46 protein-coding genes and 3 tRNA genes (1 of these 49 running past the window's edge) are annotated in these 57,671 nt (G+C 63.3%); 28 read left to right on the top strand and 21 right to left on the bottom strand.

The window, feature by feature from the left end; all coding sequences use genetic code 11:
• The 5 genes from BTH42_RS17885 to BTH42_RS17865 all read right to left on the bottom strand — a co-directional run.
• Positions 1–1,458, bottom strand: partial view of an ABC transporter ATP-binding protein gene (locus BTH42_RS17885; RefSeq protein ID WP_075301784.1) — the 5' portion only. It extends 417 nt beyond the left edge of the window; the window shows 1,458 of its 1,875 coding nt (coding positions 1–1,458); the start codon lies at positions 1,456–1,458; its stop codon lies off the left edge, out of view.
• Between the two features lie 515 nt (positions 1,459–1,973).
• Positions 1,974–2,048: transfer RNA gene (locus BTH42_RS17880), tRNA-Val, on the bottom strand.
• Between the two features lie 48 nt (positions 2,049–2,096).
• A complete protein-coding gene (gene dnaQ, locus BTH42_RS17875) occupies positions 2,097–2,831 on the bottom strand; it encodes a DNA polymerase III subunit epsilon (protein ID WP_075301782.1) in 735 nt (244 codons plus the stop codon).
• 91 nt (positions 2,832–2,922) lie between these two features.
• Positions 2,923–3,369 carry a ribonuclease HI gene (gene rnhA, locus BTH42_RS17870; RefSeq protein ID WP_075301780.1) on the bottom strand — a complete coding sequence of 149 codons (447 nt, stop codon included), beginning with the start codon at positions 3,367–3,369 and terminating at the stop codon, positions 2,923–2,925.
• The gene (locus BTH42_RS17865) at positions 3,366–4,220 is read right to left on the bottom strand and encodes a class I SAM-dependent methyltransferase (protein ID WP_075301778.1); all 855 of its coding nucleotides are present in this window, start codon (positions 4,218–4,220) and stop codon (positions 3,366–3,368) included. Before BTH42_RS17865 ends, rnhA begins: the two co-directional genes overlap by 4 nt.
• A gap of 18 nt (positions 4,221–4,238) precedes the next feature.
• On the opposite strand from BTH42_RS17865, the gene gloB reads away from it, so the two are divergent.
• The 7 genes from gloB (at position 4,239) to BTH42_RS17830 (ending at position 14,552) form a co-directional block, all read left to right on the top strand.
• Positions 4,239–5,030, top strand: coding sequence for a hydroxyacylglutathione hydrolase (gene gloB, locus BTH42_RS17860; RefSeq protein WP_075301776.1), 792 nt, complete (start codon positions 4,239–4,241; stop codon positions 5,028–5,030).
• Between the two features lie 158 nt (positions 5,031–5,188).
• Positions 5,189–6,880 carry a transglycosylase SLT domain-containing protein gene (locus BTH42_RS17855; protein WP_075301814.1) on the top strand — a complete coding sequence of 564 codons (1,692 nt, stop codon included), beginning with the start codon at positions 5,189–5,191 and terminating at the stop codon, positions 6,878–6,880.
• Positions 6,881–7,133: 253 nt separating this feature from the next.
• The gene (locus BTH42_RS17850; protein ID WP_075301774.1) at positions 7,134–8,375 is read left to right on the top strand and encodes a nitrate/nitrite transporter; all 1,242 of its coding nucleotides are present in this window, start codon (positions 7,134–7,136) and stop codon (positions 8,373–8,375) included.
• 464 nt (positions 8,376–8,839) lie between these two features.
• The gene (gene carA / locus BTH42_RS17845) at positions 8,840–9,994 is read left to right on the top strand and encodes a glutamine-hydrolyzing carbamoyl-phosphate synthase small subunit (protein ID WP_075301772.1); all 1,155 of its coding nucleotides are present in this window, start codon (positions 8,840–8,842) and stop codon (positions 9,992–9,994) included.
• 148 nt (positions 9,995–10,142) lie between these two features.
• Entirely contained in the window at positions 10,143–13,394 is a 3,252-nt protein-coding gene (gene carB, locus BTH42_RS17840) for a carbamoyl-phosphate synthase large subunit (RefSeq protein ID WP_075301770.1), read from the top strand.
• A 151-nt stretch (positions 13,395–13,545) separates the two neighbouring features.
• On the top strand, positions 13,546–14,022 hold the full coding sequence (greA, locus tag BTH42_RS17835; RefSeq protein WP_062127755.1) for a transcription elongation factor GreA: 477 nt from the start codon (positions 13,546–13,548) through the stop codon (positions 14,020–14,022).
• Positions 14,023–14,042: 20 nt separating this feature from the next.
• Entirely contained in the window at positions 14,043–14,552 is a 510-nt protein-coding gene (locus tag BTH42_RS17830; RefSeq protein WP_178392194.1) for a DUF4149 domain-containing protein, read from the top strand.
• 97 nt (positions 14,553–14,649) lie between these two features.
• Here the strand turns inward: BTH42_RS17830 and BTH42_RS17825 are convergent, their stop codons facing one another.
• The gene (locus tag BTH42_RS17825; protein ID WP_075301766.1) at positions 14,650–15,180 is read right to left on the bottom strand and encodes a YhbY family RNA-binding protein; all 531 of its coding nucleotides are present in this window, start codon (positions 15,178–15,180) and stop codon (positions 14,650–14,652) included.
• A gap of 199 nt (positions 15,181–15,379) precedes the next feature.
• Between BTH42_RS17825 and BTH42_RS17820 the strand changes: the two genes are divergently transcribed.
• The 11 genes from BTH42_RS17820 (at position 15,380) to phoR (ending at position 27,804) form a co-directional block, all read left to right on the top strand.
• Positions 15,380–16,042 (top strand): RlmE family RNA methyltransferase, encoded by a 663-nt coding sequence (locus BTH42_RS17820; protein WP_075301764.1) that lies wholly within the window; start codon positions 15,380–15,382, stop codon positions 16,040–16,042.
• Positions 16,043–16,231: 189 nt separating this feature from the next.
• The gene (gene ftsH / locus BTH42_RS17815; RefSeq protein ID WP_075301762.1) at positions 16,232–18,121 is read left to right on the top strand and encodes an ATP-dependent zinc metalloprotease FtsH; all 1,890 of its coding nucleotides are present in this window, start codon (positions 16,232–16,234) and stop codon (positions 18,119–18,121) included.
• Positions 18,122–18,204: 83 nt separating this feature from the next.
• Positions 18,205–19,107: a dihydropteroate synthase gene (gene folP, locus BTH42_RS17810; RefSeq protein WP_075301812.1), complete on the top strand. Its 903-nt coding sequence runs from the start codon at positions 18,205–18,207 to the stop codon at positions 19,105–19,107.
• A 28-nt stretch (positions 19,108–19,135) separates the two neighbouring features.
• The gene (gene glmM / locus BTH42_RS17805; protein ID WP_075301760.1) at positions 19,136–20,497 is read left to right on the top strand and encodes a phosphoglucosamine mutase; all 1,362 of its coding nucleotides are present in this window, start codon (positions 19,136–19,138) and stop codon (positions 20,495–20,497) included.
• Positions 20,498–20,996: 499 nt separating this feature from the next.
• The gene (pstS, locus tag BTH42_RS17800; RefSeq protein ID WP_075301758.1) at positions 20,997–22,028 is read left to right on the top strand and encodes a phosphate ABC transporter substrate-binding protein PstS; all 1,032 of its coding nucleotides are present in this window, start codon (positions 20,997–20,999) and stop codon (positions 22,026–22,028) included.
• Between the two features lie 170 nt (positions 22,029–22,198).
• On the top strand, positions 22,199–23,200 hold the full coding sequence (pstC, locus tag BTH42_RS17795) for a phosphate ABC transporter permease PstC (RefSeq protein WP_075301756.1): 1,002 nt from the start codon (positions 22,199–22,201) through the stop codon (positions 23,198–23,200).
• Entirely contained in the window at positions 23,197–24,093 is an 897-nt protein-coding gene (gene pstA / locus BTH42_RS17790; RefSeq protein WP_075301754.1) for a phosphate ABC transporter permease PstA, read from the top strand. The genes pstC and pstA overlap by 4 nt, the downstream gene beginning before the upstream one ends.
• 17 nt (positions 24,094–24,110) lie before the next feature.
• The gene (gene pstB, locus BTH42_RS17785) at positions 24,111–24,959 is read left to right on the top strand and encodes a phosphate ABC transporter ATP-binding protein PstB (protein ID WP_075301752.1); all 849 of its coding nucleotides are present in this window, start codon (positions 24,111–24,113) and stop codon (positions 24,957–24,959) included.
• 24 nt (positions 24,960–24,983) lie between these two features.
• Complete coding sequence (phoU, locus tag BTH42_RS17780; RefSeq protein ID WP_075301750.1) at positions 24,984–25,688, top strand: phosphate signaling complex protein PhoU; 705 nt, start codon at positions 24,984–24,986, stop codon at positions 25,686–25,688.
• A gap of 26 nt (positions 25,689–25,714) precedes the next feature.
• Positions 25,715–26,416, top strand: coding sequence for a phosphate regulon transcriptional regulator PhoB (gene phoB / locus BTH42_RS17775; RefSeq protein WP_008922879.1), 702 nt, complete (start codon positions 25,715–25,717; stop codon positions 26,414–26,416).
• Between the two features lie 74 nt (positions 26,417–26,490).
• Positions 26,491–27,804 (top strand): phosphate regulon sensor histidine kinase PhoR, encoded by a 1,314-nt coding sequence (phoR, locus tag BTH42_RS17770; protein WP_075301748.1) that lies wholly within the window; start codon positions 26,491–26,493, stop codon positions 27,802–27,804.
• 122 nt (positions 27,805–27,926) lie between these two features.
• Here phoR and ppk1 read toward each other — a convergent pair whose 3' ends face one another.
• Positions 27,927–29,990, bottom strand: coding sequence for a polyphosphate kinase 1 (gene ppk1 / locus BTH42_RS17765; protein ID WP_075301746.1), 2,064 nt, complete (start codon positions 29,988–29,990; stop codon positions 27,927–27,929).
• 206 nt (positions 29,991–30,196) lie between these two features.
• On the opposite strand from ppk1, the gene ppx reads away from it, so the two are divergent.
• A complete protein-coding gene (gene ppx, locus BTH42_RS17760; protein WP_075301745.1) occupies positions 30,197–31,867 on the top strand; it encodes an exopolyphosphatase in 1,671 nt (556 codons plus the stop codon).
• Between the two features lie 167 nt (positions 31,868–32,034).
• Here the strand turns inward: ppx and BTH42_RS17755 are convergent, their stop codons facing one another.
• The 4 genes from BTH42_RS17755 to BTH42_RS17740 all read right to left on the bottom strand — a co-directional run bounded on the left by BTH42_RS17755 (position 32,035) and on the right by BTH42_RS17740 (position 34,163).
• A complete protein-coding gene (locus BTH42_RS17755) occupies positions 32,035–32,847 on the bottom strand; it encodes a GNAT family N-acetyltransferase (RefSeq protein ID WP_075301743.1) in 813 nt (270 codons plus the stop codon).
• A 154-nt stretch (positions 32,848–33,001) separates the two neighbouring features.
• Positions 33,002–33,460, bottom strand: coding sequence for a histidine phosphatase family protein (locus BTH42_RS17750; protein ID WP_075301741.1), 459 nt, complete (start codon positions 33,458–33,460; stop codon positions 33,002–33,004).
• 289 nt (positions 33,461–33,749) lie between these two features.
• Positions 33,750–33,826, bottom strand: a tRNA-Pro gene (locus BTH42_RS17745).
• 154 nt (positions 33,827–33,980) lie between these two features.
• The gene (locus BTH42_RS17740; RefSeq protein ID WP_075301739.1) at positions 33,981–34,163 is read right to left on the bottom strand and encodes a hypothetical protein; all 183 of its coding nucleotides are present in this window, start codon (positions 34,161–34,163) and stop codon (positions 33,981–33,983) included.
• Between the two features lie 168 nt (positions 34,164–34,331).
• Between BTH42_RS17740 and BTH42_RS35510 the strand changes: the two genes are divergently transcribed.
• Positions 34,332–34,499: a hypothetical protein gene (locus BTH42_RS35510; RefSeq protein ID WP_178392193.1), complete on the top strand. Its 168-nt coding sequence runs from the start codon at positions 34,332–34,334 to the stop codon at positions 34,497–34,499.
• 308 nt (positions 34,500–34,807) lie between these two features.
• On the opposite strand, the gene BTH42_RS17735 is transcribed toward BTH42_RS35510, so the two are convergent.
• The 5 genes from BTH42_RS17735 to BTH42_RS17715 all read right to left on the bottom strand — a co-directional run bounded on the left by BTH42_RS17735 (position 34,808) and on the right by BTH42_RS17715 (position 39,738).
• Complete coding sequence (locus BTH42_RS17735) at positions 34,808–36,175, bottom strand: MATE family efflux transporter (RefSeq protein WP_075301737.1); 1,368 nt, start codon at positions 36,173–36,175, stop codon at positions 34,808–34,810.
• The gene (locus BTH42_RS17730; protein ID WP_075301735.1) at positions 36,172–36,480 is read right to left on the bottom strand and encodes a DUF2288 domain-containing protein; all 309 of its coding nucleotides are present in this window, start codon (positions 36,478–36,480) and stop codon (positions 36,172–36,174) included. Before BTH42_RS17730 ends, BTH42_RS17735 begins: the two co-directional genes overlap by 4 nt.
• A 984-nt stretch (positions 36,481–37,464) precedes the next feature.
• Positions 37,465–37,791, bottom strand: coding sequence for a hypothetical protein (locus BTH42_RS17725; RefSeq protein WP_075301733.1), 327 nt, complete (start codon positions 37,789–37,791; stop codon positions 37,465–37,467).
• A gap of 155 nt (positions 37,792–37,946) precedes the next feature.
• On the bottom strand, positions 37,947–38,666 hold the full coding sequence (locus tag BTH42_RS17720) for a peptidoglycan DD-metalloendopeptidase family protein (RefSeq protein ID WP_075301731.1): 720 nt from the start codon (positions 38,664–38,666) through the stop codon (positions 37,947–37,949).
• Between the two features lie 163 nt (positions 38,667–38,829).
• Positions 38,830–39,738: an aldose epimerase gene (locus tag BTH42_RS17715; RefSeq protein WP_075301729.1), complete on the bottom strand. Its 909-nt coding sequence runs from the start codon at positions 39,736–39,738 to the stop codon at positions 38,830–38,832.
• A 721-nt stretch (positions 39,739–40,459) separates the two neighbouring features.
• Here BTH42_RS17715 and BTH42_RS17710 point away from each other — a divergent pair.
• The 3 genes from BTH42_RS17710 to BTH42_RS17700 all read left to right on the top strand — a co-directional run bounded on the left by BTH42_RS17710 (position 40,460) and on the right by BTH42_RS17700 (position 42,773).
• Positions 40,460–41,290 carry an undecaprenyl-diphosphate phosphatase gene (locus BTH42_RS17710; protein ID WP_075301727.1) on the top strand — a complete coding sequence of 277 codons (831 nt, stop codon included), beginning with the start codon at positions 40,460–40,462 and terminating at the stop codon, positions 41,288–41,290.
• Positions 41,291–41,400: 110 nt separating this feature from the next.
• A tRNA-Arg gene (locus tag BTH42_RS17705) sits at positions 41,401–41,477 on the top strand.
• Between the two features lie 243 nt (positions 41,478–41,720).
• Positions 41,721–42,773, top strand: coding sequence for an FkbM family methyltransferase (locus tag BTH42_RS17700; RefSeq protein ID WP_075301724.1), 1,053 nt, complete (start codon positions 41,721–41,723; stop codon positions 42,771–42,773).
• A gap of 19 nt (positions 42,774–42,792) precedes the next feature.
• Here BTH42_RS17700 and BTH42_RS17695 read toward each other — a convergent pair whose 3' ends face one another.
• Positions 42,793–44,145 (bottom strand): class I SAM-dependent methyltransferase, encoded by a 1,353-nt coding sequence (locus BTH42_RS17695; RefSeq protein WP_075301722.1) that lies wholly within the window; start codon positions 44,143–44,145, stop codon positions 42,793–42,795.
• Between the two features lie 254 nt (positions 44,146–44,399).
• Between BTH42_RS17695 and BTH42_RS17690 the strand changes: the two genes are divergently transcribed.
• On the top strand, positions 44,400–45,563 hold the full coding sequence (locus BTH42_RS17690) for an FkbM family methyltransferase (protein ID WP_075301720.1): 1,164 nt from the start codon (positions 44,400–44,402) through the stop codon (positions 45,561–45,563).
• A 15-nt stretch (positions 45,564–45,578) separates the two neighbouring features.
• Positions 45,579–48,449, top strand: coding sequence for a glycosyltransferase (locus BTH42_RS17685; RefSeq protein WP_075301718.1), 2,871 nt, complete (start codon positions 45,579–45,581; stop codon positions 48,447–48,449).
• A 53-nt stretch (positions 48,450–48,502) separates the two neighbouring features.
• Here the strand turns inward: BTH42_RS17685 and BTH42_RS17680 are convergent, their stop codons facing one another.
• Both BTH42_RS17680 and BTH42_RS17675 read right to left on the bottom strand, forming a co-directional pair.
• Positions 48,503–49,996, bottom strand: coding sequence for an amidohydrolase family protein (locus tag BTH42_RS17680; RefSeq protein WP_075301716.1), 1,494 nt, complete (start codon positions 49,994–49,996; stop codon positions 48,503–48,505).
• A 268-nt stretch (positions 49,997–50,264) separates the two neighbouring features.
• The gene (locus BTH42_RS17675; RefSeq protein WP_075301714.1) at positions 50,265–51,845 is read right to left on the bottom strand and encodes an acid phosphatase; all 1,581 of its coding nucleotides are present in this window, start codon (positions 51,843–51,845) and stop codon (positions 50,265–50,267) included.
• A 211-nt stretch (positions 51,846–52,056) separates the two neighbouring features.
• Here BTH42_RS17675 and BTH42_RS17670 point away from each other — a divergent pair, with 211 nt between their 5' ends.
• The 3 genes from BTH42_RS17670 (at position 52,057) to BTH42_RS17660 (ending at position 54,585) form a co-directional block, all read left to right on the top strand.
• Positions 52,057–53,475: a cytochrome-c peroxidase gene (locus BTH42_RS17670; protein WP_075301712.1), complete on the top strand. Its 1,419-nt coding sequence runs from the start codon at positions 52,057–52,059 to the stop codon at positions 53,473–53,475.
• A gap of 191 nt (positions 53,476–53,666) precedes the next feature.
• Positions 53,667–54,053, top strand: coding sequence for a hypothetical protein (locus tag BTH42_RS17665; protein WP_075301710.1), 387 nt, complete (start codon positions 53,667–53,669; stop codon positions 54,051–54,053).
• Positions 54,054–54,135: 82 nt separating this feature from the next.
• Positions 54,136–54,585 carry an NUDIX hydrolase gene (locus tag BTH42_RS17660; protein ID WP_075301708.1) on the top strand — a complete coding sequence of 150 codons (450 nt, stop codon included), beginning with the start codon at positions 54,136–54,138 and terminating at the stop codon, positions 54,583–54,585.
• A gap of 85 nt (positions 54,586–54,670) precedes the next feature.
• Here BTH42_RS17660 and BTH42_RS17655 read toward each other — a convergent pair whose 3' ends face one another.
• Both BTH42_RS17655 and BTH42_RS17650 read right to left on the bottom strand, forming a co-directional pair.
• The gene (locus BTH42_RS17655) at positions 54,671–55,660 is read right to left on the bottom strand and encodes a transporter substrate-binding domain-containing protein (RefSeq protein WP_083654838.1); all 990 of its coding nucleotides are present in this window, start codon (positions 55,658–55,660) and stop codon (positions 54,671–54,673) included.
• A gap of 167 nt (positions 55,661–55,827) precedes the next feature.
• Positions 55,828–57,552 (bottom strand): glutamine--tRNA ligase/YqeY domain fusion protein, encoded by a 1,725-nt coding sequence (locus BTH42_RS17650; RefSeq protein ID WP_075301706.1) that lies wholly within the window; start codon positions 57,550–57,552, stop codon positions 55,828–55,830.
• Positions 57,553–57,671: the final 119 nt, after the last annotated feature.

The raw sequence follows: 57,671 nt of genomic DNA, 5'->3' as shown, positions 1-57,671 counted from the left end.
GCCGACCAGCGTGTCGTAGCCGTGCGGCAGCGCGGCGATGAACTCGTGCGCGCTCGCGAGCCGCGCGGCCCGCTCGATCTCCGCGCGGCTCGCGCCGGGCTTGCCGTACGCGATGTTCTCGGCCAGCGAGCGGTGAAACAGCACCGGCTCCTGCTGCACGATCGCGATCTGGCTGCGCAACGACGCTTGCCGTACGTCGGCGATGTCCTGTCCGTCGATCGTGATGCGGCCGCCCGAAATATCGTGCAGGCGCTGGATCAGCTTGATGAAGGTCGTCTTGCCCGAGCCCGAATGGCCGACGAGGCCGACGCGTTCGCCCGGTGCGATGCGGATCGAGAAGTCGTCGTAGAGCGGCCGGCTGTGCGCGCCATAGTGAAACGACACGTGCTCGAAGCGGATCTCGCCGGCGCCGATCGCGATCGGGCTCGCGCCCGGGCGATCCTCGATGCCGAGCGGCTGGCTGTCGAGCGACACCAGTTCTTCCATGTCGTTGACCGAGCGCTGCAGATTGCGGATGTGCATGCCGATGTCGCGCAAGTAGCCTTGCAGCATGAAGAACATCGTCAGTGCGAACGTGATGTCGCCGACGCCTGCTTCGCCGCGTGCCCACAGCAGCAGCGCGACGCCGAGAATCGCCGCCTGGATCGCGGCCAGCATGCCACCCTGCAAGCCGCCGTTGAGCGTGCCGCGCACCCACGTGCGGCGCGTGCGTTGCCGCCATTTGCCGATCACGTGCGCCAGACGCGCTTCCTCACGCGCTTCGGCGCCGAACGCCTTGACCACGCCGTTGCAGCTGACCGCATCGGCGAGCGCGCCGCCCATGCGGGTGTCCCACGCGTTCGCCAGACGCGCGGCCGGCGCGACGAAGCCGAGCGAGACCGTCACGGTGATGCCGATATACAGCAGCGAGCCGGTGCCTACCACCACACCCATCAGCGGCCAGCGCCAGCCTAGCAGCGCGGTCGCGCCGACCAGCATTACGAGCGACGGCAACAGTGCGATCAGCAGTGTGTCGTTGAGCAGGTCGAGCGCCCACATGCCGCGGGTGATCTTGCGCACGGTCGAGCCGGCGAAGCTGTTCGCGTGCCAGTCGGTCGAAAAGCGCTGCACGCGATGAAACGCGCTCGCGGCGATCTCGCTCATCATCTTCAGCGTGAAGCGGATGATGTTGAAGTAGACGCCCTGGCGCAGCAGGGTCGCGGTGAGGCCGAGCGCGGCAAGCACGCAGAACGCTTCGAGCGCGTGCCGCCAGATGAGCGCGGACGAGGGCGGGCCGGCCGCGATTGCGTCGACGAGCCGGCCGGCGAACACCGGCGTGAGGATGTCGGCGGCCGCGGTGAAGAGCGCGAGCGCGGCGATCACGACGATGCGCCACGGCTGTTGCGCCCAGTGCCGGAAGGTGAAACCGAGGACGTCCTTGAAGGCCTGTCCGCGAAAGTCGAGTTTTTTGCTGGTCATTGATTACGACCCGGCGACGCGCGAGCGCACCGCGGTTCCAGTCAGAAGAAGCGAAAAAGGCAGACAGTCGACGGATGCCGGCCGACGCGCAGCGGCTACACGCAATGGCGCGGTCGGGAACAACGACAACGAAACAACGGACTGTCCAGAATGAATGCGGCGCGCCGCTGGAGGCGGCCCCGCATTGGCGACGACGTTGCGGCTGTTAAGGTCGCATCAGTCGTGTCGGGCGGGCCGACGGTCGCGGGACCATGCAAGGGAGCGCGCGATGCACGTTGAACATGTGGCGCCTCCCTGTGATGGTTGAGATGAAAAAACGGCTGGGCGAAAAGCCCGAGTGCCGAATATATCAGCAGTGCGATGCGCTCGCCAACCTACGGAATCACGGTGCCGGCGGATGGGCCGGGAGTCGCATCGCAACTCATGGCTCTGCGCCAGCCGGGCGCCAATAGAAAAAGGGCTTACGCATTGCTGCGTAAGCCCTTTTGTCTTCGGTGATCGACACACCAAGAATCTGGTGGGTAGTACTGGGATCGAACCAGTGACCCCTGCCGTGTGAAGGCAGTGCTCTACCGCTGAGCTAACCACCCGAAGAGATTGAAATTATGTCAGGCTTTTTCGAGTTCGTCTAGTACTTTTTAAGTAATTTGCTCATCGGTTGCCGGAGCGGGTTCGAAACGCCAGACGCTCGCGCCTTTCATCGCCTTGTCGAGACCGTCGAGCACCGCTTCGTGGGCGGCGATTTCTTCATCGTTCGCGGTGACCACCAGCAGTTCGAGCGACTCAAGCGCGACGCGCGGCGTATCGGCGGCGCCGCTGCTTTGCGCTTCGCCGAGCATGTCGATGACGAGGCTTTCCTGGCCGCGCGTCATCGCCAGATAGACCTCGGCGAGCAGTTCCGAGTCGAGCAGTGCGCCGTGCAGCGTACGGTGCGCGTTGCTGATGCCGAAGCGGTCGCACAGCGCATCGAGCGAATTACGCTTGCCCGGGAACATCTGCTTGGCGCGCGCGAGCGTATCGATGATTTCGCCGCAGTGCGTTTTCACCTGCGGCAGGCCGAGCAACGCGAACTCGGCGTCGAGAAAGCCGATGTCGAACGGCGCGTTGTGAATGATCAGGTCCGCGCCCTGAATGAAGTCGCGGAACTGGTCGACGATCTCGCCGAACTTCGGCTTGTCGCTCAGGAACTCGGTGGTCAGCCCGTGCACCGCCAGTGCGCCCGGATCGCTGTCGCGCTCGGGGTTGATGTAGAAGTGCAGGTTGTTGCCGGTGAGCCGGCGGTTCACCAGCTCGACGCAACCGAGTTCGAGAATCCGGTCGCCGCCACGCGCATTCAGGCCGGTGGTTTCGGTATCGAGGATGAGTTGACGCATGTCGGATTAGCCTGCTGCGAAAAAAATTGCGAAAAAAATCGGAGAGGGCGGGGCGCGCCGCTAACGGCGGCCGGCCACGCGGCCAGCGGTTTTAGACCTGCGCGAGCGATGCGACGCCGCGATTGGCGAGCTGGTCGGCGCGCTCGTTCTCCGGATGGCCGTTATGCCCGCGCACCCAGCGCCATTCGATCTCGTGCTGCGCGACCAGCGCGTCGAGCCGTTTCCACAGGTCGGCGTTTTTGACCGGCTGCTTCGCCGCGGTGACCCAGCCTTTTTTCTTCCAGCCGTGGATCCACTCGCTGATGCCTTTCTGCACGTACTGCGAGTCGGTGTGCACGACCGCCTTGCACGGACGCTTGAGCGCTTCGAGCGCGGCGATCACGCCCATTAGCTCCATCCGGTTGTTGGTCGTGTTGGCTTCGCCGCCGAACAGCTCTTTTTCCTGCGCGCCGAAGCGCAGCAGCGCGCCCCAGCCGCCGGGGCCGGGATTGCCCTTGCAGGCGCCGTCGGTATAGATGTCGATGTGATCCGGAGTCATTCGATGTGATTGCGTGTATTGGGGGTGGCGGCGGGCGCGAGGCCCGCGGCAAGCACGGGCTTCTTCACCTTGAGCGGGCCGACGAGGCGCATGCCGCGCACGCGCTTGATCGCCTTGATCATGTAGGTGGCGCCGAAAATCGGCCACCAGCGGTCGCCGGCGGCCTCCATGAAGCCGTAGCGCGCGAGCCACTGTTCGCTCGCGAGCGGCGGACGATAGCAGCCGAAGCGCCCGCGTTCAAGATCGAAGCCGAGCAGTTTGATCCAGTCCTTCAGGCGCGTGAACGCGATCAGATCGACGGCGGACGGCACGAACGGGCGGCCCGTCATTTTGCCGACCGACTGCCGCACGCCCCACAGCGACAACGAATTGAAGCCGAGGATGATCAACTGGCCTTCCGGCATCAGTACGCGCTCGGCTTCGCGCAGCAGCCGGTGCGGGTCGCTCGTGAACTCGAGCGTGTGCGGCATCACGATCAGGTCGACGCTTTGCGCTTCGAACGGCAGGTCGAGCAGATCGCACCAGAGCGCGCTGCGTTCGGCCGGGGCGTGCAGGCCGGCCGAACCTTGCGGCGGCGCGGCGTTGCCGTTCATGCCGTTCAGGTTGGCGCGCGCCGTGCGCGGATAGGTGTACGGCGCGCTCGCGCCGCTCGCCGCATCGAGCACGAGGCCACGGCACGGCATGCGGTTTTCGCGCAGCGCGTCGAGCTGCGGCAGCCCGAGTTGCAGCGCATGATAGCCGAACACGTCCGACACCACCCGGTCGAGCTGGGTCTGTTCCCACTGCAGCACGTAGCGGCCAGGCGGCGAATCGGTCCAGGCGGGCCAGTCTATAATCGCTCGGTCAGTCATATCTAGAATGCGTCGCCTATGAATGCGCTCGAGTACGTACCGGTCCCGGCGTTTGAGGACAATTACATCTGGGTCATTGCCGACGGACGCCATGCGGTCGTCGTCGATCCGGGCGATGCCGCCCCTGTGCGCGCCTACCTGGCCCAACGAGGCTGGCGGCTGAGCGCTATTTTACTCACGCACCATCATCAAGACCACGTCGGCGGATTGGCCGATCTGCTGAACGGCCAGGACGTACCGGTCTACGGCCCCGCCGGCGAGGCGATTGCGCATGTTACCCAGCGTCTGAAAAACGGCGACCGGGTGATCATTGCGGCGCCCGCGCTCGAATTCAGCGTGCTCGACGTACCCGGCCATACGAGCGGACACATCGCCTATTTCCAGGCTGCGGATCCGAACGGCACCCCGCATGTGTTCTGCGGCGACACGCTGTTCGCCTGCGGTTGCGGCCGGCTGTTCGAAGGCACACCGGCGCAGATGCTGACCTCGCTCGACTCGCTCGCCGCGCTGCCCGGCACGACCGAAGTGCATTGCGCGCACGAGTACACGCTGTCGAACATCCGTTTCGCGCTCGCCTGCGAACCGCACAACACCGCGTTGCAGGCGTGGCGCGACCGCGCGAGCGAACTGCGGGCGCGCCACCAGCCGACCGTGCCGACCACGATCGCCCACGAACGCGCGGTCAATCCGTTCCTGCGCGCCGGCGAAGCGACGGTCCAGGCGGGCCTGCGCGAGCAGTTGCACGAAACGGTTTCTGACCGTCTGGCCGCGTTTACGCTGATGCGCGAATGGAAGAATCGCTTCCGCTGATTCGTGCCGCATTCCGGGCGATGTTCAAGCGATGAGTCGGAAAAATTCGCCAAGCCCAAGATTTGTTTGATTTTTTTCTCGATTTTCCGATTGACGGAAACGTTGCCGTTTCGTACTATCGGCTGCAAATTCCAGCCCTTGTGGAAGCCGAGACGTTCATGCGATTTATCTTTAGTGCGTTATTGGTCCTGACACTCGCCGCCTGCGCGAGTCAGGGACCGACAACGAATACCGCCAACACCCCCGCCAGCAAGCAAGCAGTAGCCGATTCCCTTCGCAAGAACGCCACCGCTAAAGAAACCATCAACGTCGACCAGGGTTCCGTCACACAGCTGACGAGCCAGGACGCCGATCTGTGGGGCCGCATTCGTCGCGGCTTCCAGATGCCGGATCTGCAGACCGACCTCGTCGACATGCAGCTGAACTGGTACGTGCAGCGCCCGGACTACGTGCAGCGCATGACCGAGCGTTCGCAGAAGTACCTGTATCACATCGTCGAGGAACTCGAGACGCGCCATATGCCGACCGAGCTCGCGCTGCTGCCGTTCATCGAATCCGCGTATAGCCCGCAGGCGCTGTCGGTCGCGAAGGCGGCCGGCATGTGGCAGTTCATGCCGGGCACCGGCCGCACCTATAACCTCAAGCAGAACATGTGGCAGGACGAGCGCCGCGACGTGCTCGCGTCGACCAGCGCCGCGCTCGACTATCTGTCGAAGCTGCACGACATGTTCGGCGACTGGCAGCTCGCGCTGGCCGCCTACAACTGGGGCGAGGGCAACGTGCAGCGGGCGATCGCGCGCAACGAGGCGGCTGGTCTGCCGACCGACTATCTGAGTCTGCGCATGCCGAACGAGACGCGTAACTACGTGCCGAAGCTGCAGGCGGTCAAGAATCTCGTGATGAACCCGCAGATGTACGGCCTCACGCTGCCGACCATCCCGAACCACCCGTACTTCGTGACGGTGACGACCTCGCACGACATCGACGTCGACGTCGCGTCGCGGCTCGCCAATATGTCGACCGACGAATTCCGCTCGCTGAACCCGTCGTTCAGAAAGCCGGTGATTCTCGGCGCGACCCAGCCGCAGATCCTGTTGCCGTTCGACAACGCGTCGGCGTTCGAGCGCAATCTGAAGGCGTACACCGGGTCGCTGTCGTCGTGGACCACCTACACGGTCGACCAGCGCGCGACGCCGGCGGCGATCGCGCAAAAGATCGGCGTCGATGCCGACACGCTGATGGAAGTGAACAAGATTCCGGTCGGCATGCGCCTGAAGCCGGGCTCGACGATCGTCGTTCCGCGCGGCACGGACGACGACGAGGACATCAGCGCGGACGTCGCGGAAAGCGCGGTGCTCGCAATGGAGCCGGACGTTCCCGACACCCGCAAGATGCTGATCCGCGTGCGCCGCAACCAGTCGATGGCCGCGATCGCGGTGCGCTATGGGGTGTCGGTCGGTCAGTTGAAGGCGTGGAACAAGACGCGTCGCGATTCGGTGTCGCGCGGCCAGGTGGTCGTGCTGCACGTGCCGGTCGGCCGGGCGATCCCGAGCGAGCCGGGTCCGGAAAAGATCGCGACCGACGTGCAGGGCGGCGGCGTGCAGAAGATCGGCACCCGTGTCGCAGACACCCGTAGCGAATCGCGCTACGATAAGAAGAAAGGGCATGGCCGTTCTTCCATCGTCAAGGTCGCCGAGCCGGTCGCCAAGGGCAGCAAGGCTGAGGCGTCCGCCGCGAGCAGCAAGGGCAAGGTGACGAAGGTGTCGGCGTCCACGTCCGGGAAGGCGTCGAAGGCCGCGGCAGAGAGCCGCCCGAAGACCGTGGCCAACGCGAAGAAGAAGGGTAAATAGACCAATAGCGGCTCCCACGGTAGTGACCACATGCGTTGCGGGGGCAGCGCATGGATTGCGCTCCGATCACGCACCGTGTTCATCTGACGCCGTCACCTGAGGTGACGGCGTTTTTCATTGCGCAGACCATTTGCGGCGGATTGCGCGCATTTGCTTTATCGTGGAGGCCTCGATCGCGGCGGCCGGGTTCGCCATGTCGTGCCGCCCCGATCCACCCGACTTTCCCGCTCTTCCAAAAAGCTCAACCAGATTTATGTCGTCGACCCAACTGCGCGTCTTTCTGCTCTTTTCCGCCGGCTATTTCGTCTCCTATGTGTTTCGCGGCGTCAACCTTGGGTTCGCGCCGTTCATCACGCACGATCTCGGGCTGTCGGCAGCCGATCTGGGGGTGCTGACCAGCCTCTATTTTCTCGGTTTCGCGGGCGCGCAGATTCCAGCCGGCGTGTTGCTCGATCACTTCGGCGCGCGTCGTGTGACGGCCGTCACGCTGCTGTTCGCGGCGCTCGGCATCTGGGTGTTCGGCGCCGCGCACAGCCTCGGCATGATGATGATCGGACGGCTGTTGATCGGCGTCGGCGTGTCGGTGTGCCTCGGCGCCGCGTTCAAGGCGCTCGCGCAGCATTTCCCCGCCGCGCGTCTGCCGCTGATGAACGGACTCGTGATGGCGATCGGCGGCTTCGGTGGCGTGATGGTCGGTTCGCCGCTGACGTGGGTACTCGGTTTCTCGAGTTGGCGTACGGTGTGCGTCGGGCTCGGCGTGCTGACAGTGCTGGTCGCACTCGCGCAATGGACGCTCGCGCCGGAGGCACGCGACACGCATCGACAGGCCAGCCTCGCCGCGCAATTCAAGGGCACCTGGCATATTCTGCGCAGCGCGGCGTTCTGGAAAATCGCGTCGTTTTCGGTGGTCACGCAAGGCGTGTTCTACGCGATGCAGTCGCTGTGGGTCGGCGCGTGGCTGCGCGACGTGCAGGGTTTCGAGCCGCACGAGGCCGCGGCGCTGGTGTCGATCCTCGGTTTCGCGATGATGGCCGGCTGTGTCGGTTTCGGCGCGGCGGCGCGCAGCCTCGAGCGGCGCGGCATCTCGCTGTATGCGTTCTGCGGAATCGGTATGGCGCTGTATGTGCTCACGCAATTGCTGATCATGTTTCAGGCGCCGCTGCCGGCGAGTTTGCTGTGGGCCGCGTATGGGATTTTCGGCGGCACCGGCATCCTGAGCTATGCGGTGATGGCGCGCCATTTCCCCGCGCAGATGATCGGCCGGGTCAACACGACGCTGACGCTGATTATTTTTCTGCTGATCTTCGGTTTCCAGATCGGAGTGGGCGCGGTGCTGTCGCATTGGCCGGCGATCGGCGGCCGCTATCCGGCGGTCGCGCATCTGACCGCGTGGGAAATTCTGGTGGCGCTGCAGGTGCTGAGCGCGATCTGGTACGTGTTGCCGGGCCGGCAGGCGACCCGGTCGGCCGAACTGCGTGCCGAGCAGGAGGCTTGAGGGGAGGCTTGAGCGCTGTCGCGTGGCGAACCGGTGAGTTGACATTTTTTGGGTTTCGTCCCCGCAGCGGCTAGTCGATCGAGGTCACTTAAAGTGCCGCCGGGAGGTGCTGAAAGGCGCGCCAGGCAAGACTTCGAGCGTACGCCGAGGGGGGCGCCCCGAGTCCGCGTCCTATCTCAGATTTGGAGGGAAGGGCGGATTCAGGCTATAATTTCAAGGTTTGAGCTTATCAACCCGCACCCTAGCGCCTACCTCTCCCCAACCGTTCATCCGCCGCGCGCCATTAGCGTAGCAAGAAGGGCCCCGCACCCAGTCGAATCGTCCACACAATGGACCGTTTGCGCCCCCTTGCAACGTCACCGGCAGCACGCGAGCGAGTCTGCGCGCGCATTCACAATGCGTTTCGCTGCGGCTCGCAATCGGACAGACAGGTGGCAACAGGGTGTTCCCCCAAGGAGTCTCCCGTGTTGCCGTCATTTTCTCCCGCTCTCCTCGCGCTCGCCGACGGCACGGTCTTTCGTGGTTATTCGATCGGCGCCCCCGGGCACACCATTGGCGAAGTCGTGTTCAACACGGCGATCACCGGCTATCAGGAAATCCTGACTGACCCGAGCTACGCGCGCCAGATCGTAACCCTCACGTACCCGCATATCGGCAACGTCGGCGTGAACGCCGAAGACGTCGAAGCGACGAAAGTCCATGCCGCCGGCCTGATCATCCGTGATCTGCCGGTTCTCGCGTCGAATTTCCGCATGGAGCGCACGCTCCCGCAATATCTGCAGGACGAAGGTGTAGTCGCCATCGCCGGCATCGACACCCGCAAGCTGACCCGCGTTCTGCGCGACAAGGGCGCGCAGAACGGCGCGATCCTCGCCGGTTCGGACGACGAAGCGAAAGCGATCGAACTCGCGCGCTCGTTCCCGGGCCTCGCCGGCATGGACCTCGCGAAGGTCGTGTCGACGCAGCAAAGCTACGAGTGGACCCGCACCGAATGGCGCCTGGGCACCGGCTACGGCGAGCAGAAGGCGCCGAAGTACCGCGTCGTCGCGTTCGACTACGGTGTCAAGCAGAACATCCTGCGCATGCTGGCCGAGCGCGGCTGCCACGTGACGGTGCTGCCGGCCCAGGCGAGCGCCGCCGATGCACTCGCGCTGAATCCGGACGGCGTGTTCCTGTCGAACGGCCCCGGCGATCCGGAACCGTGCGATTACGCGATCGCGGCGGCGAAGGAATTCATCGAGCGCGGCGTTCCGACCTTCGGCATCTGCCTCGGTCACCAGATCATGGGCCTCGCGGTCGGCGCGAAGACGATGAAGATGAAGACCGGCCACCACGGCGCGAACCATCCAGTCAAGGATCTCGAAGACGGCCGCGTGGTGATCACGTCGCAGAACCACGGTTTCGCGGTCGACGCCGCCACGTTGCCCGCCAACGCGCGCGTGACCCACACGTCGCTGTTCGACGGCACGCTGCAAGGCTTCGCGCTGACCGACAAGCCGGCGTTCTGCTTCCAGGGTCACCCGGAAGCGTCGCCCGGTCCGAACGACGTCGCGTACCTGTTCGACCGCTTCACCGCGCTGATGGACGCGCACAAGAACGGCAAGAGCGCGGCGGCGTAACGCCAGCACGCGGAGCGGGGGCGCGGCGACCGAGGTCGTCGCCAGAGCCCGCGGCAAAAGCGCGGCGGGCTCGCCGCGCAATAGCGCGCGCTACGTGACAACGGCGCGCGCCGACGGAAAGAATTCAGGAATATTTAGCGAGAGCGTTATGCCCAAGCGGACAGACATTAAAAGCATCCTCATCATCGGCGCGGGTCCGATCATCATCGGCCAGGCGTGCGAGTTCGATTACTCGGGCGCGCAGGCATGCAAGGCGCTGCGTGAGGAAGGCTACAAGGTCATTCTCGTCAACAGCAATCCTGCGACGATCATGACCGACCCGAACACGGCCGACGTGACCTACATCGAGCCGATCACGTGGGAAGTGGTCGAGCGCATCATCGCGAAGGAGCGCCCGGACGCGATCCTGCCGACGATGGGCGGCCAGACCGCGCTGAACTGCGCGCTCGATCTGCACGCGCACGGCGTGCTGACGAAATACAACGTCGAGCTGATCGGCGCATCGCCGGAAGCGATCGACAAGGCGGAAGACCGCCAGAAGTTCAAGGACGCGATGACCAAGATCGGTCTCGGTTCGGCCAAGTCGGGCACCGCGCATTCGATGGAAGAAGCGCTCGCGGTGCAGGCGAAGATCGCGGCCGAAACCGGTAGCGGCTATCCGGTCGTGATCCGTCCGTCGTTCACGCTGGGCGGCTCGGGCGGCGGTATCGCATACAACCGCGACGAATTCGAAGAGATCTGCAAGCGCGGTCTCGATCTGTCGCCGACGCGCGAGCTGCTGATCGAAGAATCGCTGCTCGGCTGGAAAGAGTACGAGATGGAAGTGGTCCGCGACAAGGCGGACAACTGCATCATCGTCTGCTCGATCGAAAACCTCGACCCGATGGGCATCCACACCGGCGACTCGATCACCGTCGCGCCGGCGCAGACGCTCACCGACAAGGAATACCAGATCCTGCGTAACGCATCGCTCGCGGTGCTGCGCGAGATCGGCGTCGACACCGGCGGCTCGAACGTGCAATTCTCGATCAATCCGAAAGATGGCCGGATGATCGTGATCGAAATGAACCCGCGCGTGTCGCGTTCGTCGGCGCTGGCGTCGAAGGCGACCGGCTTCCCGATCGCCAAGGTCGCGGCGAAGCTCGCAGTCGGCTACACGCTCGACGAACTGAAGAACGAAATCACCGGCGGTCAGACCCCGGCATCGTTCGAACCGACGATCGACTACGTCGTTACGAAGATCCCGCGTTTCGCGTTCGAAAAATTCCGCGAAGCCGATTCGCGCCTGACCACGCAGATGAAGTCGGTCGGCGAAGTGATGGCGATCGGCCGCACGTTCCAGGAATCGTTCCAGAAGGCGCTGCGCGGCCTCGAAGTCGGCGTCGACGGTCTGGACGAAAAGACCACCAATCGCGACGAGATCATCCGTGAGATCGGCGAAGCCGGTCCGGACCGGATCTGGTATGTCGGCGATGCGTTCCGCGTCGGCATGAGCGCGCAGGAAATCTTCGAAGAAACCGCGATCGACCCATGGTTTCTCGCGCAGATCGAACAGATCATCCTGAAGGAAAAGGCGCTGGCCGGCCGCACGCTCGCGAGCCTGTCGAAGGAAGAGCTGAAGTACCTGAAGCAAAGCGGTTTCTCGGATCGCCGTCTGGCGAAGCTGCTCGGCGCGAAGCCGGCCGACGTGCGCGCGCGCCGTATCGAGCTGAACGTGCGCCCGGTCTACAAGCGCGTCGACACCTGCGCGGCCGAGTTCGCAACGAAGACCGCGTACATGTACTCGACCTACGAGGAAGAGTGCGAAGCGAACCCGACCAACAACAAGAAGATCATGGTGCTGGGCGGCGGCCCGAACCGGATCGGCCAGGGTATCGAGTTTGACTACTGCTGCGTGCATGCCGCGCTCGCGATGCGCGAGGACGGCTATGAAACGATCATGGTCAACTGCAACCCGGAAACCGTATCGACCGACTACGACACGTCCGACCGTCTGTACTTCGAATCGCTGACGCTCGAAGACGTGCTCGAAATCGTCGACAAGGAAAAGCCGGTCGGCGTGATCGTCCAGTACGGCGGCCAGACGCCGCTGAAGCTCGCGCTCGATCTCGAAGCGAACGGGGTGCCGATCATCGGCACGTCGCCGGACATGATCGACGCGGCCGAAGACCGCGAGCGTTTCCAGAAGCTGCTGCAGGACCTCGGTCTGCGCCAGCCGCCGAACCGCACCGCGCGCGCTGAAGACGAAGCGCTGAAGCTGGCCGACGAAATCGGCTATCCGCTCGTCGTGCGTCCGTCGTACGTGCTGGGCGGCCGCGCGATGGAAATCGTTCACGAGCCGCGCGACCTCGAGCGCTATATGCGCGAGGCCGTGAAGGTGTCGAACGACTCGCCGGTGCTGCTCGACCGCTTCCTGAACGACGCGATCGAATGCGACGTCGATTGCATCTCCGATGGCGAAGCCGTGTTCATCGGCGGCGTGATGGAGCACATCGAACAGGCAGGCGTGCACTCGGGCGACTCGGCCTGCTCGCTGCCGCCGTATTCGCTGTCGAAGGAAACTATCGCCGAACTGAAGCGCCAGACCGCCGCGATGGCGAAGGCGCTGAACGTGGTCGGCCTGATGAACGTGCAGTTCGCGATCCAGCAGGTGCCGCAGGCCGATGGCTCGAAGCTCGACATCATCTACGTGCTCGAAGTGAATCCGCGCGCATCGCGTACGGTGCCGTACGTGTCGAAGGCAACCAGCCTGCCGCTCGCGAAGATCGCGGCGCGCGCGATGGTCGGCCAGAAGCTCGCCGAACAGGGCGTGACCAAGGAAGTCGAGCCGCCGTACTTCAGCGTGAAGGAAGCGGTGTTCCCGTTCGTCAAGTTCCCGGCGGTCGATCCGGTGCTCGGACCGGAAATGCGTTCGACCGGCGAAGTGATGGGTGTCGGCCAGACCTTCGGTGAAGCGCTGTTCAAGTCGCAGCTCGCGGCGGGTTCGCGTCTGCCGGAGTCGGGTACGGTGCTGCTGACCGTGATGGATGCCGACAAGCCGAAGGCGGTCGAAGTCGCGCGCATGCTGCACGAGCTCGGCTATCCGATCGTCGCGACCAAGGGTACGGCTGCCGCGATCGAAGCGGCCGGCGTGCCGGTCAAGGTCGTCAACAAGGTGAAGGACGGCCGTCCGCACATCGTCGACATGATCAAGAACGGCGAGATCGCACTGGTCTTCACGACGGTCGACGAAACCCGCGCGGCGATCGCCGATTCGCGTTCGATCCGCATGAGCGCGCAGGCGAACAAGGTCACGTACTACACGACGATGTCCGGCGCACGCGCGGCGGTCGAAGGTCTGCGTTATCTGAAGAACCTGGAAGTCTATGATTTACAAGGACTCCACGCTCGCCTAAACTAAGGCTTCGACTGTCAGTCCAAGATGTACGTGCCGCGGTTAAGCGGCGTTCCGCAGGTGCTGTGACCCGAGTTTGTTCCGGGCGCGGCTTTCGCGGAATGCACTTAACCGCGGTGATTTTTTTTACGGCCGTTTTTTGCCTCCAGAGTTGTTTATGAGCACTATTCCATTGACGAAGCGCGGCGCAGACATGCTGCGCGATGAATTGCAGCGCCTGAAATCGGTTGAACGTCCGGCGGTCATCAACTCGATCGCGGAAGCGCGCGCTCAGGGCGATCTGTCGGAAAACGCGGAATACGACGCGGCGAAGGAAAAGCAGGGCTTCATCGAGGGCCGCATCGCCGAAATCGAATCGAAGCTTGCCGGCGCGCAGGTGATCGATCCGTCGCAAGTGGAAGCGGATGGCCGCGTGGTGTTCGGCGCGACGCTCGAACTCGAAGATCTGGAGTCGGGCGCGTCGGTCAAGTACCAGATCGTCGGCGACGACGAAGCGGACATCGACCACGGTCTGATCTCGATCAGCTCGCCGATTGCGCGTGCGCTGATCGGCAAGTCGGAAGGCGACGTCGCGTCGGTGCAGGCACCGGGTGGCGTGCGCGAATACGAAATCATCGCAGTCAGCTACGTCTGAGGATGGCGCCGGTGTCCCTGATGCCGCATCGATTTTTCCGTCTGTTGACGATGGTGTGGGTCGGTAGCCTGCTGACTATCGGCTATGCGGTCGCGCCCGTGCTGTTTACGACGCTCGACCGCTCGACCGCGGGCGAAGTGGCCGCGCAGCTGTTTCGCATCGAGGGTGTGATCGGTGTCGTTTGCGGCATTTTGCTGCTGGGGCTCGCCAATCTGCTGGTGCGGCGCGGTGCCGATGCCTATCGGCGGGTGCGGTGGCTGGTCGCGGGCATGCTCGTGTGCGTGCTGGTCGGCTACTTCGCGCTGCAGCCATTCATGAATGCGATTCGCGTGGCGGCGCTCGAAGCGGGCACCGACGTCGGTCATTCGGCGTATGCGGCACGCTTCGGCATGCTGCACGGAGTGTCGAGCCTGTTCTATCTGATTCAGAGTCTGTTGGGTCTGGCGCTGGTGTGGTTGCTGCCGGCTCGCGTCGGTGCGGCGGCTGAGGAAGAGGGCGCTCGGCGGGTCGCCGGGAAGGCGGTCGGCTGAGGCTTGCGGTGGACTGATCGTCGCTCGATCGGTTATGTCGCTACTGCTTGTGTGTCACAACGGTGCGGACGCCGTCCGCACCTTCCTGCAATCCCGCTTACTTCGACGACTGATGCGAGCGCTTCGCGCTGGTTTGACGCTTTTTCGCGCGCTTGATGTTGCCGCCTTGCGTGACGCGCTCGTTGCCGCGCACCAGCACTGCCTTGGCTCGCGGCTTGCGCATCGGCACGTCGGTCGGCTTCACGACCTTGACCACGCGCGGCGCACGTCCTTTGGACGAATTGGCTTCGGTCGCCGCTTCGCGAGCGCTCGGCAGCGCGCCGCGTTTGGCCGCGGGCGTGGCCGGCTGCGCCGCTTCGGGCTTCCAGATCACCAGCAGCTTGCCGATATGCTGGATCGGCGCGGCGTTCAGCGTGTCGCAGATCTGTTCGTAGATGGCGATCCGTTCGTCGCGCTCATCGCCGAACACGCGGATCTTGATCAGCTGGTGCGCGGCAAGGTGCACCTTGATTTCGGTGAGCACCGCGTCGGTCAAACCTTCGGCGCCGACAAGTACGACCGGTTTGAGCGCATGTGCCTGGGAGCGCAACTCGGCGCGTTGATCGGAAGAGACTTTGAGGGCTGGCATGGAAAGTAGGAGACTCGACTAAAATGGCGGCTCCTGCGTGTTCGTCCGATTGCTTGGCTGAATGGGACGGTTCGATTCGACAGGGCGCGCGTCAGAACATCAGAATCGCGGCTGCTCGCCAGTCTGGCGATGGCCGCGCGAAATTAACCGCGTATTATCCCCTAAAGCGCGACACGACGCAGCAATAGTTCAATCTTTAATGGCAAAAAACAAGTTCAACACCGCGTGGCTGCATGACCACATCAACGATCCGTACGTCAAAATGGCGCAGCGGGAAGGTTATCGCGCCCGCGCGGCCTACAAGCTCAAGGAAATCGACGAGCAGGACAAGCTGATCCGCCCGGGGCAGGTGATTGTCGATCTCGGCTCCACGCCGGGCAGCTGGAGCCAGTATGCGCGCAACAAGCTGGCGAGCGGCTCGCAGCGCAACGCGGAGCGCGAGGGCGGGATCGACGGCACGATTATTGCGCTCGATATCCTCCCGATGGAGCCGGTTGCCGACGTTCACTTCATCCAGGGCGATTTCCGCGAAGACTCGGTGCTGGTCCAGCTCGAAGAATTGGTCGGCGAGCGCCAGGTGGACCTTGTAATTTCGGATATGGCGCCCAACCTGTCCGGCGTGGCGATCGCGGATGCGGCACGGATCGAGCATTTGTGCGATCTCGCGCTCGAATTCTCGCAAAATCACCTTAAACCGGATGGTGCCCTTTTAGTCAAATGCTTTCACGGCAGCGGTTATAGTCAGATTGTCGAAAAGTTCAAGCGCCAGTTCAAGGTAGTGGGGGCCCGCAAGCCGAAAGCGTCGCGGGATAAATCGTCAGAAACATTTATTTTGGGTAAGCATCTGAAGCGTCTCGCATAGGGGCGCAGCCGGACGACTCAATCTCTGCCAGCGCCGGGAGCAACACGTTCCAAACCGGCGTTAAAACGGCCCGCTGCCCTATTTCTGTGGTAGTGAAACGTTATGGCAGGGGTCTGCGGACTGGATTAGAATGCTTTCGTGGTGCCGCAAGGCAAATGTAGGCGCCCGTCTAAGTGAAGGAGTGGTGCTTTGAACAACAATATGTTTTCGAAAGCAGCAGTGTGGTTGGTAATCGCACTGGTGCTGTTTACGGTGTTCAAGCAGTTCGACAAGCCCCGTGTCCAGGAAGGCGTTTCCTATTCGCAGTTCATGGACGACGCGAAGAACGGCAAAGTCAAGAACGTCATTGTCCAGGGGCGGAACCTCACGGTCACTCCAGCAGACGGCCAGAAATACCAGATTGTGTCGCCCGGCGACATCTGGATGGTCGGCGATCTGATGAAGTATGGCGTACAGGTGAGCGGCAAGGCTGACGACGAACCCAATGCACTGATGTCCGTGCTGTATTACCTCGGGCCGACGATTCTGATCATCGGTTTCTGGTTCTACATGATGAGGCAGATGCAGGGGGGCGGCAAAGGCGGGGCGTTTTCGTTCGGCAAGTCGCGTGCGCGTCTGATCGACGAGAACAACAACGCGATCAATTTCACCGACGTCGCCGGTTGCGACGAAGCGAAGGAAGAGGTGTCGGAGCTGGTCGACTTCCTGCGCGATCCGCAGAAATTCCAGAAGCTCGGTGGCCGGATTCCGCGTGGTGTGCTGCTGGTCGGCCCGCCGGGAACCGGTAAGACGCTGCTTGCCCGCGCGATCGCTGGCGAGGCGAAGGTGCCGTTCTTCAGCATCTCGGGTTCGGACTTCGTTGAAATGTTCGTTGGTGTCGGCGCGGCTCGTGTGCGCGACATGTTCGAGCAGGCCAAGAAGCACGCACCGTGTATCGTGTTCATCGACGAAATCGACGCGGTCGGTCGTCATCGCGGCGCCGGCATGGGCGGCGGCAACGACGAGCGCGAACAGACGCTGAACCAGATGCTGGTCGAAATGGACGGCTTCGAAGCGAACTCCGGTGTGATCGTGATCGCCGCAACCAACCGTTCCGACGTGCTCGACAAGGCGCTGCTGCGTCCGGGTCGTTTCGACCGCCAGGTGTATGTCGGTCTGCCCGACATCCGCGGCCGCGAGCACATCATGAAGGTGCATCTGCGCAAGGTGCCGATCTCGAACGACGTCGACGCGGCAGTGATCGCGCGCGGCACGCCGGGCTTCTCGGGCGCCGATCTCGCGAACCTCGTGAACGAAGCGGCTCTGTTCGCGGCACGCCGCGGCAAGCGCATTGTCGAGATGACGGACTTCGAAGATGCGAAGGACAAGATTTTCATGGGTCCGGAGCGCAAGTCGGCCGTGATCCGCGAAGAATCGAAGCGCGCTACCGCGTATCACGAATCGGGTCACGCGGTGATCGCCAAGCTGTTGCCGAAGGCCGATCCGGTGCACAAGGTCACGATCATTCCGCGCGGCCGTGCGCTGGGCGTGACCTGGCAGTTGCCGGAGCACGACAACGAAACGTACTCGAAGGACTATCTGCTCGACCGTCTCGCGATCCTGTTCGGTGGCCGTGTCGCTGAAGAGCTGTTCCTGAACCTGATCAGCACCGGCGCGTCGGACGACTTCAACAAGGCGACGCAGACGGCTCGTGCAATGGTCGCGCGCTTCGGGATGACCGATGCGCTCGGACCGATGGTCTACGTCGACGACGAAAACGACGCTTCGCCGTTCGGCCGCGGCTTCACGCGGACCATTTCGGAAGCGACGCAGCAGAAGGTCGATGCGGAAATCCGTCGCGTGCTGGATGAGCAGTACAACCTCGCACGGCGCCTGCTGGACGAAAACCGCGACAAGGTCGAAGCGATGACCGCCGCGCTGATGGAGTGGGAAACGATCGACGCCGATCAGATCAACGACATCATGGCAGGCCGTCCGCCGCGTTCGCCGAAGAGCTCGCCGCCGTCGGCAAGCGATGCCTCGTCGGGCGGTAGCACGGGTACCGAAGTCAAGCCGGGTAGCGCGACCGCCCCGGCCTGATAGGCAGCCAGTAGAAAGTGCGGGCCGGTGTGTAGCACACCGGCCCGTTTTGTATTTGTCCGTTCTAAGTGAAGTACTGCTACGTGTCGACAGCCGATTTTTCTTCCGCACCGCTTCCCGAGCCGCTGCAATGCGGCCGCTTCAAGTTGACATTCGAACGCCCGCTGGTGATGGGCATTCTGAACGTCACGCCCGATTCCTTTTCCGATGGCGGTAAATACACGTTGCGCGACGACGCGCTGCGCCAGGCCGAGCAGATGGTGCGCGACGGCGCAGACCTCATCGACATCGGCGGGGAGTCGACCCGTCCCGGCGCGCCGCCGGTACCGCTCGACGAAGAGCTGGAGCGCGTGTTGCCGCTGATCGAGGCTCTGCACGGCGCGAACGTGCCGTTGTCGATCGATACGTACAAGCCGGAAGTGATGCGTCATGCGTTGAGCGCGGGCGCCGATCTGATCAACGATATCTGGGGTTTCCGGATGCCCGGCGCGATCGATGCGGTACGCGACAGCGCCTGCGGGCTTTGTGTGATGCATATGCTCGGTGAGCCGCAGACCATGCAGCTCGGCGAACCGCATTATGGGGACGTCGTCGGCGAGGTCCGCGATTTCCTCGAAGAGCGCGTCGAGACCTTGCAGCAGGCCGGAATCGCGCGTGCGCGCATCAGCGTCGATCCGGGTTTCGGCTTCGGCAAGGCGATCGTCGAGCACAACTATGCGCTGCTCGCGCGGCTGCGGGACACGGCGCCGCGCGCCGCGTCGCCGTATCCGATTCTCGCCGGCATGTCGCGCAAGTCGATGATCGGCGCGGTAATCGGGCGGCCGGCCCCGGAGCGGGTCGCCGGCAGCGTCGCCGCGGCGGTGTGCGCGGCCGAGCGCGGCGCCGCGATTCTGCGCGTGCACGATGTCGCGCAAACAGTCGATGCATTGAAAGTATGGGCCACCCTGCGCGACGCGGCGAACGCGAGCCGCGCACACGGTGCTTGAGCCCGCAGTCATATAGGGGAGATTGAAGATGGCACGTCGTTACTTCGGTACGGACGGGATTCGAGGCAAGGTTGGCGAAGGGCCCATTACGCCGGAGTTCGTGTTGCGGCTCGGCTACGCGGCCGGCAAGGTGCTCGCCGGCGCGGACCAGTGGGCAAAGACCGGCGCACGGCCGACCGTGCTGATCGGCAAGGACACGCGCGTGTCGGGCTATATGCTCGAAGCCGCGCTGGAGTCGGGCTTTTCGGCGGCCGGCGTCGACGTGATGCTGGCCGGCCCGATGCCGACCCCCGGTATCGCCTATCTGACGCGTGCGCTGCGGCTTGCCGCGGGCGTCGTGATCAGCGCGTCGCACAATCCGTACTACGACAACGGCATCAAGTTTTTCTCGGCCGACGGCAACAAGCTGCCGGACGAGGTCGAAGCGCAGATCGAGGAGCAACTCGAGCAGCCGCTCGCGTGCGCGGCCTCCGAGCAGCTCGGCAAGGCGCGCCGTCTCGACGACGCGGCCGGCCGCTACATCGAGTTCTGCAAGAGCACGTTTCCGGCCGCGTACGACCTGCGCGGGATGAAGCTGGTCGTCGATTGCGCGCATGGCGCCGCATATGACGTCGCGCCGCACGTGTTCCACGAGCTCGGCGCGGAAGTGATTCCGATCGGCGTCGCGCCGAACGGCTTCAATATCAACGACGGGGTCGGCGCGACCGCCCCCGACGCGCTGGTGCGCGCGGTGCGCGCGAACCACGCGGACCTCGGCATCGCGCTCGACGGCGACGCCGACCGCCTGCAGGTGGTCGACGCATCCGGCCGGCTCTACAACGGCGACGAGCTGCTGTACGTGCTGGTCAAGGACCGGATTGCGACCGCCGGGCACGTCGAAGGCGCGGTCGGCACGTTGATGACCAATATGGCCGTCGAGGTCGCGCTGCAGAACGCCGGCGTGAAGTTCGTGCGGGCCGCGGTCGGCGACCGCTACGTGCTCGAGCAGTTGCGCGAGCACGGCTGGCAGCTCGGCGCGGAGGGCTCCGGCCATATTCTGTCGCTCGACCGCCATTCGACCGGCGACGGCATCGTGTCCGCGCTGCTGGTGCTCGCGGCAATGCAGCGCAGCGGCAAGTCGCTGGAGGAACTGCTCGACGGCGTCACGCTGTTCCCGCAGAAGCTGATCAACGTGCGGATGAAGCCGGACGCGGACTGGAAGGGCAGCGAGACGATCCGTCGCGCGATCAAGTCGGCCGAAAGCGCGCTCGACGGCCGCGGCCGCGTGCTGATCCGCGCGTCGGGTACCGAGCCGGTGCTGCGCGTGATGGTCGAGGCCCAGAACGCCGCCGATGCGAAACAGCATTCGGAAGCGATTGCCGACGCGGTGAGGGATGCGACCGCGGCCTGAGCGAATGTTTCGCGGGCCGAGGTAGGGCTGGAACAGGCGGCGGGGCGGCGAGTAACGCGTCCCGCCGTTCGCTTATCCGCCAGCCCGCCAGTTAGCCAGTCAGCCGGTCAGCCAGTCAGCCAGTCAGCCAGCCAGCCAGCCAGCCAGCCAGCCAGTCCCGCGCATCAGAAAAAAACCGGCGAGCAGGAACCGATACCCTGTCACTCCCCGCGCACGTCTCCTCCAGCGTGCCACCCCTCAATTTCCCCTAGTCCCCCCGCGCAAACGTTCGCGCCCCATCTTTTTCGCCTAATCTGTACGCAACGTCGAGCGCAACGCTGGCCGCAATGCCAGGCGCATCGCCCAAGCATCGTTTCGTCCGCTCGAGCCACCTTTCAGCGAGTAATACAACTGTCACGTCTGTTTCACGATTAGTCACGGCTTTGTCATAAAGAGACCCTAAGCTTCGCGGTGTTCGTGATAACGCTCACACCACACGCTTACACCCCTTGGAGGTCTCATGAAATTGATGCACACCGTGTTCGCTGGCGTCGCTGGCGCGCTCTTCGCAATCGCAGCGCAAGCCGCAGACATCACCGGCGCGGGCAGCACGTTCGCAGCACCGATCTACACGAAGTGGGCTGATGCTTATCAGAAGTCCGGCGGCGGCAAGGTCAACTATCAGGGTATCGGTTCGTCGGGCGGCGTGAAGCAGATCGTCGCGAAGACCGTCGACTTCGCCGGTTCGGACGCTCCGCTGAAGGACGACGAACTCGCGAAAGAAGGCCTGTTCCAGTTCCCGACGGTGGTCGGCGGCGTGGTGCCGGCGGTCAATGTGCCGGGCGTGAAGCCGGGCGAGCTGGTGCTGTCGGGTCAGGTGCTCGGCGACATCTACCTGGGCAAGATCAAGAAGTGGAATGACCCGGCGATCGTCGCGCTGAACCCGAAGGTCAAGCTGCCGGATCTGGACATCGCCGTGGTGCGCCGCGCCGACGGTTCGGGCACCAGCTTCATCTGGACGAACTACCTGTCGAAGGTCAACCCGGAATGGAAGTCGAAGGTCGGTGAAGGTTCGACGGTCAACTGGCCGACCGGCACGGGCGGCAAGGGTAACGACGGCGTCGCGGCATTCGTGCAGCGTCTGCCGGGCTCGATCGGCTACGTCGAATGGGCGTACGCGAAGCAGAACCACATGAACTACGTCGCGCTGAAGAACGAAGCCGGCACCGTGGTTCAGCCGCAGACCGACACGTTCAAGGCGGCGGCTGCCGGCGCGGACTGGTCGAAGTCGTTCTACCAGATCCTGACCAACGAGCCGGGCAAGAACGCATGGCCGATCGTCGGCGCGACGTTCGTGCTGCTGCACACCACGCAGGACAAGGCGCCGCAAGGCACCGAAACGCTGAAGTTCTTCGACTGGGCGTTCAAGAACGGCAACCAGGCTGCGAACGATCTGGACTACATCTCGCTGCCGGAATCGGTTGTGTCGGAAATCCGCACGCAGTGGAAGCAGAAGGTGAAGGACTCGGCGGGCAAGGCGATCGCCGACTGAAGGGCAAAGCGCGTATAGCGCGCGACGCGGTGCTCCGGTACCGCGTTCTGTAGTACCCTGGCCGTCCCCGTGTGGGGACGGCCAATGACATTAACCCGGCACGTGCCGTAGCATCGCTGGCCGCCCGACAGGTTCGGTCCCGCAACTGGAAACAGGTCCCTCAGGCTCTCATGTCCGATATTCATTTAGCGTCCGGCACGAGCCGGGCCACTCCGCCTGGCAGCGCGTCGCAGCAGAAAGCGCCCGGCCGCTCGGGCGACGTGATCTTCGGCGGCCTCGCACGCCTTTCCGCCATCGTGACGCTGCTGCTGCTCGGCGGCATCATCGTGTCGCTGATCGTCGCCTCGATGCCGTCGATCCGCGAGTTCGGTCTCGCGTTCCTGTGGACGGCCGTCTGGGATCCACCCAGCAAGCAATTCGGCGCACTGGTACCGATCTACGGCACCATCGCCACCTCGCTCATCGCTCTCCTTATCGCGGTGCCGGTCAGCTTCGGCATCGCGCTGTTTCTCACCGAACTCTCGCCCGCGTGGCTGCGCCGCCCGCTCGGCATCGCGATCGAACTGCTCGCCGCGATTCCGTCGATCGTGTACGGCATGTGGGGTCTGCTGGTGTTCGCGCCGATCTTCGCGCAGTGGTTCCAGAAACCGCTCGGCACCGTGCTCGGCGGTATTCCGATCATCGGCGCGCTGTTCGCCGGCCCGCCGATCGGCATCGGCATTCTGTGCGCGGGTGTGATTCTCGCGATCATGATCATTCCGTACATCGCGTCGGTGATGCGCGACGTGTTCGAAGTCACGCCGGTGCTGCTGAAAGAATCGGCGTACGGGATCGGCTGCACGACGTGGGAAGTGATGTGGAAGATCGTGCTGCCGTTCACCAAGACCGGCGTGATCGGCGGCGTGATGCTCGGCCTCGGCCGCGCGCTCGGCGAGACGATGGCGGTCACTTTCGTGATCGGCAACACCAACCTGCTCGACAATATTTCGCTGTTTTCGCCGGGTAACAGCATCACGTCGGCGCTCGCCAACGAGTTCGCGGAAGCGGACCCGGGCCTGCACACGTCGGCGCTGATGGAACTCGGCCTGATCCTGTTCGTGATTACCTTCATCGTGCTGTCGATTTCGAAAGTCATGCTGCTGCGCCTCGAGAAAGGGGAGGGTGCGAAATGAGCGGGCCGTCCCTGAACATGCCGGGTCTGAAGGATCCGGCGACACTCGAAGCGATGCGCACGCGCCTGCAAGGACGCCGCCGTTTCACCAACGCGATCGCGCTGACGCTGTCGCTCGCGGCGATGGCCTTCGGTCTGCTGTGGCTCGTGTGGATTCTCTATACGACGCTGCGACTCGGTATCGGCGGTCTGTCGGTCGAACTGTTCACGCAGTCGACGCCGCCGCCGAACACCGACGGCGGCGGTCTCGCCAACGCGATCGTCGGCAGCCTGATGCTGGTCGCGCTGGCGACCTTCGTTGGCACGCCGGTCGGCATCATGGCGGGCGTCTATCTCGCCGAATATGGCCAGAAGGGCTGGCTCGCGAGCCTCACGCGCTTCATCAACGACATCCTGCTGTCGGCGCCGTCGATCGTGATCGGTCTGTTCGTGTATGCGCTGGTGGTCGCGAAGATGGGCCACTTCAGCGGCTGGGCCGGCGTGCTCGCGCTCGCGCTGCTGCAGATTCCGATCGTGATCCGCACCACCGAGAACATGCTCAAGCTGGTGCCGAACGCGATGCGTGAAGCGGCGTTCGCACTCGGCACGCCGAAGTGGAAGATGGTGCTGTCGATCACGCTGAAGGCGTCGATCGCGGGTATCGTCACCGGCGTGCTGCTGGGGGTCGCGCGGATTGCCGGCGAAACCGCGCCGCTGCTCTTTACCGCGCTGTCGAACCAGTTCTTCTCGGTCGATATGGGCCAGCCGGTCGCGAACCTGCCGGTCACGATCTACAAGTTTGCGATGAGTCCGTTCGCGCAGTGGCAATCGCTCGCGTGGGCCGGCGTCTTCCTGATCACGCTCGCGGTGCTCGGACTGAATGTCCTCGCGCGCACGATCTTCTCGAACAAGTAAGGGCGGAGTGTAATCCGATGAATATGGCAGAAACCCAACTGAATCCGATCGGGCACGTCGCCGCGCCCGCCGGCTCCGACCCCGTGCAGAGCGGCCAGGCGCAAACGCCGTCGCGTCCGAAGATCGAGGTCAAGGACCTGAACTTCTTCTACGGCAAATATCACGCGCTGAAGAACATCAATCTGCAGATCCCCGAAGGCAAGGTGACCGCGTTCATCGGCCCGTCGGGCTGCGGCAAGTCCACGCTGCTGCGCACCTTCAACAAGATGTACGCGCTCTATCCGGAGCAGCGCGCCGAAGGCGAAATCGTGATGGACGGCGAAAACCTGCTGACCACGCGCCAGGACATTTCGCTGCTGCGCGCACGGATCGGCATGGTGTTCCAGAAGCCGACCCCGTTCCCGATGTCGATCTACGACAACATCGCGTTCGGCGTGAAGATGTTCGAGAAGCTGTCGCGCTCGGAAATGGACGATCGCGTCGAATGGGCGCTGACCAAGGCGGCGCTGTGGAACGAAGTGAAGGACAAGCTCGGCCAGAGCGGCTACGGTCTGTCCGGCGGTCAGCAGCAGCGTTTGTGTATCGCGCGCGGCATCGCGATCCGTCCCGAAGTGCTGCTGCTCGACGAACCGTGCTCGGCGCTCGACCCGATTTCGACCGGCCGTATCGAAGAGCTGATCGCCGAACTGAAGAGCGACTACACGGTGGTGATCGTCACTCACAACATGCAGCAGGCGGCCCGCTGTTCGGACTACACTGCCTATATGTACCTTGGCGAGCTGATCGAATTCGGCGATACCGAAAAGATCTTCATCAAGCCGGCTCGCAAGGAAACCGAGGACTACATCACGGGCCGCTTCGGCTAACCCGGGCAAACTACGGAGTACGACATGTCCGATAAGCATCTGTCCAGCCAGTTCGACGCCGACCTGAACCTCGTTTCGTCGAAAGTGCTCGAAATGGGTGGCCTCGTCGAATCGCAGATCGTCAATGCGATGCAAGCGCTCAACGAATTCGACCTCAATCTCGCCGAGCAGGTGATCGCGGCCGAAGACCGTCTGAACCGGATGGAAGTCGAGATCGACGAGGAGTGCAGCAACATCATCGCGCGCCGTCAGCCGGCCGCGCGCGACCTGCGTCTGCTGATCGCGATCTCGAAGACCATCACCAATCTCGAGCGCGCCGGCGACGAAGCCGAAAAAATCGCCAAGCGCACGCGGCGCCTGATGGAAGACGGCGCGTCGCGCACCATCAACATCGCCGAAATCAAGCTGTCCGGCGAGATGGCGGTGTCGATCCTGCGCCGCGCGCTCGACGCGTTCGCGCGTCTCGATACGGTTGCCGCCGCGCAGATCGTGCGCGACGACAAAGCGATCGACGAAGAATTCCGCGCGTTCGTGCGCAAGCTGATTTCGTATATGACCGAAGATCCGCGGTCGATCTCGGTGGGCCTCGACTTCCTGTTCATCGCCAAGGCGATCGAGCGGATCGGCGACCACGCGAAGAACATCGCCGAATTCATCATTTACATCGTCAAGGGCACCGACGTGCGGCACCAGTCGCGCGACGCGCTCGAACGCGAAGCACTCAGCTAATCCAGAGATAAGGAACAGAGGTGCCGATGCCCAGCAGCATTCTCGTCATTGAAGATGAGCCCGCCATTTCCGAACTGATTTCGGTCAATCTTCAGCACGCCGGCCACTGCCCGATTCGCGCGTACAACGCCGAGCAGGCGCATAACCTGATCAGCGACGTGCTGCCTGATCTGGTGTTGCTCGACTGGATGTTGCCGGGCAAATCGGGCATTTCGTTCGCGCGCGACCTGCGCAACAACGAACGCACGAAGCACATTCCGATCATCATGCTGACCGCGCGCGGCGACGAGCAGGACAAGGTGCTCGGCCTCGAAATCGGTGCGGACGACTACGTCACGAAGCCGTTTTCGCCGAAGGAACTGATGGCGCGCATCAAGGCGGTGCTGCGCCGCCGCGCACCGCAGCTGACCGAAGACGTGGTCGCGATCAACGGGCTGAAGCTCGATCCGGCCACCCATCGGGTCGCCGCGCACGCGGAAGGCAGCGAGATCAAGCTCGATCTCGGCCCGACCGAATTCCGGCTGCTGCATTTCTTCATGACCCATCCGGAGCGCGTGCATAGCCGCACGCAACTGCTCGACCAGGTGTGGGGCGATCACGTGTTCGTCGAGGAGCGTACCGTCGACGTGCACATCAAGCGCCTGCGCGCGGCCCTCAAGCCGGCCGGGTGCGATGCTATGATCGAGACGGTTCGCGGCAGCGGCTACCGGTTGGCGAAGAGCGCCTGACAGCCGCCGGCGGCGCACCACGACGCGCCGCCATCTCCTTTCTGCGCAGTTTTTCTCTTCGATCCACCTGAACCATGAACATCATCTGGGCGCGCTCCCTCATATCGGTCGTGCTGCTTGCTGTTCTGTGCGCGGTGGTCGGCGCACTGGTCAACGTCAAGGCGGGGCTCGTTCTCGCCATCGTGATGCTGCTCGCGCAGAGCATCTTCGGCACCTTCCACAAGCAGCGTCTGTGGCGTCTGCTCGATGCGCCGGTGTACGGCGAAGTGCCGAGCGCCCCCGGCATCTGGGGCGAAATCTACTACCGTCTGCACAAGCTCGCGAAGCGCTGGCACGCGCAGGTGCGCCAGGTCGAGCAGCAGCACTCGCGTTTCATCCAGGCGATCCAGGCGTCGCCGAACGGCGTCGCGATGCTCGACGACCACGATCAGATCGAGTGGTGCAACGCGATCTCCGAAAGCCATTTCGGACTCGATGCGAAACGCGATCTGCGCCAGCACATCACGCATCTGGTGCGCCATCCGGATTTTGTCCGCTATCTGAACTTGCATCGTTACGAAGAGATGCTGATCATGCGCGGGATGGGCGAGAAGCGCCAGAACGTGCTGTCCGTGCAGGTGTTTCCTTATGGCGATAACCGCAAGCTGGTGCTGTCGCAGGACATCACCGAGCTCGAGCGCACCGATGCGATGCGGCGCGACTTCGTCGCCAACGTGTCGCACGAACTGAAAACGCCGCTCACCGTGCTGTCCGGTTTTCTCGAAACGATGCGCGAGCTGCCGCTCGGCGAAGCCGAACGGGCGCGCTATCTGGAGCTGATGGATCAGCAGGCGTCGCGTATGCGCCATATCGTCACCGACCTGCTGGTGCTCGCGAAGCTCGAAGGCGATAACAAGCCGCCGAGCGATCAGATGATCGACATGCGCGCGGTGGTGCGGCATCTGCGGGACGACGCGCAGAGTCTGTCGAGCGACCATCACCGGATCGTGTTCGACGCCGACGAAAGCCTGACCGTGACCGGCGTCGAGACCGAAATCCTCAGTGCGTTCGGCAACCTCGTGACCAACGCGATCCGCTATACGCCGGACGGCGGCACGATCAAGGTCAACTGGCACGCGCACGGCGGTCACGCGGTGTTCTCGGTGACCGACAGCGGTCTGGGCATTCCGGCCGCCGATCTGCCGCGGCTCACCGAACGCTTCTACCGCGTCGATCGCAGCCGTTCACGCGATACCGGCGGCACCGGACTCGGTCTGGCGATCGTCAAGCACGTGCTACAGCGCCACGATGCGCAGCTCGACGTGAAGAGCGAGGAAGGGCGCGGCAGTACCTTCACCGTGCGCTTTCCGGTGTACCGGACCGCGCGTTGCCAGGCGGCCGTGGTGTAAGCGGCGCGCTTCGCTCTGCCTGTTTCGCGTTGCTCGTTTCGCTTCACTGGACACAGCGGCAAAAAAGAAAAAACCTCCTGAAACAGGAGGTTTTTTTATATCCGGCGGGTTTGCGGCAGCGGCTACGAACAGAACTTCGTGAGCAGGCTCATCTGCGCATTGCGCGACGACTTGCCGGGCCGCCGGCGCCGGTAGTGCCCGTCGCTTTGCATCAGCCACGCGGACTGGTTGTCGCCGAGAAACGCCGACAGACCTTCCGCGATCACGCGCCGCTTCAGGCGCCGGTTATTGACCGGGAATGCGACTTCGACGCGGCGGAACAGATTGCGATCCATCCAGTCGGCGCTCGACAGATAGACCTGTTCGCGGCCATCGTCGTAGAAGTAGTAGATGCGATGGTGTTCGAGAAAGCGCCCGACGATCGAGCGCACCGTGATGTTCTCGGAGAGCCCCGCCACGCCCGGCTGCAGCGAGCACACGCCGCGCACGATCAGATCGATCTTCACGCCGGCCTGCGATGCTTCGTACAACTCGGCGATCACCGTCGGTTCGAGCAGCGCGTTCATCTTCGCGACGATGCGCGCCTTCTTGCCGGCGCGCGCGTGTTCGGCTTCCTTGCGGATCGCCTCGACCAGCTTCGGATGCAGCGTGAACGGCGACTGCCACAGCTCGTGCAGCTTCAGCTCGCCGCCGATGCCCGTGAGCTGCTGGAACACGTGGTGCACGTCCTCGCAGATCTTCTGATCGGCGGTCATCAAACCGAAGTCGGTATAGAGGCGGGCGGTGCGCGGATGATAGTTGCCGGTGCCCAGGTGCACGTAGCGCTTGAGCGTGGTCTTGCCGCCGACCGACACGCGCCGCACGATCAGCATCATCTTCGCGTGGCACTTGTGGCCGACCACGCCGTAGACCACGTGCGCGCCGACCGCTTCGAGCTGCGACGCCCAGTTGATGTTGGTTTCCTCGTCGAAACGCGCGAGCAGCTCGACCACCACCGTGACTTCCTTGCCGTTGCGCGCGGCCTGCATCAGCGCGTCCATCAGCGGCGAGTCGGTGCCGGTGCGGTAGATGGTCTGCTTGATCGCGACCACGTTCGGATCTTTGGCCGCCTGCAGCAGCAGTTCGAGCACCGGCTGGAAGCTCTCGTACGGATGATGCAGCAGCACGTCGCCCTGATCGATCACGTCGAACATGCTGGCGCTGTTGGCGATCTGCGGCGGCGTCGACGGAATATGCGGGACGAACTTCAGATCGGGGCGGTCGACCATCTCGGGCAACTGCATCAGCCGCACCAGATTGACCGGACCGTTCGCGTAGTAGCAGTCCTTGTTCGACAGGCCGCTTTCGTCGAGCAGGCGCCGCACCACGTGCGCGGGCGTTTCCGCCGACACTTCGAGCCGCACCGCATTGCCGAGATGGCGCGCCGGCAGTTCGCCCTGCAACGCGACGCGCAGATTGGTGATTTCGTCTTCGTCGACGAACAGTTCGCTATTGCGCGTGATGCGGAACTGATTGCAGCTGCGCACCAGCAGATTCGGAAACAGCTCGCCGACAAAACGTTGCAGCAGCGAGCTCAGCAGTACGAACCCATGCGGATAGCCGGACAGTTCCTGCGGCATCCGCACCAGCCGCGGCAGCGCGCGCGGCGCCTGCACGATGCCCATCATCGCCTGGCGGCCGAACGCATCCTTGCCTTCGAGTTCGACGACGAAGTTCAGGCTCTTGTTGAGCACGCGCGGAAACGGGTGCGCGGGATCGAGGCCGATCGGCGTGAGCACCGGCAGCAGTTCGTCGAAGAAGTAATTGCGCGCCCATTCGGTCTGCGCGTCGCTCCAGCCTTCGGTGCCGTGGAAATAGATGCCTTCCTGCTCGAGCGCGGTCAGCACGGTGTCGTGCAGCATCGTGTACTGGCGGTGCACGAGTTTCTGCGCACGCTCGACCACGAGGTCGTACACGTGCTGCAGCGACATGCCGTCCGGCGACAGCGCGCCCGGGTTGTCGCGCATCTGCTCCTGAAGTCCGGCCATACGGACTTCGAAGAATTCGTCGAGGTTGCTGCTGGTGATGCAGATGAAGCGCAGGCGTTCGAGCAGGGGAACGGCGGGATCGGCGGCTTGCGCCAATACGCGCTCGTTGAAACCCAGAATGCCCAGTTCGCGATTCAGTAAGGGATAGCGGATGGACATCGGCAGCGAGAGAGGTATGTCTGGAATGGAGACGGAAAGACGCTCGGAAATTCTCACAATTAGATGACGCCCTTATGACACTCGCGATGTTTTTGAGATTTTATGCCGCATTCTTCTATTGTCGTCAATAAGACTCACTGCTTATGCGACGATACGCGGGTCTCCCACCGCAGCGAGGTGACACCGTGAGGCCTGCTACGCTTAGAATGGCGTCTTTGAACAGCGCGGCCGGCCGCGATGCGCGCCAGGGCTATGACGCGGGCCACGCGCCCAGGACGCCGGGTAAGCGCGGGGCGCCTGCCGGGTCCGCCAGCGCGCCCGCCGCCGCAGCCGCCGCGCTTGCGCGCATGGAGTCCGCCTACCCGATGTCCAATACCTCCCAACTTCTCGCCGCCGTCGATCTCGGTTCGAACAGCTTCCGGCTGATCGTCGGCCGGGTCGAGGAAACCGATGCGGGCAGCCAGATCTATCAGGTCGACGCGCTGCGCGAGCCGGTGCGGCTCGCCGCCGGACTGTCGCGCGACAAGATGCTCGATCGCGCGTCGCAGGTGCGTGGCTGGGACGCGCTGAAGCGCTTCGGCGAGCGCCTGCGCGATTTCCATCCGGACCGCGTGCGGGCGGTGGCGACCAATACGCTGCGCATTGCGAAGAACGCCGGCGAATTTCTCGGCGAGGCGCAGGCGGCGTTGGGCTTCCCCATTGAAGTGATCGCCGGGCGCGAGGAAGCGCGTCTGATCTATGCGGGCGCCGCGCATTCGGTGCCGGCGAGCGCGGGGCAGCGGCTGGTGGTCGATATCGGCGGCGGCTCGACCGAGTTCATCATCGGTTCGCACTACACACCGCTGAAGATGGAGAGCCTGTATATCGGCTGCGTCAGCCATAGCCGCGCGTTTTTCCCGGCCGGCAACGTCGACGAATACACGATGCGCCAGGCCGAGCTGGCCGCGCGCCGCGAAATCCAGATCATTTCCGCCGAATACAAGGAAACCGGCTGGGAGCAGGCGATCGGCTCGTCGGGCACCGCGCGCGCGCTCGCCGAACTGGTCGAGGCGAACGGCTTCAACGACGCGGGCATCACGCACGGCATTTCGCGCGGCGGTCTCGAACGCCTGAAGCGCGCGCTGATCAAGGCCGAGAATGTGAACCGGCTGAAGCTGGTCGCGCTCAAGAGCGATCGCGTGCCGGTGCTCGCGGGCGGGCTGTCGATCATGATCGCGGTGTTCGACGAACTCGGCGTCGACTACGTCGATACCACCGACGGCGCACTGCGCCTCGGCGTGATGTACGACCTGCTCGGGCGCTCGCAGCACGAGGACATGCGCACGGTGACGGTCGAGGGTTTCATGCGGCGCTATGGCGTCGATCGCGCGCAGGCCTCGCGCATCGGCGATCTGTCGACGAGTTTCTACGATCAGTTGATCGAGCCGGACGCTGAACGGCGCGAGGAAAACCGCATGTTCATCGGCTGGGCCGCCGCGTTGCATGAAATCGGTCTGTCCATCTCGCACAGCGCGTATCACAAGCATTCGGCCTATATCGCGAGCAATGCCGACATGCCGGGTTTCTCGCGCACCGATCAGGCGCGTGTCGCCGGGCTCGTGCTCGGCCACGCGGGCAAGCTCGGCAAGCTCGCGCAGACGCGCGAAGTCGAGTGGCCGCTGCTGTTCTGTCTGCGGCTCGCGTCGCTGCTGTGCCGGCGCCGCTCGGATGTCGGGCTGCCGTGGATCGCGATCGCGCAGGCCAATGGCGGTTATGAAGTGCGCTTGCCGAATGCGTGGGTGGTCAATAACCCGCTGACCGATTACAGCCTGATTCAGGAGGCGGCGGAGTGGGAGAAAGTTGGGATTCCGTATCGGGTGGTTTATACGGAGGATTGACGCGAACGCCGGGCACGTGTGCTTCGGCTGAAGCTGAATTGAAAAAGCCCTGCATTTGCAGGGCTTTTTTTATGCGCGGCGATTTTGCGAAGGTGGCGCCGCGACTGCTGCGTGTGGCGTTGCGCTTGCCAGTCAGCAACCGCCATTTCATCGTGTATTCGCGACGCTCAACGCGGCATCGCATCGCCGAGGAAGTGCCGCGCGTAACGCGCGTTGATATCCGACAGACGGAACAGCGTCAGAAAGTCCGCGGTGTTGAAGTCGGGATCCCACGCCGGTGCGCCGCAGATCTTCGCGCCGAGCCGCAGATAACCCTTGACCAGCGGCGGCGGCGTGACGGCGGCGCCGGTCTGCAGTTCGTCGACCGGCAGCGGGGTATGCGCAAACGCGCGATATTCGGGCGCGGTCAGCGCGCTCTCGCGCAGCGAGCAGTACAGATTGGCCGCATAGTGGCCGCCGTCGACCATCGCGACGCTCGCGCAGCCGAGCATCGTCTCGTAGCCGTTGTGCTTCATGTACGCGGCGAGGCCGGCCCACAGCGACATGATCACCGAACCGCTGCGATAGTCGGGATGCACGCACGAGCGGCCGACCTCGACCATCTTCGCGCGCAGATGCGTGAGACGCGACACGTCGAACTCGCTTTCCGCATACAGACGGCCGATGCGCGCGGCCTGATGCGGCGGCAGCGCGCGATAGGTGCCGACCACTTTCAGCGTGTCGAGATCGCGCACCAGCAAATGATCGCAGTACGAATCGAATGCATCGACGTCGAGACCGGCGGGGCCCGACAGGCGCGCGCCCATTTCGTCGGCGAATACACGGTAGCGCAGACGCTGTGCTTCGCGCAGTTCCTCGTCGCTACGGGCCCACGATACTTGCAGGCGATGCTGCGCGGTGACCGTTTCCTCGGCACGCGGCAGACGGCGCGATTCGAAAAGCGAGGCGAAGGGCAGGGTGGGCGTCGGCAGTTCTCGCATTGGCGGTCCTGATCGAAAAAAGTGGGATGTCTTTTTTCGCCAATGTAGTAATGCGTGGTGACGCTCGCATGGCAAAGCCGTGACGATTGGATGACGGGTCGTAAGCGTTGCCGCCGCGCTGGTGATCGCGGCGGCGGTGCGCCGCCGCCGTGGCTCAGATCAGATCGGGGCTGATCGCCGCGCGCAGCACCGCCTGTTCCGCGCCGTCGCGCTCGCGGCTCGCGATCCACCAGATACCGGCTTTTTTCAGCGGCCAGCTCGCGCGGCTGTTGGCGAGCAGTTGCGCGGCGACGTGACCGAGCGTCGGTTGATGGCCGACGATCACCACGGTCTGCGCGATGCCGCCGGGCCAGCCGGCCGCTTCGAGCACATCGTTCGCGCTCGCGTTCGGCGCCAGCTCGCGGATTACGCGGTAGCGGTCGCTTAGCGTTTCCGCCGTCTGGATCGTGCGTATCGCGGGGCTCGCGAGGACCACCGCGTCGTCGGGCAGACGGCTGCGCAGCCATTTGGCCGCGTTCTGCGCCTGTTTGCGGCCGTGCGTGGTGAGCGCGCGGGCGAGATCGCTGGAGGCGACATCTTCGGCTTCGGCGTGTCGCCAGAGGATTAGGTCCATGCGTGTCTCCTTGTGGTGGTTGTGGGGCGGCGGGTCGGCGAGCGGGCTGGAGCGTGGGCGCGAAGAGTTTGCGCGGCGTCGCGCGGATGCGGTCGACGCGGCTCACGCGGTTCACGCGCGAGCACTGTCGCATGCGTGCCGGTTGGTTTGCAAGGCGAGTGCCTGAGGCGGGGAGAGTCGGCGTTTGCTGGCGCGCGGTAGCCGGTGCAACGCACAGCGTGAGAGTCGGTGAGCCAGAAAGCAAAAACCCGCGAAGCCAGAGGCTACGCGGGTTTTGTACGGCTTTTCGTGGTCGGAGCGAAAGGATTCGAACCTTCGACCCTCTGATCCCAAATCAGATGCGCTACCAGGCTGCGCTACGCTCCGACGAATCAAAGATTGTACGTGCCCTACCTAACCACGTCAATCCCTAGTCGGGCGTAACAGGCATGTTTAATGCAAACGACGGTCGATAACCGGCGCGCGTATCGCGCGGCATGCCGATCGCCGCATCATCCATCGGCAACGCCAATGCTGTGCGTCAATGACGCGGACGCTTCCAGTGCGGCATATGCAGCACATGCTGATGGGTGAACCAGTGATGCAGCATGCCCTCGCCGTTGTGCTCGCGACGGTACATGCGCGATTCGAAAACCGACAGCGCCACCAGCACCACCAGACCAATTCCAAGCCCGATCAGACCCGCGATCGATTCAGCGTCCATGGCAGTCTCCCGAAACAAGCGACCATGACGTCATAGTAGTTCAGGTCTCGTGAAATCTCACGAAATGGGAGCGCGGCTCGTGTGCGCCGCCGCGCAATCTGCTTTGCGGGTAGACTCTTCGCGCTTCGGCGGCCGACCGTCCGCCCATGTTTCAGGAGATGTTTGCAGATGACCCGTATCGTGACCCTTGCCCTGCTGCTGTGCGCCGGCCTCGCCGGCTGCGCGGACAATCCGTCGGCCCATCATCGCGGGCCGCCGCAAGATCCCGCCGACTACCACGGCGTCCCGACCGACGACCGGCCGCCTTCGATGGTGCCCGCGCCGTCGGCGGAGTGAACAAGTCCGGCAATTGACGCGCCGCAATTGCGACGCGGAAGAAGGGGAGAGGCGAAGCACCGGCGCGGGCACGCCGGCGCCTCTGACCCGCACAGACTGTTCGCGCGGAGAGTACGGGCTGAGGGCATTCTAGGGCGCGTGCGCGAGGCGATATGTATGTGCTTGTTTCAAGCGGTAACCGGCTGTGGCCCCGGCTCGGACCGGCGCCGCGCAAGCGGCTCCGGTTGCACCGTCGATGGAGCGAACGAGGGCGCCTTAATTGCGAGATATCCGACACAAACGGATACGCCAAGACCACCCACACACCACTACGCCGCCGCGATCCCCCGCGCGACCCCCGGCAGATAGCGCCCCAACGTCACCCCGCGCGCGGCCATGAAGATCAGCAGCGCGACCCACAATCCGTGATTGCCGTGCATGGCGAGCAACGTCGACGACGCCGCGACGAACACCGCGAGCGAGATCACCATCGACACCATCAACTCGCGCGTGCGCGTCGCGCCGATAAACACGCCGTCGAGCAGGAACCCCCAGACGGAAATCACCGGCGACAACGCGGCCCACGGCAAATAGGTTTCCGCCGCGGCGCGCACCGAGGCCTGGTCGGTCAGACGTTCGACGATCCACGCGCCCGCGCCCCAGTACACGAACGAGAAGCCGATCGCGCCGAGCGCCGACCACAGCGCGGCGACCTTGACCGCCTGCACGAAGCCGTGCCGGTCGCGCGCGCCGATCGCCGCGCCGACCAGCGCTTCGGCCGCATGCGCGAAACCATCGAGCCCATAAGCCATAAAGGTCTGGAAATTGAGCAGCAGCGCGTTGGCGGCGAGCGTCGCGTCGCCCTGGCGCGCGCCGAGATGCGCAAACCAGCCGAACGAGCCCAGCAGACACAGCGTGCGCACGAAGATGTCGCGATTGAGCACGACGAGCCGCTTCAACGCGGCGCCGTCGAACAGCGCGGCGCGATTGAGCGCAGGCAGACCGCGCGGCCGGCCGTGCCACAACAGCGCGAGACCGAGCACGAAGCCGAGCGCGTCGGCGGTCGCGGTGGCCGCGCCGATGCCGGCCACGCCCCAATCGAACGCGTACACGTAGAGCAGCACCGCAACGATGTTCACGCTATTGATGAACACCTGCGACAGCAGCGCGAGCCGCACCCGCTGTGTGCCGAGCAGCCAGCCGAGCACCACGTAGTTGCCGAGCGCGAGCGGCGCGGCCCAGATGCGCGCGTGGCAATAGGCCAGCGCGTGACGCTGCACCGCGTCGCTGCCGCCGAGCAGGCGCAACGCGTAGCCGATCAGCGGTTGCTGCACGAGCAGCACGAACGCGCCGATCACGGCTGCCAGCAACAGCGCGCGCAGCACGGTGTTGCGCAACTCGTCGTCGCGGCCCGCGCCGTGCGCCTGCGCGACGAGGCCGGTGGTGCCCATGCGCAGGAAGCCGAAGCCCCAGAACACGAAGTTGAAGAACAGTCCGCCGAGCGCGACGCCGCCCAGATACGCCGCGCCGTCCAGGTGACCGGCGACGGCGGTATCGACCGCGCCGAGGATCGGTTGCGTCAGGTTGGCGAGGACGATCGGGAATGCGAGCGCGAGCACCCGCCGATGCCAGCGCACCGGTAGGGCGGCGGCCTCGGTGTGCCCGGGCTTCGCGGCCTCGGGCGCGGCGTCGCTCAAGAGCGCTCCTGCACGCAGACCCACGGCGACACGACGACCGCCCACAAGTCGGGGTCGCGCGCGGCGAAATCGGCGGCGGTCTCCGCCTGCACGCGCTCGACGAGGCCCGCGGACAGCCATTGCGTGACCTGGGCGGTGTCGTCGCTGGCGATCGCCTCGGCGACGCTGACGAGATCGAGGTCGCGCGCGACGCGCAGCAGCATGCCGCGCGCAAAGAAACGTTCGAGTTCGCTCCAGCCGATCTTGGCGGTTTCGCCGAGCAGCTTCGCGTACAGGGGGCTGTGGGAGGCGTCGTTGGAAGTCATCGTATGCGGGGGTCGGACGGGGCCGTCACTATAAACCATCGGCGCGCGCGGACGGCGCGCTGGCGCGGGGAGCCGGTTGAATCGAATGCTGAATTCTGAACCGTGAGGCGAGCGGATTCAATGGCGACGGCGCGGCGATTGCGGCGACGCGATGCGTCGCTATATTGTCCAATTAGTGAACGAGTGGTGGAAGCGCAAACCGCTGTTTGATTCGCGCGGTTCATTTGTCGGTGTATTCGCCGCTATTATGGTTTCGCCGTTCGCGAATTTTTTGTTGTGATGAATTAGCGGCGCTTATTCACGATCGCGTTGAAAACTATTCGCATCGTTACGTGCGTTTCCGCACCAAGTCTTTAGCGTCGAAAAATGGGCGCCATTACGCCGTACTGGTTAGTTAAAAACAGCCACAACCCTTTCTTCAGGTGTTTTTCGGCTGATTTCCGCAGACCTGCGGAGCGCATTGGCTGGTGCGGCATGCACGAGTTTCAAGTGGCGCGATTTACCGATATCGATATCGCATGCGCGGCGCATTTGGCCGGTCGCATTCCGACATTGCCGATTCACTGTTTGCGAAAACCGTACGGCGAGTAACATTGACCGCGACATTAAGCGATTGCGCTTGTAAATGGGGATTGTTAGATTTCGTTCTGGCGCATGGTGAACCGGTCCTTTGCCGATATGCGCCGAACCCCCGTTAGCCCGGCTTCGTGCCGGGCTTTTTTTTGCCCGTTTTTTATGCCGGCGATTACGTGGCGGCGAGTGGCGAGTTTGGCCGCATTCACCGCGAATTCACACGCGCGTCCGATGATGGCGGATTATTTTTCGTGCGCGGCCCATGACCTGGTTGCTCATCTTCGTCGGCCTCTGGCCGATAGCCCTCGCGTTGCTGCTGCGCTTTGCCGCTCGCATCGATCCGCGCTCGGGGCGCCGGCTGCGGCGCTAGCCGGCGGGGGGAGATCGCACGTGCGGTGCGCGCGGGGATCGTTACTGTTTGCAGCGAATCACCATCGAGCGGTTTTTCACGTTCGCGCCGAAAATGCCGCCGATCGTGCCGCCGGACGTCGCGCCGTTGTCGACGTCCTTCGATACCACGTCGTACCCATAGTTACCGCAGGTTTCGCCCGCGCGCTTGTAGCACTCGGCCCAACTGGTGCTCGCGTCGCTGCCGCTGCAGTTGATCGCGAAGCCCGTATCGCCGCTCGGCAGATAGGTCATCGTGGTGGTGGTCGAACAGCCGCCGAGGCCGCCGAGAGTCAGCAGACCCAGACCGAGCGCCGCGGCTGTCGCGACGCGCGCCAATGCGCTCTTCATGTCAGATTCCTTGCAGATAGCGGAAGGCGGCGCGGCCCGAAGCCACGCCGCCTCGAATTGAGCGTTGTTTATAGCACGCCGGGTTCCCGCGGCCGGGAGGCCGGTGACGGGCGGGCAGGGCAGTGCGGCGCCGCGCTGCCACCCACCGCGCCAGCTCAACGCGGCGGCAGCGCCCTCGACGGATCGATCGAGCGTCCCTGATAGCGCAGCTCGAAATGCAGCATCGTGCGATCGCTGTCGGTGTCGCCCATTTCGGCGATCTTCTGGCCGCGCTTGACCGCTTCGCCTTCCTTCACGAACAGCGCGCGGTTGTGCGCGTACGCGGTCAGGTAGTCGGCGTCGTGCTTGAGGATCAGCAGATTGCCGTAGCCGCGCAAACCGTTGCCCGCATACACGACGGTGCCCGGCGCCGCGGCGACAACAGGCGTGCCGGGCGCCGCGGAAATATCGATGCCCTTCGAGTTCGAGCCGTCGAAGCGTCGGATCACATTGCCGTCCGTCGGCCACACCAGCGAGATCGCGGTGGGCGCGGTGGCCGGCCCGTTGTCGGCCGGGGCCGGTGCCGGGCGTGGCGCGGCCGACGCGTTTGCGCCGCCGTTGTTGCCGCCGCTACGAATCGCGCCGCTCGTGGACGCGGCGCCGGCCGGCGCCGCGACGCGCAGCACCTGACCGACCTCGATCGCGTCGGGGTTGCTCAGGTTGTTCCAGCGCGCGATGTTTTGCACCGACTGGCGGTTGCCGCGCGCGATTTTCGACAGCGTATCGCCCCGTTCGACCCGGTAGTAGCCCGGACCCACCGGTGCCGATCCGCACGCGGCGAGCAGCGCGAGCAGTGCCGCGCAGCCGAGTCGTTTGATTCTTATGGTTTCCAGCATTGGACCTCGCAAAGCGCTGCCGCGCGCCGATCCCGATCACGCGGCAGAGGAGACAAAGCGTTCGATTCTAACGGTTTTGCATGGCGGCACCCATGAACGGGGTGCGGGCGAGGTTCAGACAAGCGGCGGATGAGGTTAGCGCGGCCGGGCGGCCGCGGCATTCTCAGGCCGTCTTTTCGACGCTGATCCGCAGGGTCGCCGTTTCGGTCTGGCCCGGTTCGATCCAGCGCAGGCCCCGGCCGTTGTGGATCGCATCAGGCAAGCCGAGCCACGGCTCGACGCAATAGAAGTCCGATTGCGGCGTCTCGGTCCAGGTGGTTACCGCGTACCAGGGCACCGAGCCGGGCCGTTGCAGATCGATCGTGATCACGCGCTGGATGCCCGGCGCGATCAGCCGCACCGGTTGGTCGGGCGTGCCGGCGAGGCAGTGGAAGCGGTCGTGGATGCGCGCTTCGTCGAGCGTGTAGCGCGGCGCGCCCGGTTCCGCGGCGCTGATCGAACCGTCTTCCTGCTGATGGCAACGCTCGGTGCGCGGCAGCTCGAGCGTGGTGTCCGCGCGTTGCGTGTGCGGCAGCGTGAAATAGAAATGGTGGCCGGCGTAGTAGGGCAGCCGCGTGTCGCCGGTGTTGGTGGTGGTGAACGTGACCTCCAGCGTGCGCGCGTCGATCAGCTCGTACGCGGCTTCGAAGCGGAAGCCGAACGGATAGGCCGCGCGGGTGGCCGGGGTGTCGGTCAACACCATCCGCAGGCCGGCGCCGTGTACGTCGGCGTGAGCTTCGAACGGGAGGTCACGCGCGAAGCCGTGCATCGGCAGTTCGCGCACCGTGCCCTGCGCATCGCGCCAGTAGCCGATCTTGCCGTCGACGCGATGGCGGCCGAGAAACGGAAACAGCAGCGGATTGCCGCCGCGAATCCGCGCCGGCACGCTCCAGTCGGCGTGCTCGGGCCAGTGGATGACCTCTTCGCCGTCGATGACCCACGACAGCAGACGGCCGCCGGCCTGCGGCGAAAAGCGGAGCACCGAGGCGTCCTGGTCGATCTCGAGAATGTCCTGTTCCGGGGAGAGGGGCATGGTGAATGAGTAGCCAGATAAGAGGTTGACGGGGGCGCGGAACCGCGATTTTGCGCTGCTTTGTGCTACGGGGAAACCCTTCTGGGGAAATTGCGAGTGTCGCGATCGCGCGAACCTTGCCGATAATCTGCCGAGCGTCCGGCAATTCAGACTCCCGGGCGGTTTGGCTCAGGAGGGCACGATGGATCTCGCAATGGCAATGGCGGTCGCGTTGTTCGGCATGTTCACGGCAAGCACGTATTTCTTTTTTCACGCGCTCAAACGTTGAGTTTCGGTGGGTCTTGCCAGATCTCGCTGGGTCTTTCCGATCTCCGCTGAGTTTCGTTCGATCTCGTTCGCTCTCGCTGAATTTCGCTGATTCTCATCGGCCGTCGCCGGATTGAGCGGCGGTTACTCCGGCTGCGGTGCAGCGTTCCGATTCAGACAGTGTCGCCGTTTCGCTGTTCGCGTTTAACGCGTCCGCCGAGCGTTTTTGCACGCTCCAGTTTGCGAACGGCTTTCAGCCTTGTTACTCCCCGATTGCGGTAATCGAGCCGCTTTCCTTGTCCTCGCGTAACAACGGTGTCGAGTTGTGTCGCAGCGCGTCAATATCTCCCTGAATGTGGCCTAACCGCTTGGCGCTGCCCTGGCTGCCAGGCATAATCGGTGCGCTTTTGACGCGCCGATTCTTTCCATTGTGCGGCGCGCAGTTCCCCGACACTTTCCTTACAAGGACCGCCGCGTGAACCTGTCGTTTCTGATCTTCCTGAGCGTGCTGCAAGGCGTCACCGAACTGTTTCCGGTGAGCAGTCTCGGCCACACGCTGCTCGTGCCGGCATTGTTCGGCATGCATATCGATAAGCATGCGCCGCAACTGCTGCCATTTCTCGTCGCGCTTCACCTGGGCACTGCTTTCGCGTTGCTGTGGTACTTCCGCGCGCGCTGGTGCGCGCTGGTGCGCGGCTTCTTCGCGTCGCTCGGCGGCCGCCGCAACGACGACGGCCACATGATGTGGGCGCTGATCATCGGCACGATTCCCGCGGGCCTGGTTGGCTTGCTGCTGGAAAAGCGCCTCGAGCGGATTTTTCATGATCTGCGGATCGTCGCGATTGCGCTGATCGTCAACGGCGTGCTGCTGTGGGTCGGCGATCGTCTGCAACGGGCGCGCGCGCATCGGGCGCCGGAGAAATTGACGTTCCGCCAGGCTTTCTTCGTCGGTCTCGCGCAGATCGGCGCGCTGATTCCGGGCTTCTCGCGCAGCGGTCTGACGATGATCGCCGGCAACGCGGCGGGCCTGACCGCCGAGAAGGCCGCGGAGTTTTCGTTCCTGCTCGGCACGCCGATCATCTTCGCGGCCGGCGTGCTCGAATTGCCGAAGCTGCTGCACGCGCCGGGCCAGTTGGCCGACGCGCTGCTCGGCGGCGTGCTGACGCTGATCGCCGCGTATCTGAGCGTGCGTTTCCTGATGCGCTATTTCGAGGGCCGGGGACGTCTCGGCTCGTTCGGGGTGTACTGCGTGATCGCCGGGATCGTGTTCCTCGGCTGGTTCATGCTGCATCCGCAGCCGGTCTGAGGCGGCGCGGGCGATCGGTTATAATCCGGACCCCGCTCAGTTAGAATTTCAGCTTGCATCACGTCGCGCGGTTCGCCGCGCGTTGCGCTTCGATGCAGGCAGCAGTTAATACGGCAGTAGCTCAGCTGGATAGAGCATCGGCCTTCTAAGCCGAGGGTCGTGGGTTCGAGTCCCGCCTGCCGTGCCAGTCAGATCGAAGGGCTACGCGATTTTTCGCGTAGCCCTTTTTGTTTTTTGCGGCTAACGTAGGCGTGGGTACAGACGGACGTGCTAGTTTCATCGCAATGTGTGCTGGTCCCTGCCTCGGCTTCGCATCCGGAAGCCATGTCCTGATGGTGACTTATCTTTGACTTTGACCCACCCGCGCGAGCGCCATGGAAGGCGGTCGCACGCTGGTGTCGCACCGCATTCCACTGAAGGAGTGATGGTTATGTCTCTGATGAAACGCTTGGGCCGCTCCATTGCGCCGATCCGCAATTTGCACGATAGCCGCAACGCTCTGGCTATAGCGCTCCAGGTTGCAGAAGTGCGAGCGCGGAACGCGGAAGAGCGGGCTCGAAATCTTGAGAGTCAAGGGGGATCCATGAGCGGGAGCCCCTTTTTCGCTTACTTCACCAACTTCGATGCACTCGCCTGTATGCGCCGGCACGAGGTGCATGACAGAACTCCGACGGCAGGATTCCAGACGAACTGGCTTGGCGTTCTGGTCGATACCAAGTTTTTCCCCTTTTTGGCGGATGAGGGCGGCAAACTGGATCAGTTTCCGTTGCCTGCGAACTGGCACGCCGACATCGCGGAATGGGCCTCCGCATTACACGCTGTGGAACTCGCCCGGCCCGACTCCTTCACGATGATTGAGTTGGGGTGTGGTTGGGGCTGCTGGATGAACAACACAGGTGTCGCAGCGAAGCGTACGGGTCGAACGGTTCACGTTATTGGAATAGAGGGCGACGAGGGGCATCTTGGCTTCGCCCATGAATCCCTGGCGCGCAACGGGTTCTCACCGGATGAATACACCCTGCATCGCGGGATCGCCGCCGCCACGGCGGGTACCGCTCTCTTTCCTCGTCAGGAGCATGCCGGTCATAGCTGGGGGCTGGAGCCAGTCTTCGGCGCCACGCAAGAGCAGCAGGATCAGGCCATCGCTACGGGTAGCCACGACCTGCTGCCCATGATTTCGCTGGAGCGTGCGATTGGCGACCGGGATCGGATCGATCTGTTGCACATCGACATCCAGGGCGGCGAGGCCAATCTGATCGAGTCTTGCATGCCCATTCTCCGCGAGCGGGTTGCTTACGTGCTGATCGGGACTCACTCGAAGTACATAGAAGCGCGTCTATATGATCTGTTCACATCGAATGACTGGTCGATGGAGATGGAGCGCCCCGCGTTCTATTACATCAATAACTGGAAGCCCCAACTGACCGTCGACGGTGTGCAAGCCTGGCGTAATCCGCGCTTCATTCCGGCGGTTGACGTCTAGTCCTGGTTTCGCAGTCTGCTTAAGGCGCTTCAGCCACCGGGGACGTTTCGTTCACCGTTTCAACAAGCGTGATATGTCTGCGCACCGCGAATCCTGAACGACCGAGGCTAATACAGCGGAACTGTGCGCCAAATTCCAGTTTCTGAATTTGAACCTCGAAAGTGACGTGCGTCTGTCCCGGCAATACTTCGCACTGATCCAGCACCCGGGCCTCGTGCCCGACAATGACGTCGCACCGGGCGAAAGCGGTATCGGCCGATGGGTCTGGATTGAACTCGAACGTGATCCGATACGATCCAGCGCGTAACGGCATGTACGGACCGTAGAACACAAGTCCTTCGTGTGCAGGTGGCACGATGAGCCACTCGCCATCTGCGCGATGCTCTGCCGCCCCCGAGACGACGATCAGTCGTTGAATGCGTTCCGGCCATGCGACTGCATAAATTGTTGATAAATATGCCCGGATAGCTTCTCTATCGGGTTCGCGTGCCGTGCACCGGCTCTCGATCCACCAGATGAACGAGTGGTCGGGTTTGTCCGCGGCCGAAAAGATGCGCTCCGCCACGGACCATTCGGGATCGTGAGTGTTTGGATCCAGCGGCAACGTGCGCGCCGTTTTTGGGTCCTGGCAGAGCCAGATGCCAGCTTGTTTTGTGATCTCGAAGCCCGCTAATTGAAGAAGATGCCTCATTTCCGCGGGGGTGAGTTCTATCGTGTGCTCTGGATGACTCCAATTAAGCAACTCGGTAATTGCTCGATTGGGAGAATCCACGCACAGCGTGCCACCAGTCTTTAGCACGCGCGCGGATTCTATTAGGAAATCCGCGATCTCATCGGGCCACAGGTGCTCAATGTTTTGTCCGGAAATCAGTAGGTCGCAACTCCTGTCCGCAACCGCCTCCATATTTCCGGCGGTGTTCGCGATCCATTTGACGTTGTCCGGTAGGGAGTCCGGTTTGGGCGAGTAGTACTCGATTCCCAGATGCTGGTTCACATAGCCGTAAGTCTGTTCGATCCAGTCGAAATACCATCGACCCGAACACCCGGCACTTACCAGACGATCGGCGTTCGGCGGCATATCCCGCATCAATGCGCTACGAGCCTGATGCAGCAGCAGATTGAAGTCATACGAAGGTGGCGGTGGGCTGGCGGGCGCCTGTTCATTCGAGCCGGACCGGGCGGGAAGAGCATCCAGCTTCGCGGTAAGGGCTGCGACCTGCTGCGCAAGTGCATGCGTTTCGACGTCGGGCTTCGCTGGATGATTGCTTTCCGATGTGTTTCTGGCGATTGCAGCAAGCGAATTGCTCGCCGAGAGTAACGCGCCATATGCGCGTATTAGCTGTCTGAAAGGCGTCATATTGCTCAACCCCATCTGCTCCTCCGAAAGGACACGTCGTGAAAATGGTGCCGCAGCGGCTGCCAGTATATCCTCGCTTTTCAAGCCTTCGTCATTCTAGTCATGCAGGATAAAAAATTCGGAGCGCATTAGGCGACCGATGAGGCCAAGCTATAATTAATTTCCCTTCCGACGACCTTTCGCTGCCGCCACACTCGACTTGCGCGGTATTGGGCTATCGGTCACTTGCGCCGCAGTTGGTCTCCATTGCCAAAAGGACAGCTTACTGTATGCCTTTTGTATCGTATTCGCAAAATCGCGAGGATGTGCTTCTTCGCCGAGCCTTGGCTGACGTCACCAACGGATTTTATGTCGATGTCGGCGCCCAGGATCCCGACGAATTTTCCGTTACCAGAACGTTTTATGAGAGTGGCTGGAGAGGTTTGAACATCGAGCCCGTACCGCATTGGTACAGGAAATTGCTTGAATCCCGGCCGGAAGATATCAATGTACGAAAACTCGTGGGTACCAGTTCTACCCCGGTTGAGTTTTTCGAAATAGAAGATACGGGGCTTTCAACGGTCGACAGAGCACAAGCCGACATTCATCGTAATGCGGGTTTCAGGACCATCAAATCGAACGAGACGCCGGCGCGTTTGGACTCGATTTTGTCCGAATACAACGTCGAAGTCATTCACTTCCTGAAGATTGACGTGGAAGGAAGTGAGGCTGACGTCATTCAGAGCATCGACTTCAAAATCTGGCGACCATGGATTCTGGTCATCGAGGCGACCATTCCAATGACTTCTCAAATGTCTGTTTGCAGTTGGCAGACCCATGTTGAGGAATCGTCTTATAAGTTCGCGTACTTTGATGGTCTGAATAAATATTTCGTGGCGAGCGAAAAAGCGGAGCTTCTTGAAAAGTTTTCCGCGCCGCCGAATGTGTTCGACGAGTATGTCACCGTCGGCGAAAAGCAGAACGAAGAAAACATCGAAAAATTGCATCAGACGGTTCAGCAGCTGGAGGATGGCCAGAGGAAACTGGACGCGGAGACCGCGCGCTCGCAAAAATTATCGGCAGAGCATAATTTCGTCATGCTGGAACACAAACGTCTGTCAGTGCGCCTGGCAGAAAAACGTGTTGAACTAGCGGACGTACGAGCCGAACTGCATCAAACTCATGCGAGTCTCGCACGCGCGCAAAGCGAGTGGGACGCATATTCGAAGAGCCAGCCGTTGCAAACAGAACTGGGCCTGCTACAGCGGCGCATCAGCGAGCTTAATTCAGAAGTCGATCTGCTGCGAAGCAGCACGTCGTGGAGAATCACCGCTCCCATCCGCGTACTTCGTCTGAATTGCAGAAGTTTCCTCCTCAAACATAGATGGGTGCGTAAAGCCTGGTTGTGCGTGCGACCGGTCTTCGCGCAGCTATGGCACACCGTTCGACGATAACGAGGGGGCTTACGAATGAGACTTGTCATCGATCTTCAGGCGTGCCAGACAGAGGGGAGCCGCGACCGGGGCATCGGCCGCTATTCTTTCGCTTTGGCGGATGCGATGATTCGCAACTGCAGGGAACACGAAGTTCTGATTGCCCTGAATCGCGCTTTCCCGGAATCCATCCATACCGTCCAGAAGCATTTTGCCGGCCTTCTTCCGAACGCCAACATCGTGTTGTGGGGCGGGCTAAAAGGCATTGAAGAAATCGAACCAAAAAATGTGCTCCGCAGACTTGCGTCCGAGCGCATCAAGGAAGAGTACTTCAGGTCGTTGAACGCCGACATCGTTCACACGGCTAGTCTCTTCGAAGGATTTGTAGACTCGTCGGCGTCGACGATTGCGCCGGACTCGCTTGCCTCCAACGCGGTCACCCTGTATGACCTGATCCCCTATCTGCGCGCCAAACACTATCTGGCGGACGAGCGAGTCGAGGACTGGTACAGGCGTCGCATTCTGCAATTGCAGCAGGCCGATCTTGCGCTAGCAATATCGGAATCCTCGAGGCGGGAGGGTATCGATCATCTGGGATTGCCGGAACATTCCACGGTCAATATATCGAGTGCAGTCGATAAAAAATTCAAACGGATCGATCTGAGCCCGGCACGCGAGGCGGAGGTGAGACGGCGGTTTGCACTGAAGAAGCCGTTCATCATGTACACCGGCGGGATAGATTTTCGAAAAAACATCGAAGGTCTCATCGACGCGTACGCATGCCTGCCGCCAGCACTCCGGTCGACACATCAGCTTGCCGTCGTCTGCCGCGCCAACTTGACCGATGTGCACCGGCTCGAGGCGGTGGCGGCCGCGGCCGGACTTGATAAGGGCGATGTCGTATTAACCGGCTATGTGACCGATGACGAACTCGTCGATCTGTACAACCTCTGCAAGGTATTTATTTTCCCGTCGATACACGAGGGCTTTGGTCTGCCGGCTCTCGAAGCGATGTCCTGCGGCGCAGCGGTTATCGGATCCGACTGCACAAGTATTCCGGAAGTAATCGGACGTTCGGATGCACTGTTTAATCCGTTATCGCGCGCGGAGATTGCGGCGAAATTGACGCAGACGCTGCGGGATGACGATTTTCGAAGAGATTTGCAAACGAGCGGTTTCAGGAGAGCTCAGACCTTTTCCTGGGAGCGAAGTGCAAGCGTCGCGTGGGATGCGCTTGAATCAATAGCTGCGCGGGCAAAAGCGCCATCTCTCTACCGGGTTGGATATCTGGAGCGAGCCGATCGGGATAAGCCACGACTCGCCTATGTATCTCCGCTGCCGCCGGAGCGATCGGGCATTGCCGCGTATAGCGCGATGCTTTTGCCGCTTCTGTCGAAATATTATGAGATCGATCTGGTCCACAACAACGGCGAGGAAGTCGCTCCCGAACTGTCGGAGAGGTTCCCAATCAGAACCTATGAAGAGTTCGAGAAAACTGCGGACAGGTATGGGCGCGTGGTGTACCACGTCGGAAATTCACAGTTTCACACCGACATGCCGCGCTTGCTGCGAAGGATACCGGGAATAGTCGTGCTGCACGATTTCTTCTTGAGCGGACTCTTCTGGACGATTGAGGCGCGCGATCCGTCGACGCATGCTTTCTCAACAGAAATCGAATTTTCACATGGCCAGTTGAGTCTTTTAGAACATCTGTGCTCGGCCAACGTGGTTCGGTCGCTGGTGCGTTATCCATGTAATCTGACGGTACTGGAAAGCGCAATCGGTGTGATATCGCATTCCGGATACAGCAAGGAATTGGCTCACAGGTGGTACGGAGAAGGCGCGCCTCGAAATTGGGCAGTGATTCCGCTCCTGCGGGATTGGGGTCGGCAGAGCGTTTCCAGACTCGAAGCACGCAAACGCCTGGGCATCGACGAGAACGAATTCGTCGTTTGCTCATTCGGCATCGTCCATTCGATGTTCAAATTGAACGATCGTCTTCTCCAGGCCTGGAGTGAAAGCGAACTCGGCAAGACGCCGAACTGCAGGCTCGTGTTCGTCGGCGATTGCGGTGATGAGGCGTTCAAGGCGCTCCTTCTTCGCCTTACCGCCAGCGAGCAGGTCAACAATTGCACTGTTACAGGGTATGTGAGTGATGCCGATTATCAGCTATGGCTGAGCGCTTGCGATCTGTGTGTTCAGCTCCGGGCGAAATCCAGAGGTGAGACATCGGCGGCCGTTTCGGATGGCATGGCGGCAGGAAAGCACGTGATCGTGAATGCTCACGCCGCGCTGTGCGAAATTCCGGATTTTGCCGTCACCAAGCTTCAGGAAAATCCGAGCTGCTCCGATCTGGCGCGGGCTCTCCGTTTTGCGTTTACTTCGCCACACATCAGCGCGGAGATCGGGCAGCGTGCACGCGCATACACAGAGGAAAATCACGACGGCGAAGTGATTGCCGCTCAGTACCACAATGCGATAGAAGAGTTTTGGAAGCGACAGGAAAACGATCGGCTACTGGCGAATTTGTCCGAATTCCGTGAGCTCGATGACCAATCCCTTTCGCGATATGAATGGTCGGAGCTAAGAAATTACGTGGAAAACACGCAGTCCGGTCATACTCGCGCCGAGAGGTTGCTCGTTGATTTGACGAAGCAATTAAGCGATCCGGAATTTTGCGGGTTTGATGCAAGAGCCATGAGAAACAGCGCTATGTTCCTGGCTATGATCCCAGAGAACAGGAGAGTGTTTTTTGTGAGGCGCCTCGAAAGCGGGGAATACGAAATACTGCCCGATTTGCAGCAACTTTTCCTGGGGCAGCGCGAATATGTGACACGGGGAAAGCCCATGCCGCTTTTTCCTGGTGAAGTTCCGGTACTCTGGGAGGAGTTCTCGGCGGTGGCTTAGTGCAAATGGCCGGGCGTTTGCCCGGCGCTGCACCGCGGGTGCCGGGATATCCGTCAATTAAACCCCACCCCCAACGTATCCTTATAGATCCGCCCATCCTTCATGATTACCGCGAGATGGCTGCCAGGATCCGCGAGCAACTGGATATTCGCGAGCGGATCGCCTCTCACCACCAGCAGATCCGCCAGCGCTCCCGCCTCGATCACACCGAGCTTGCCCGGGTACGGATTGCGCGGTCCCGCCAGCGCGAGTAGTTCGGCGTTGATGCGGGTCGCCATCGTCAGTACATCGGCGGGTTCGTACCAGCGCGTCATCTTCGCGAGTTGCGCGCCCTGGCGCGTCGCGAGTTTCGCGTCGAATAGCGTGTCGGTGCCCCACGCGGTTTTCAGCCCGTACTTCTTTGCGAGTGCATAAGCGGTATCGGTGCCGTTCGACATCTCGATCTGCTTGAGCCGGCTCGGCGACCCCGCTGGGAAAAAAATCGCGTCCTCGTCGTCGAGAAAAGGTTGCAGGCTGATCCAGATCCCTTCATCGGCGAGCAGCTTCGCGGTGTTCTCGTCCATCAACTGACCGTGCTCGATGCAGCGCACGCCGCCGCGCACCGCGGTCGCGATCGCGCGCGGCATGTACGCGTGCACCGCCACATAGGTGCCCCAGTTCTCGGCGGCATCGACGGCCGCGCGAAACTCCGCCTCGGTGTATTGCGATACGTCGAGCGGATCGTAATTCGATGCGACGCCGCCGCCCGCCGCGAGCTTCAACTGGCTCGCGCCGAGCATCAACTGCTCGCGCGCGCGTTTGAGAATTTCGGCGGTGCCGTCGGCGATCGCGCCGGCGCCGAGCGCTTCGCCGCGCGAGACCGGCTGTCCCGGATGCGATGGAATTTCATACGGCATGCGGAAGTCGCCGTGCCCCGAGGTCTGCGAGATCATCGCGCCCGACGGCCAGATGCGCGGTCCCGCCACCATGCCGAGATCGATCGCCTTCTTCAGCGAGAACGCGGGGCCCGCCATGTCGCGGATGCTGGTGAAGCCGCGCATCAGCATCCGCTCGGCTTCGCCCGCCGCGGCCAGATGAATGAAGCCGATGTCGGCGACCATCAGTTGAGCCATCGACAGCGAGGCCATCATGATGTGCGCGTGCGCATCGATGAGCCCCGGCATCAGCGTATGGCCGCTGCCGTCCATCACCTGCATGCCGTCGAGCTTCTGGCCGTCGTCGGGTTCGACCGCGCTGATCCGGTTGCCGGTGACGATCACGCGCAGGCCGCTGCGCAAGGTTTTGCTGTGGCCGTCGAACAGACGGATGTTGGTGAAAGCGACCGGCGGTTGCTGCGCTTGAGAAGTGGCGGATGCGCCGGGCTGCGGGGCGGCGCTGCCGCTCGCCGCGGCGACGCGGGGCAGGATGTCGGCGTCGCGCAGCTGATCGCAGAACGAAGCATCATGCGCTTCGTTCAGCCGCGCGTTGAGTCGCAAGAAAGCCGGGCTGTGGCAGATACATCCCCAGGCGCCGGCACGATGGCGCGGTTGCGAAGCTTGCATTTCCATTCGGGACTCCTCCAAAGGAAAGGCGCCGTCGCCGACACAATGCTCGCGCCGGGACAGGCGTTCATCATGCATTCGGCGCATCTTAGCAGCGTCGATCGAGTCCGCGATAGCCGGCGCGATCGGGAGGATGGGCCGCGCCGCGCGTGTTGGTCGCGCGCTTCCGATCGGGGCGTCAGCCCCAAAAAAACGGGCAGCCGAAGCTGCCCATCGAAGTCGCGCCGTGAGGCGGACTGCTGCTTATCGTTGGCGTGGTCGAAACTCCCGTCGCTTACTGGCGAATATCCAGCGCCGCGGTCAGATCGCCCATCGGCTTGCTGCCGTTGCTGACCAGCGCCGCATCGCGCGCGGCGATGCCCGGCAGCGTCGGCAGCGAGTAGCGGCGCGTGATGAAGCGCAGGATCGAAGTCGTGTCGTACTGCGTATGATCGACGTACCCGCGCTTCGCATACGGCGACACGATCAGCGCCGGAATGCGCGAGCCCGGACCCCAGCGGTCGGCCTTCGGCGGCGCGACGTGATCCCAGAAGCCGCCGTTTTCGTCGTAGGTCACGACCACCAGCATGTGATTCCACTGCGGGCTCTTCTGCAGATGCGCGATCACGTCGGCGATATGCTGGTCGCCCGACGCGACGTCGGTGTAACCCGCATGTTCGTTCAGGTTGCCCTGCGGCTTGTAGAACGACACTTGCGGCAGCGTGCCGGCATCGATCGCCTTGATGAATTCCGTGCCGGCCATCCCGCCGTCGAGCAGATGCTGCGCGCGGTTCGTGGTGCCGGGCGCGAGGTCCGCGAAGTAGTTGAACGGCTGATGATGCGGCTGGAAGTTCGGCGCGCTCAGATTCGCGCCGTAGATCACGTTGGTGGTGCCGTTCTGCGCGGCCGACACCGCCGCGCCCCACGCGCCGCCGTACCACGCCCACGACACCTTCGCGTCGTTCAGCAGATCGCCGATATGACGCTGCGTCTGCGCCGGCAGCGTGGTGGCCGCCGACGGATCGGCGAGGGTCGCATCGCCGCCCGCGGCGGCCTTGTTGCCGCTCGGCTGATACGGCGGCTGCATCGTGTTGACCGCGTAGAAGTCCGGCGTCAGGTTGCCCGACAGCACGTATTTCGGCGGCCCGTCGAGCGCCGAGGCCGGCGAGTTGCTCGCGAGCTTGAGCGTCACGCCGTCGCTTTCGAGCGCCGTCACCGAACCGGACGCCGGGCTCTTGTCCGCGTTCGGATAAAGCGGCGTGCACGAGCAGATCAGCCACTGGTGATTCAGGAACGAGCCGCCGAACGCGCCCATGAAGAAGTTGTCGGCCAGCGTGTATTGCTGCGCGATCTTCCACAGCGGCAACGTGTTCGCGTTCAGCGAGTAGTGGCCCATCACGAGGCCGCCCGAGTCCGCCCACGCGGCGAACCTGTCGTTCTTGCCGCCGTTGATCTGCATCTGATTCTCGTAGAAGCGGTGATACAGATCGCGGGTCGTCGCGCTGATCGGCGTGTTGAAGCCTTTCGGATCGTCGATCGCGAACGGGCTGTTCGGCAGATTGGCCGTCATCGCCTCGGTCACGACCGGCGTCACGCCGGTTTGCGTGAGGCCGTTCCATACCAGCGGCAGCGTCGCGAGCGGCGCGCCGTTGCGGTCCACCTGGGTCGAGCTCGCCGCGCTCACGTTCTGCAGACCGTTGGCGCCGGGGAAGTTGCCGTACAGATTGTCGAAGCTGCGGTTTTCCGCGTAGATCACGACGACGTTCTGGATCGACGTGATGTCCGGTCGCGTGACTTCGTCGCTGCCGCATGCGTACAGGCTCAGCGCGGCAACCGCGATCGCCACGGGCGTTGCGCGAATCAGTGTCTTGTTCATTGGAGGAGTTCTCATTTTCGCGTTGGGGACGGGCCGCGCCGGTTTGCGTCGGCGGCCTGCACGCGAAAGTGTGTCGGCGGTTTTTGACAGCAGGATGTAAATAATTACAAATAACTTCCGCTGCGCATTTTGCGTATGGCGAATGTCATGTAATCGACATCTGGGCGAAATACGCTGCTTGACTTCGATAGCACGGGTTCGGTGGACAACTATGCGGTGTGGTCTGGCGGGAATGGGCGCGGCGGTGGGGCGCCGGGCGGTGGTGACGGCGCTGGCCGCGGTCGGTCTGGCGACGCTGCTCGCCGCGTGTGATGGACACGGGGCGGGTGCCGCGCAGGCGGGCGAGGGCGCGGCTGGCGGCGGCCAGTCCGCGGTGGCCGCGCCGCTCGCCGCCCCCGTCAAAGTCGCCGCTCACGAAGTCGCCGCTCATGAACCTGCCACTCACGAAGCCGGACAGACCCGCGCGCAGGTCTACGAATCGGTGCGGCAGATGACGGCGCTCGGCAAGCAGCTGTTCTTCGACCCGACGCTATCCGGTTCGGGCAAGCTCGCATGCGTGTCGTGCCACAGCCCCGAGCATGGCTTCGCACCGGCCAACGCGCGCTCCGTGCAACTGGGCGGCAGCGACATGCGCCGCGCCGGCTTGCGCGCGGCGCCGACGCTGAAATATCTGCAATCGGTGCCGGCCTTCGCCGAGCACTATCACGAGTCCGACGACGAAGGCGACGAGAGCATCGATGCCGGCCCGACCGGCGGCCTGACCTGGGATGGCCGCGTCGATCGCGGCAGCGCGCAGGCGCGCATTCCGTTGCTGTCGCCGTTCGAGATGGGTAGCTCGGCCGCGCGCGTGACCGCGGCGGTCAAGGCCGCGCCGTACGCCGACGCGTTTCGCGCGACCTTCGGCGCGCACATCTTCGACGACGAGGACGCGACCTTCAAAGCCGTGCTGCAGGCGCTCGGCACCTTCGAGCAGACGCCCGAGCTGTTCTATCCGTACACCAGCAAGTACGACGCGTATCTGGCCGGCCATGCGCAGCTGACCGCCGCCGAACGGCACGGCCTGGAACTGTTCAACGACGAGCGCAAAGGCAACTGCGCGAGCTGCCACATCAGCCAGCGCACGCGCGACGGCGCGCCGCCGCAATTCAGCGATTTCGGTCTGATCGCGATCGGCGTGCCGCGCAACCGCGCGCTGCCGGCCAATCGCGATCCGCGCTTTTACGACCTCGGCGCGTGCGGACCGGAGCGCACCGACCTGAAGGGGCGCGACGAATTCTGCGGGATCTTCCGCACGCCGACGCTGCGCAACGTCGCGTTGAAGCACAGCTTCTTTCACAACGGCATCTACCATTCGCTCGACGAGGTGGTGCGGTTTTACGCCGAGCGCGACACGCATCCGGAGAAGTTCTATCCGGTGGTCGGCGGCAAGGTGCGCAAGTTCGACGATCTGCCGCAGCGCTACTGGGCCAACCTGAACACCGAGCCGCCGTTCGATCGCAAGCCGGGCGACAAACCGGCGCTCGACGAAGCCGAGATCGCGGATGTCGTCGCGTTTCTGAAGACGCTGACCGACGGATATCAGCCGGTGGGCAAGACGGTCGCGCTGGCGACCACGGGTGTCGCGCGCTGAGTGCTGTACGAAGGGGAGCGCCGAGTTGAGCGTGCGCCGGGCGGCGCGCGGCGCCGTGCACGAAGAGGTGCACCGGGCAGCCGCGCGCATGCGCGCGTTGCATCCCGTGCGCCGAATCCGCGCAAGTGTGCATGCTATGCTTTTGAGGTCTGGATCAAGAGCCACCATGTCCACTTCGAGGAGAACCCTTCATGTCGATGCGAACCCGTGTGCTGTTGCGCGTGAGCGCCGCGAGTCTGCTGCTGGGCGCGACCGTTGCCGCGCACGCTGCGAATCTCGGCTTCCTGAACGACACACCGATCACCTACATGAAACAGCGCGACGTCGATTCGCTGAAGCGGACGGTCGTCGGCGCGCTCAATGACAAGAAGGACGGTGAGACCCTGAAGTGGGTCAACGAAGGCACCGGCAACAGCGTGAAGATCGACGCGGACATCACGCTCGGCAGCACCACCGACAACGGCGGGCGCAACTGCCGCGATGTCGCGGTCGTCCTCAACGCGAAGGGCCAGGCGGTGCATCTGCGGCCGAGTTTCTGCAAGGAAGGCGGCGCGTGGCAGTTGCAGAAACGGCATTGACCGGCATCAGGAGTCGCGCGGCGGCTGAGGCCGCGAGTCGTGCGATAGGTCTTGCCGCGGCCCGTACAGAAGAGATCCGGCTATGAGCCCGCGCATCGTATCGTGCGGAATCGTGCTGCTCGATCCCGATGGCCGGCTGCTGCTCGCGCATGCGACCGAAACCACCCACTGGGACATTCCGAAAGGCCACGGCGAAGACGGCGAGGCGCCGTACGTGACCGCGCTGCGCGAGATGGTCGAGGAGACCGGCATCACGCTCGAAGCGGGGCGGCTGAAAGATCTGGGCCTGTTCGTCTACCGCCGCGACAAGGACCTGCATCTGTTCGCGGCGCGCGCGAGCGTCGCGGAACTGGATCTGAGCGGCTGCACCTGCACGTCGCTGTTTCCGCGCCGCTCGGACGGCACGCTGATCCCCGAAATGGACGACTACCGCTGGGCCTCGCTCGACGAAATCCCGCGCTACGCGAGCCGCAGTCTCACGCGGCTGTTCGAGACGACGCTGTCGCTCGCGGAGCTGCATCGTTCGTTGTAGCGAGCATTGCCGACGAGCTCGGCGTTGCAGCCGCTGTTGCAACCGCAGCAGCAACCGCCGCCGCGGTTGCAACGACGCGCGCCGCTCAGTCGAGCGCGCGATCGTTCGGATGCGCGAACAACGCGCGGTTCGCATCCGACAGCGGGAAGTTGAGATTGATCCCGTACGGCGGGATCGGCTGCGTGAACCACTGCCGGTACAGGCGCTCGGCGTCGCCGGACGTCTGCGAGTGCGAGATCACCCGGTTCACCAGCGTGCGGAACGGCTCGTCGCCCTTGCGGAACATGCACGCGTACACCTCGTAGCCGAGCGGCGTGCCGGTCACGACGAATTCGTCGGGATGCGGATCGGTCGCCCTGAAGCCGTAGACGATCGGCTCGTCCATCACGAACGCGACCGCGCGGCCATCCTTCACCGCGTTGAATGCTTCCTGATGATCGCGCGCGCTGATGATGCGCATGTTCAGCTGCTTGTCGGTATTCAGGCGCCGCAGCAGGCGCTCGTCCGACGTGCCGGCGGTCGTCACGACCGGCTTGCCGGCAAGATCCGCGAAATCGCCGATGCCGCTGTTCCTGCGCGCGATCATCCGCACCGCGTACTGGAAGAAGCTGTTCGAGAACGCCGCGACATTTTCGCGCTCGACCGTGTGCGTGGTCGACCCGCATTCGAAATCGATCTGGTTGTTCAGCAGCATCGGCGTGCGGTTCGACGACGTCACCGTGACCTCGTGCACCCGCAGTTGCGGCATGCCGAGCGTCTTCTTGATTTCGTCGACGATCTCCATCGCGATCGCCTGCGAGTAGCCGACCGTGCGCTTGCCGTCGAAGTACGAAAACGGAATCGACGCTTCACGCACGCCGAGCGTGATCGAGCCGTCGTCGTGGATTTTTTTCAGCGTGCCGGTGAGTTCGTCCGCGCGAGCCGCGGGGCCGGACGCGAGCGCGCCACAGGCGGCCAGCGCGAGCAGCGCGTGGCAAAAACCGCGCACGCCGCGCGCGCCGGCAAGCAGGCGTGCGCGCGCACTCGCGCGACGCGTGGCCGCGTGAGCCTGCGCGCGGCGGGTTGCAACCTTCATCGGACCTCCCGGACCGGCGCGCCCGGGCGGGCGCGCAGTGAGTGTCGACTGGACATCATGCAACCATCGTGTAATGAAAAAGCGTGCCTTCCGTGACCGGGAGGCACGCCGGATTCAACCCGGACGGGTTGGCACTCGGGGCGTCGACGACGCCGGTTCAGGCGAGCTTACGCCGGCTTGCCCCAACTGTCGCGCAGAGTGACGATGCGGTTGAATACGGGCTTACCCGGCTGCGAATCGACGCGGTCCGCGACGAAGTAGCCGTGGCGCTCGAACTGGTAGCGCTGTTCGGGCAGCGCATGGCGCGCGCCGGTTTCGAGGTAGGCCTGGACCACCCGCTTCGAATCCGGGTTCAGCGCCTCGAGGAAGTCGCGGCCGCCCGCGTCCGGCTGGGCTTCCTTGAACAGCCGGTCGTAGATGCGCACTTCGGCCGGGCACGCGGCTGCCGCGCTGACCCAGTGGATGTTGCCCTTGACCTTGTAGTTGTTCGCGCCTTCGGTGCCCGACTTGCTGTCCGGGAAGTAGTTGCAGTGCACCGCGACGATGTTGCCGTGCTCGTCCTTGTCCGCGTGCGTGCACTCGATCACGTAGCCGTAGCGCAGCCGCACCTTGTTGCCCGGGAACAGCCGGAAATAGCCCTTCGGCGGCGTTTCGGTGAAGTCCTCGCGCTCGATCCACAGCTCTCGCGAAATCGGGAACTCGCGCAGGCCCTGTTCCGGATGGTGCGGATGCACCGGCGCGCTGCACGGCTCGGTGAGGTTCTCGGGGAAGTTGTCGATGATCAGCTTGACCGGATCGAGCACCGCGACCGTGCGCGGCGCCTTGTCGTCGAGGTCGTCGCGCAGCGCGCCTTCGAACACGCTCATGTCGATCCACGAATCGACCTTGGTCACGCCGATGCGCTCGCACAGCAGCTGGATCGATTCCGGCGTGAAGCCGCGCCGGCGCACGCCGACGATGGTCGGCATACGCGGGTCGTCCCAGCCGTCCACGTGGCCTTCGGTGACCAGTTGCAGCAGCTTGCGCTTGCTGGTGATCGCGTAGGTCAGGTTCAGACGCGAAAACTCGATTTGCTGCGGCAGCGGACGGGTGAAGACACCGGCGTCGGCGAGTTCGTTCAGGATCCAGTCGTACAGCGGCCGATGGTCTTCGAACTCCAGCGTACACAGCGAATGCGTGATGTTTTCCAGCGCGTCCGAGATGCAGTGGGTGTAGTCGTACATCGGATACACGCACCAGGTGTCGCCGGTGCGGTAGTGATGCGCGAAGCGGATCCGGTAGATGACCGGATCGCGCATGTTGAAGTTCGGCGAGGACATGTCGATCTTCGCGCGCAGCACGTGATCGCCTTCCTTGAACTCGCCGGCCTTCATGCGGCGGAACAGATCGAGGTTCTCCTCGACCGAGCGCTCGCGGAAGCGCGACGGCGTGCCGACCTCGGTGGCCGAGCCGCGGTTCGCGCGCATTTCCTCGGCCGACTGGCTGTCCACGTAGGCCTTGCCGCGCTGGATCAGCAGCTCGGCGAACTCGTACAGCTTGTCGTAGTAGTCGCTCGCGAAATACAGGTGCTCGGTGTTGTCCTTCTTCCATTCGAAGCCGAGCCACTTGACCGAGTCGATGATCGAGTCGACGTATTCGACGCTTTCCTTTTCCGGATTGGTGTCGTCGAAGCGCAGATGGCACACGCCGCCGTAGCTGCGCGCGATGCCGAAATTCAGGCAGATGCTCTTCGCGTGACCGATGTGCAGGTAGCCGTTCGGCTCCGGCGGGAAGCGCGTTTCGACGCGCTGGCTCCATTTGCCGGTGCGGTTGTCGTCGTCGATGATGTTGCGGATGAAGTTGGATGCCGCGGGCGCGTCGGTGCGGTCAGCGTCTTTGCGTTCGGTATTCATGCGAGAGGATCAGAGTCGGGTGGGGCGCGCAATGCGCCCGCTGAGCCTTCGATTCTACCTGACGAGGCAGCTCGCGGCAGGCGCTTGCGGGGTATAGCCAGCGTGGGAGCGGGTTGGGT

Origin of the sequence: Burkholderia sp. SRS-W-2-2016 (genome assembly GCF_001931485.1) — a bacterium.
Lineage (GTDB): Bacteria > Pseudomonadota > Gammaproteobacteria > Burkholderiales > Burkholderiaceae > Paraburkholderia.
This window is presented reverse-complemented; position numbering and strand designations above follow the sequence as displayed.

Bases quoted from the DNA above. Each gene is read 5' to 3' on its own strand.
- dnaQ (WP_075301782.1), bottom strand. From the start codon at position 2,831: ATGCGTCAACTCATCCTCGATACCGAAACCACCGGCCTGAATGCGCGT.
- rnhA (WP_075301780.1), bottom strand. From the start codon at position 3,369: ATGACTCCGGATCACATCGACATCTATACCGACGGCGCCTGCAAGGGC.
- BTH42_RS17865 (WP_075301778.1), bottom strand. From the start codon at position 4,220: ATGACTGACCGAGCGATTATAGACTGGCCCGCCTGGACCGATTCGCCG.
- gloB (WP_075301776.1), top strand. From the start codon at position 4,239: ATGAATGCGCTCGAGTACGTACCGGTCCCGGCGTTTGAGGACAATTAC.
- BTH42_RS17855 (WP_075301814.1), top strand. From the start codon at position 5,189: ATGCGATTTATCTTTAGTGCGTTATTGGTCCTGACACTCGCCGCCTGC.
- BTH42_RS17850 (WP_075301774.1), top strand. From the start codon at position 7,134: ATGTCGTCGACCCAACTGCGCGTCTTTCTGCTCTTTTCCGCCGGCTAT.
- carB (WP_075301770.1), top strand. From the start codon at position 10,143: ATGCCCAAGCGGACAGACATTAAAAGCATCCTCATCATCGGCGCGGGT.
- greA (WP_062127755.1), top strand. From the start codon at position 13,546: ATGAGCACTATTCCATTGACGAAGCGCGGCGCAGACATGCTGCGCGAT.
- BTH42_RS17830 (WP_178392194.1), top strand. From the start codon at position 14,043: ATGCCGCATCGATTTTTCCGTCTGTTGACGATGGTGTGGGTCGGTAGC.
- BTH42_RS17825 (WP_075301766.1), bottom strand. From the start codon at position 15,180: ATGCCAGCCCTCAAAGTCTCTTCCGATCAACGCGCCGAGTTGCGCTCC.
- BTH42_RS17820 (WP_075301764.1), top strand. From the start codon at position 15,380: ATGGCAAAAAACAAGTTCAACACCGCGTGGCTGCATGACCACATCAAC.
- glmM (WP_075301760.1), top strand. From the start codon at position 19,136: ATGGCACGTCGTTACTTCGGTACGGACGGGATTCGAGGCAAGGTTGGC.
- pstS (WP_075301758.1), top strand. From the start codon at position 20,997: ATGAAATTGATGCACACCGTGTTCGCTGGCGTCGCTGGCGCGCTCTTC.
- pstC (WP_075301756.1), top strand. From the start codon at position 22,199: ATGTCCGATATTCATTTAGCGTCCGGCACGAGCCGGGCCACTCCGCCT.
- pstA (WP_075301754.1), top strand. From the start codon at position 23,197: ATGAGCGGGCCGTCCCTGAACATGCCGGGTCTGAAGGATCCGGCGACA.
- pstB (WP_075301752.1), top strand. From the start codon at position 24,111: ATGAATATGGCAGAAACCCAACTGAATCCGATCGGGCACGTCGCCGCG.
- phoU (WP_075301750.1), top strand. From the start codon at position 24,984: ATGTCCGATAAGCATCTGTCCAGCCAGTTCGACGCCGACCTGAACCTC.
- phoB (WP_008922879.1), top strand. From the start codon at position 25,715: ATGCCCAGCAGCATTCTCGTCATTGAAGATGAGCCCGCCATTTCCGAA.
- phoR (WP_075301748.1), top strand. From the start codon at position 26,491: ATGAACATCATCTGGGCGCGCTCCCTCATATCGGTCGTGCTGCTTGCT.
- ppk1 (WP_075301746.1), bottom strand. From the start codon at position 29,990: ATGTCCATCCGCTATCCCTTACTGAATCGCGAACTGGGCATTCTGGGT.
- ppx (WP_075301745.1), top strand. From the start codon at position 30,197: ATGGCGTCTTTGAACAGCGCGGCCGGCCGCGATGCGCGCCAGGGCTAT.
- BTH42_RS17755 (WP_075301743.1), bottom strand. From the start codon at position 32,847: ATGCGAGAACTGCCGACGCCCACCCTGCCCTTCGCCTCGCTTTTCGAA.
- BTH42_RS17750 (WP_075301741.1), bottom strand. From the start codon at position 33,460: ATGGACCTAATCCTCTGGCGACACGCCGAAGCCGAAGATGTCGCCTCC.
- BTH42_RS17740 (WP_075301739.1), bottom strand. From the start codon at position 34,163: ATGGACGCTGAATCGATCGCGGGTCTGATCGGGCTTGGAATTGGTCTG.
- BTH42_RS35510 (WP_178392193.1), top strand. From the start codon at position 34,332: ATGACCCGTATCGTGACCCTTGCCCTGCTGCTGTGCGCCGGCCTCGCC.
- BTH42_RS17730 (WP_075301735.1), bottom strand. From the start codon at position 36,480: ATGACTTCCAACGACGCCTCCCACAGCCCCCTGTACGCGAAGCTGCTC.
- BTH42_RS17725 (WP_075301733.1), bottom strand. From the start codon at position 37,791: ATGAAGAGCGCATTGGCGCGCGTCGCGACAGCCGCGGCGCTCGGTCTG.
- BTH42_RS17720 (WP_075301731.1), bottom strand. From the start codon at position 38,666: ATGCTGGAAACCATAAGAATCAAACGACTCGGCTGCGCGGCACTGCTC.
- BTH42_RS17715 (WP_075301729.1), bottom strand. From the start codon at position 39,738: ATGCCCCTCTCCCCGGAACAGGACATTCTCGAGATCGACCAGGACGCC.
- BTH42_RS17700 (WP_075301724.1), top strand. From the start codon at position 41,721: ATGTCTCTGATGAAACGCTTGGGCCGCTCCATTGCGCCGATCCGCAAT.
- BTH42_RS17695 (WP_075301722.1), bottom strand. From the start codon at position 44,145: ATGGGGTTGAGCAATATGACGCCTTTCAGACAGCTAATACGCGCATAT.
- BTH42_RS17690 (WP_075301720.1), top strand. From the start codon at position 44,400: ATGCCTTTTGTATCGTATTCGCAAAATCGCGAGGATGTGCTTCTTCGC.
- BTH42_RS17685 (WP_075301718.1), top strand. From the start codon at position 45,579: ATGAGACTTGTCATCGATCTTCAGGCGTGCCAGACAGAGGGGAGCCGC.
- BTH42_RS17680 (WP_075301716.1), bottom strand. From the start codon at position 49,996: ATGGAAATGCAAGCTTCGCAACCGCGCCATCGTGCCGGCGCCTGGGGA.
- BTH42_RS17675 (WP_075301714.1), bottom strand. From the start codon at position 51,845: ATGAACAAGACACTGATTCGCGCAACGCCCGTGGCGATCGCGGTTGCC.
- BTH42_RS17670 (WP_075301712.1), top strand. From the start codon at position 52,057: ATGCGGTGTGGTCTGGCGGGAATGGGCGCGGCGGTGGGGCGCCGGGCG.
- BTH42_RS17665 (WP_075301710.1), top strand. From the start codon at position 53,667: ATGTCGATGCGAACCCGTGTGCTGTTGCGCGTGAGCGCCGCGAGTCTG.
- BTH42_RS17660 (WP_075301708.1), top strand. From the start codon at position 54,136: ATGAGCCCGCGCATCGTATCGTGCGGAATCGTGCTGCTCGATCCCGAT.
- BTH42_RS17655 (WP_083654838.1), bottom strand. From the start codon at position 55,660: ATGAAGGTTGCAACCCGCCGCGCGCAGGCTCACGCGGCCACGCGTCGC.
- BTH42_RS17650 (WP_075301706.1), bottom strand. From the start codon at position 57,552: ATGAATACCGAACGCAAAGACGCTGACCGCACCGACGCGCCCGCGGCA.